This is a genomic window from Stagnihabitans sp. (assembly GCF_964946895.1).
Genome location: NZ_CBBQHX010000020.1, coordinates 1 through 52,929, shown reverse-complemented (window position 1 = coordinate 52,929; position 52,929 = coordinate 1). Strand labels below are relative to the sequence as shown.

Below are 52,929 nucleotides of genomic sequence, written 5' to 3'. Positions count from 1 at the left end.
CTTGCCTGAGGCGCTGCAGCCCGTAGCCGGGCAGATCAAACAGCAGGCGGTCGCCCTTGCCGTTGATGAAGAACCGGGCCGAGGCGGGGTCGTCATCGGTGAAGGATTCAAAGAACTCTGGCCCGACCTCGTAGGCGGGTTGGCTGATGGTGGGCCCGATGATGGCCGCGATGTTTTCACGTTTGGCGCCAAGGGCTTCCATGGCGTCCACCGTCGCTTCCAGCACACCGTCGCGTGCGCCGCGCCAGCCTGCATGGGCTGCGCCGATCACCTGCGCCACAGGGTCAGCGAACAGAACGGGCTGGCAATCTGCGGTCAAAATGCCAAGGCCGATGCCCGGCGTGGCGGTGACCATGCCATCGGCAATCAGGCGCTCGGCCGGCGGTTCGGTCAGGGTGACGACCTTGTTGGAGTGAATCTGGTGCAGGCTGACCAAAGCGCCGTGGTCCAGCCCCAAGGAATCGGCCACGCGGTTGCGGTTGATCAACACCGCGCCTGACAGATCGGTGGAGCCAGGACCGCAATTCAGGCCCTGAAATATGCCCGAAGACGCGCCGCCTTTGCGGGTGAAGAAGCCGTGGCGCAGCGAGATGGCGTCAGAGGTCAGGATTTCCAGCATCAGGCACTTCCGGGTGGAGGATTGCAAAGGGCAGGGTAAACGGCCAGCACCTTGAACAAGGTTCCCATTTCCGTGGCTGCGGTCAAGCGGTGCGTGGCGGCAAGGTGGGATTGCAGGGCGGCGCCGGTCAGGTTTTGCGCCAGTCGGGCAGACCGCTGGGCCAGACCAAGGGCGGTCAGGAAGGCGCCCTGTGTGGTGAAGGCATGGACGGCGGGGGCAGCGGCTTGGGCCAGCGCCTCGAAATCCACATGGGCGGTCAGGTCAGCCGCGCCCGGGGTGGCGAAAGGGTCCACGGGCTTGTGGGCGTGCAAGGCCTGAAAGGTGTCGCCCCGCGAGTGCCAGCCGCCGTAGTCAATGATCAGCGCGGCGCCCTGCCGGGGCATGCGGCTGGCGATGGCGGCCATGATCGGGGCTGCCTGTGGACAGGTTTCGACGATCTGACCCTCGGCCGTGTCGACCAAGCGATGCGTCAGCGCGGCGACGGGCAGCACCGGCCCCAGGCCCAGGGTCAGCGCATCCCCGTGCAGCCCCACCAGCCTTTCCCGCCAACCGGGACCGGCACGCTGGAATTGCCGGATCGGCAAGGCATCGAAAAACTCGTTGGCTATGAGGTAGAGTGGCAGATCGGGCAGGTCCTGCACCTTGTCCAGCCAAAGCGGTGCGTGGGGCTGCAGCGTGGTGGCCTGAAGGTTGCGCAGACGCGGTGAGGCCTCGATCAGGGTCAGGCGCATCGCCTGATGGAAGCCGGGAACGCCCTTGGTGGCGCGCAGGACATCGGCCATAAGAGTGCCGCGACCGGGGCCGATTTCTGCCAGCGTGAAGGGTTTGGGGGCGCCTTGATCCAGCCACGTCTGGGCCAGGCAAAGACCCAGCAGTTCTCCGAACATCTGCGAGATTTCCGGCGCGGTGGTGAAGTCACCCGCCAGACCAAAGGGCTCTCGGGTGGTGTAATAGCCGTGGGTCGGGTGCAGCAGGCAGTCGGTCATATAGTCGGCCAGACTGATCGGCCCATTGGCCCGGATGCGGGCCGCAAGGATCTCGGCGAGTGCCGTCATGCGGCCAACGTCCTTTGGGCGCGGGCCCGCAGGAAGAACCACAGACCCACCGCAATCATCGGCATGGACAGCGCCTGACCCTGCGTCAGCCCCCAGCCGTTGATCTGCCAGGCGAGACCCAGAGGATTACCCTCCGTTACGAATTGCGCATCAGGTTGGCGGACGAATTCGACCACGAAGCGGGTGATCCCGTAGCCGGCGATGAAAATCCCCATGACCTTGCCGGGGCTGGTCAGCCAGCCGCCGCGCCAGACCGCCCACAGGACGATGGTGCCCAAAAGCACACCCTCCAGCAGCGCCTCGTAGATCTGGCTGGGATGGCGGGCGCAGACCGTCAGCACCCCGGGGCACAGTTGGGCGGCATCACCGGGAAAGGCCACGCCCCAGGGCAGATCGGTCGGGCGGCCCCAAAGTTCGGCATTGATGAAATTGGCGATGCGGCCAAGGAACAGGCCGATGGGGGCGACAGAAGCAAAAAGGTCCCCGGTGGTAAGGGTGGGGATCTTCTCGATCCGGCAGAACAGCAGGCCCGCCACCACGACGCCGAGGAATCCGCCGTGGAAGGACATGCCACCCTCCCAGACCCGCAGGATCATCAGCGGGTTGGCGAGGTAGAAGCCGGGCTGGTAGAAAAAGACATATCCAAGCCGCCCGCCGAGAATGACGCCGACGATCACCCAGGTCAGCAGCCGTTCCAGCTGATCCTCGCGCATCGGGGGCACGCGCCACAAACGCGGCGTGCGCAGGGCATGACGGATCAGCGCCCAACCCGCCAGCAGCCCGGCAATATAGGCCAACGCGTACCAGCGCAGCGCGAAAGTCATGCCGAAGAGGTTGATCGAAAAGACCTCTGGCGTGACGGGCGGGAAGGGGATGTAGGACATGGGGCCTCGCGGTTTTCCTCGCGGTTTTCTGCGCAGGGCCTTGCGAAGTCAACCTCTGCCACCTTGCAGGGCAAGGGGGGGCGCGCCATATATGCACAAACGAAAGGAAGGCCTGACATGCAGCCGGGTAACAAGTTCTTCGACGACGTCGGCAAGCTGATGACCAACGCCATGGGTGTTGCGCAAGGTGCCAAGACCGAGGCCGAGACCGCGATGAAATCTTTCATCGACCGGTGGATGGCGGATCGCGATTTCGTCACACGGGAAGAGTTCGATGCCATCCGCGCCATGGCGCAAAAGGCGCGTGAAGAAAATATCGCCCTGGAAGTGCGTCTTGCGGCGCTGGAAGCCAAGCTGAAGGCCTGACCGTTTCGGTTCAGGCGAAGAGGGGCCCTGCCATTTGGCGGGCCCCTCTTGCATTTCGCACCCCGGGGGACAGGGCGCGAACAGGCTGCGGGCGGGAGGAGGAGGTGGGGCCCGTCAGCCCGTCGTCTGAAGCCTGGAAAACCGTGCGGTCGAACCGCGATGGGGCAGGAAGGCGGCGCGGTCACGCAACTCGTCGCGCAGTGCAAAACCCAGTGGCCAGGGGCCAAAGCCCGATTCGATGTTGATATGCCCCGCCATCCCGGCATCCACGAAGCGTGAGCGCCACAGGCCGGCCAACTTGCGTGCGCGGCCATGGCTCATCCAAGGGTCGTTGCGGCTGGCGACAAGGGTCGTGGGCACCTGCAGCGCCAGTTCCGGCAGGGGCGTGAAGGGTTTCGCGCGCGGGTGGCTGGGGTCTTCGGCTGGGGCAACCAGCAGGGCGGCCTTCACATCCAGCGCTGGCCACTTTGTCAGCACCCGGGCCACCAGCACCGCGCCCAGGCTATGACCGACCAGAATGCAGCATGGGTTGTCCATGATGGCCGAGACCAGCTCGGCCTCCCAGTCTTCCGGGACCGGGTGGTGCAGCTCGGCCAGATGAACCGGGCGCGAGGCGGGATCATTGTCCAGCCACCATTGCTGCCAATGCCCTTCACGAGAGCCGTCGAGGCCGGGGATGATCAGGGTCGTCATGCGCAAACCTCCGGCATGCGGCGGGGGGAGGGGGGCAGAAGGCGCCTGTGAACCGGCGAGGCAACGGCGGCAGGCCCGACGCAGGACAAGGCATATCCGGCACGGGTGCGGCGTGTGGAGGTCCGGGTGTTGGGCGCGATTCGGGTCATGGCGATCTCCTTGAACCCGGTATGCCACACAATAATTTTAAAGTCCATCGTTTAAGTCGTATATAAATCCAGAGACCTGAAACGCACAAGGCCCGCCGTGAGGCGGGCCTTGATGCCGAGATGGTTGGTGGAGCCAGGGAGGATCGAACTCCCGACCTCTTGAATGCCATTCAAGCGCTCTCCCATCTGAGCTATGACCCCGTTTAACCGGTCCGACCTTTCAGTCGTTCGACGCTGGGCGCGTCGTGGCGGCTTATTAGGCGGGGGCGGCGGAGGGTGCAAGAGGAAAAATGCACTTCCCGAAATTTCGCCCCCAACCCCTTGTTTAGACTTCCTCTTCGTCGCCGGGCACTTCTGTCAGATCGTCGAGCGACACATTGTCGTCGGCGTCTTCTTCCAGAAGTTCATCGTCCAGCTCCGCGTCATCGGCGACGCCGGGCGTCAGCAGATCGTCATCGGTGTCCAGATCGTCCACCAGAACGTCATCGTCCTTCTCAGGTGCGACGCGTGCGATGACCGAAGCCGCCATCTTGCGACGCGCGCTTTCGATATCGACAACTTCGCCCGTGTAGGGGCTGATGATCGGCATGCGGTTCAGGTCATAAAAGCGCTTGCCCGTGGTCGGGCAGATCCGCTTCGTGCCCCATTCGGCTTTCGGCATGGGAATCCTTGCTAGGCTATGTGCCAGAGAAACGTCCGCTTGCCACAGGGAAAGCCTGCTGTCAAAGGCTTTTCGCCGGCGGTTCTTGCAGTTGTGGCTGGCCCTGATTTGGCTATTCTGCAGACCCGTTGCAAGAGGTGCCATGCCCGTCCTTCCCGGCCTTCCGCCTATCGAGGTAACTTTGCGCCGGTCCGCCCGGACGCGGCGATTTTCCTTGCGCGTTTCGGCACTTGACGGACGGGTCACCCTGTCTTTGCCCGCCCGTGCCCGCGAAACCGAAGCGATGGACTTTGCCCGCAGCCACGAGGCATGGCTGCGCAAGGCGCTGGCAAAACAGACGCGGCCGTCTGCGATCGGTTTTGGGGCCATCGTGCTGTTCGAGGGGCGCGAGGTGATCCTGACGCAAGGTTCCGGTCGCATTGCGCGGCTGGAGGGTGATTCGCTTTTGCTGCCCGGACACGAGGCGCAAGCGGGTCCCCGCGCCGCTGCCTGGCTGCGGGCCGTGGCCCGGGACCGGTTGGCGGCGGCCTCGGATCACTACGCGGGTCTGCTTGGTCGCAAGATCGCCCGCATCACCCTGCGCGACACAAGGTCGCGTTGGGGCTCGTGCAGTCACGACGGTGCGCTGATGTATTCGTGGCGGCTGATCATGGCGCCACCGTCGGTTCTGGCCTATGTCGCGGCCCATGAATGCGCCCATCTGGTGGAAATGAACCACTCCGATGCGTTTTGGACGGTGGTGGAGCGGATCTATCCCGGTTGGCAAAGCCAGCGCGCCTGGTTGCACGCCCATGGTCCGCGATTGCACAGCTTCCGCTTTGACGCCCAGGATGTCTGAACGCTTGACGGGCGGGCTGGCGCCTGTTTGGGTCAGGCCATGACCACATCTCCCCGCCCCGCGAGCCTTCGTCTGGCCGATCCTTCGGCGCCCGCACACGAACGGCTCTATCGTCTTCTGCGACAGCAGATCATGCACGGCGAACTGGCCCCCGGCCTGTCGATGACCCTGCGCGGATTGGCCGCCCAGCACGACATGTCGATGACCCCCGCGCGTGAGGCGGTTCGCCGGCTGGCGGCGGAGGGGGCGTTGACGATTTCCTCCTCTGGCCGGATTTCGACACCGGAACTGACGCCGGAGCGGATCGAGGAGCTGGCCGCGATCCGGGCGCTGATCGAGCCTGAGATGGCTTCGCGTGCCTTGCCCCGCGCCCACTTCGCGTTGATCGACCGTCTGACCGCGATCAACGCGTTGAACCAGGAGGCCGTGCTGAACCATAACGCGGTGGCCTATGTGCGCACCAACCTGGAGTTTCACCGCACCCTGTACCTGCGCGCCCAGACCCCGGCGATGCTGGCCATCTGCGAGACGGTCTGGCTGCAACTGGGGCCCACCATGCGGGCGCTTTATGACAAGCTGCGGCGGCGGGATGTGCCGCACCATCACCGGCTGATTCTGGCCGCGTTGCGGGCCGGTGATGAACCCGGCCTGCGGCTGGCGGTGCGCACGGATGTGACGCAGGGCTTGCGGCATCTGGCAAGCTAGGGAACTGTCACCTGCGTGGTGATCTTGCCGACTTCGGCGCCTTGGCGCATCAGGGTGACCGTGCCCAGGTAGGGACCGGGTGGCAGTGCCGCGTGCAGCCTGGTGCCAAGCGCGCGGAAAAGCTGATCCTGATTGCGCGTCAAATCTGCGTTGCCCCGAAGGATCGAAGACCCGTCCGGGCCTGCAACAGAGAAGGTCAGGGAATCGCCCGCCCTGCCACCAAACACCTCTGCCCACAGGACAAGGGCCGGCGCATTGGCGGCGATCGCCGAAGGCGGAAGACCCGCACGGATGGCCTCAAAGGTTGGAACCTCGGTGGCAAAACCTGCCGCCAGAAAACCGCCGGGTTCATAGGGCAGGGCGCTGGCCCACAGTCCGGGGGTGGAGGTTGGGCCGCAGGTGTTTTGATCGGGGGCGAAGGGGTCAACCGGTTGGCCGTTGTGGCGGACGGTCAGATGCAGGTGGGGAAATTCCGCCGCGCCAGACTGGCCCACTTCGCCCAAAGGTGTGCCTGTCGCGACGACGTCACCTCTGCGCACGGCGACAGAGCCTTGTTTCATATGGCAATATTGGGTTTGCCAGCCCGCGCCATCATCGACCAGCACGCCATTGCCGCATTCCTTGCCCGCCACCGGAGGCACGAAATCGGCAATGCCATCGCGCACGCCAAGCACTGTGCCCGGGGCTGCCGCCCTTACCGTGACGCCAGCCGCCATCGCGGCCGCATTGGGCAGGGCGATGTCGGTGCCGTCATGCCCGTCGTAGCTGAGTGTGCCGCAGGTAAAGTCCTTGGCACCGGGCCCCGGGTCGCGGTCAACATAATGCTGGATGTGGCAGGTCTGTCCCAAGGTGCAGTCCAAGGGCCATCCAAGTGTGAACGGCGCCAATTCAAAGGCCCCCGCCGGAGAGGCGAGGGCCAAAGCCAGAGTCAGCGCCTTGATCATTCCGCCGTCAGAAGGGGCGGTTTCGATCCGGTCAGGCGCGGCTTGGCAGGTTCCTCATAGGTCAGCAGGATCGCGTCATCCTTCACGCCGACATGAACCAGACCGCCCTTGACCAGCTTGCCGAACAAAAGCTCCTCGGCAAGCGGCTTCTTGATGTGTTCCTGAATGACCCTGCCCAAGGGACGCGCCCCCATCTTGTCGTCATACCCTTTATCCCCCAGCCAATCGGCGGCTTCGGGCGACAGGTCGATATGCACGCCGCGGTCCAGAAGCTGTGCTTCCAGCTGCATGACGAACTTCTCGACGACGCGGTGGATGACTTCCTTGCCGAGCGAGGCGAAGGGGATCACCGCATCCAGACGGTTGCGGAATTCCGGCGTGAAGGTGCGTTCGACCGCCGCCGTATCTTCACCCGTGCGTTTGGCACGACCGAAGCCGATGGCTTCCTTCGCCGCATCGGACGCGCCGGCGTTGGTGGTCATGATCAGCACGACATTGCGGAAATCGACTTGCCGTCCGTTGTGGTCGGTCAGCTTGCCGTGGTCCATCACTTGCAGAAGGATGTTGTAGACATCCGGGTGGGCCTTTTCGATTTCGTCCAGCAGCAGCACGCAATGCGGGTGCTGGTCGACGCCGTCGGTCAGCATGCCGCCCTGATCAAAACCGACATATCCCGGAGGCGCGCCGATCAGACGGGAGACGGCGTGCTTTTCCATATACTCCGACATGTCGAAACGCAGCAGCTCCACGCCGAGGATGGAGGCCAGTTGCTTGGCGACTTCGGTCTTGCCGACGCCCGTTGGCCCGGCGAACAGGTAGTTGCCGATCGGCTTTTCAGGTTCCCGCAGACCCGCCCGCGCCAGTTTGATCGCCGAGGACAGGGCTTCAATCGCCTTGTTCTGCCCAAACACCACGCGCTTGAGGTTCTTTTCCAGATCGCGCAGCACTTCGGCGTCGTCCTTGCTGACCGATTTCGCCGGGATGCGGGCGATCTTGGCCACGACGGCCTCGATCTCTTTGATGCCAATCGTCTTGCGGCGTTTGGATTCCGTCAGAAGGTGCTGCGCGGCCCCTGCCTCGTCGATGACATCGATCGCTTTGTCGGGCAGTTTGCGGTCATGGATGTAGCGGGCGGCAAGTTCCACGGCAGCGCGGATGGCGTCGTGGGTATAGCGCAGGTCGTGGTGCTCTTCAAAGTAGGGCTTCAGACCCATCAGGATCTTGATGCTGTCTTCGATGTTCGGCTCGTTCACGTCGATCTTCTGGAAGCGGCGGGACAGCGCCCGGTCCTTTTCAAAATGCTGACGGAATTCCTTGTAGGTTGTGGACCCCATGCAGCGCAGCTTGCCGCCCTGCAGCGCCGGTTTCAGCAGGTTGGACGCATCCATCGCCCCGCCGGAGGTGGCGCCGGCGCCGATCACGGTATGGATCTCGTCGATGAACAGGATCGCGTCGGGATGATCTTCCATCTCTTTGACCACAGCCTTCAGCCGCTCTTCAAAGTCGCCGCGATAGCGGGTGCCAGCCAGCAGCGCTCCCATGTCGAGAGAGAAGATCGTGGCCCCGGCCAAGATTTCCGGAGTTTCGCCCCGGACAATCTTCAGAGCCAAACCTTCGGCGATGGCGGTCTTGCCCACGCCGGGGTCACCCACAAGCAGCGGGTTGTTCTTGCGGCGGCGGCAGAGCACCTGAATGCAACGTTCCACCTCGGCCTCGCGGCCGATCAGCGGATCCACGTCGCCCTTGATGGCCTTGACGTTCAGGTCAACGCAATACTTCGACAGGGCGGATTCCTTGGCATCCCCAGCTTCGGCTTTCGGGGTTTCGTGGTGCTCTTCCGCGCCAGACACCGGACGCGCCTCGCCAAAGGCGGGGTTCTTGGCGACGCCGTGGGCGATGTAGTTCACCGCGTCATAGCGGGTCATGTCCTGTTCTTGCAGGAAATACGCCGCGTTCGATTCGCGTTCGGCGAAGATGGCGACCAGAACATTGGCGCCCGTCACTTCGGTGCGGCCCGAAGACTGCACGTGGATCGCCGCGCGCTGGATCACGCGCTGGAATGCGGCCGTCGGCACCGCCTCTGAGCCTTCCACATCGGTGACCAGCGTGGACAGATCATCGTCGATGAAATCGGTCAGCGTCTTCTTCAGAGTTTCCAGATTGACAGAGCATGCCTTCATGACCCGAGAGGCATCGGGTTCGTCAATCAGGGCCAGCAGGAGATGTTCCAGCGTGGCGAGTTCATGGCGGCGGGCATTGGCCAGAGCCAAGGCGCCATGGATGGCTTGCTCGAGTGTGGTCGAAAATGTCGGCACTTGCGTCGTGCTCCTGTCCTGCAGGTCGGCATGGCCCGAACGGGGATCGGACGGGCCTGTCTTGACCGTGGCCTCATATCGTTAAGGATCGGTTTTCTACGACGATCTTCAAGTGCTAAATCCAAGGAAAATGCACTTGAGGGGGCTGCGACCCAAAAAAGTGATGGGCAACGGACGAAACGCCGTCAGAACTTGTCCTTCCGCGCCCGAATTTCGGCAAAGACCTCGGCGTCAGTTGCCTCGGGCAGGCCGACGGCCGCCTTAACCTGTGGCAGTCCGGCGCGCAAAAAGGGGTTGGTGGCGCGTTCTTCGGACAAAAGCGAGGGTACGGTGGCCTGTCCGGCGGCACGCGCCTTGGCCACTTGGTCGATCCGGGCCAGAAGGGCGGGGTTTTCAGGCTCGATCGTGGCGGCAAAGCGCAGGTTCGAACTGGTGTATTCGTGGCCCGAACAGATCAGCGTCTTGTCCGGCAAGGCGGACAGCTTCGACAGTGAGGCCCACATGGCGGCCGCCGACCCTTCAAACAGCCGTCCGCAGCCGGCAGCCATCAGGCTGTCAGCGGTGAAGGCCAGGTTCGCGTCGGGGAAGACAAAGGCGATGTGGCCCATGGTGTGCCCCGAGACGTCAAGCACATGACCAACCGCGCCGCCGACCGTTACCTGATCCCCCTCCGCCAAAGCCCGGTCCAGATGCGGCAGGCGGGCCGCGTCAGCGCGGGCGCCCAGCACCACGGCGCCGGTGGCGGCCACAACATCGGGCACGCCCTGAATGTGATCGGAATGGTGGTGTGTCAGCAGGATCATCCCCAGTTTCCAGCCGCGCGCTTGCAATGCGGCAAGGATGGGTGCCGCTTCTGGCACGTCGATCAGGGCGGTCTGGCCGGACTCTGCGTCGTGGATCAGATAGGCGTAGTTGTCCTTCAGGCAGGGGATCGTCACAAGTTCCAGCGGCATAGGGTCTTCCTTTCGGGGGGCCACACCATACATGGCAATCGGGGGGCGAATGGCTATGATGGCCCAATGTGGCCCTGACCTGAGACGCCTGCAATGCATCTGGACGTTCTGGACTTACGGAATTTCTACTATCGCACGGCACTTGGCCGGGTGGCGCAAAAGGCGATCCGCGAGCGGGTGGTCGAGATGTGGCCCCCGATGGCGGGGCAGACCATGGCGGGCTTTGGCTTCGCGGTGCCGCTGTTGCGGCCCTACATGGCCCAGGCCCGCCGGGTCATCGCCCTTATGCCCGCGCCGCAGGGGGTGATGCCCTGGCCGCTGGGCGAGCCGAACGTCAGTCTGCTGTGCGAAGACAGTGAATGGCCCCTGGCCACGGGCTTTGTCGACCGGCTGATCCTGATGCACGGGCTGGAGACCTCTGACAATGCGGCGGCGGTGATGGAAGAAAGCTACCGCGTCCTTGGCCCCGGGGGGCGGGCGTTGTTCATCGTGCCGAACCGGCTGGGGCTTTGGGCGCGGGGGGACGGGACGCCGTTCGGCTTTGGTCGCCCGTATTCGATGGGCCAGATGGAAACCGAACTCAAGCGCCACGGGTTCACGCCGGAACGTGCGATGACGGCGCTGTTCGCCCCCCCCTCGATCGGCCGCTTCTGGCTGCGCACCTCGGCGTTCTGGGAGTGGATGGGACGCAATGCGCCCTGGCTGGCCGGGGGCGTGCTGATGGTGGAGGCGTCCAAGCAGATCTATGCGCCGACCCGTGGAGGGATCGGGGCGATGGTGCGCCGTCCGCTGAAGGCGCTGGAGGGCATTCCGGTGGCCCAGCCCGTGCCGAGGCTGACCGTGCCGGATGCGGACAGCTTTCATCCGACAGCAGCCGACCCGAAGGGCGGCGCCGCTTGACCGGCCAAGACAGGACGCCTGTAACCGGAATTCTGATCTGCGGAACCTCGCACACCGGCAAGACCACGCTGGCCGGGCGGATCGCACCGGCGGCAGGTGCCAATGTCATCGCAACCGACGGGCTGGCGCGCCATCCCGGACGGCCCTGGCCCGAGGTGCGGCCGCAGGTGGCCGAGTTCTACGAAAGCCTCTCGGCCAAGACGATTCACTGGTTCCTGAAAGTGCATCACGAAAACATGCAGTGCCACATACACCACGCCATCGAAGGCGCCATGAAGCGAGACGAGGTCTTCGTGATCGAGGGGGCGGCATTGCGGCCCGAACTGTATGGAGAACTGCTGGCGCCAAGACTGATCGGGATATGTCTGCATGCCGACCCCGAAATTCCGCGGCACCGCATTCTGAAGGCCAGCGATCACGCCAATCGTGACCGGCGCCAACAGCGGCAGATTGACGCGTTTATCGAACGCTCCCTGCGCGAAAACACGGCGCTTCACGCGGCGGCAGCCGAGCATGGCTTTGCCACTGTCGATGTGACCGATTCTGCCCAAGACGATGACCTTGCGGCACGACTGGTCCAAACCCTCAAACCTGCAGGCTGACAAAGGTGCTTCGGCGTCGCAGGCCGGCGTGCAAGCAATATCGCCGGGTTTGGACCAGCCTCTCTGCATCGTCACAGGCGCGTGAGACAGACGTGAGGAAGGGCAGCCTTCTTACCGGTCAAAACGGCGGGATTCTTGGTTGCGAGGTGGCAAGTGCTCTGCTATGGACGCCGCAATCTTTAAGAGACGCAGACACTATGTGTGCGCCAACGGAGGCCTTTGATCTGCCTTAATCGGCAGTTTGGCGGCCCAGACAGCGGAAGGGTTGACGTGTCGGAAACAGCATCCATCTCGCTCAGCATTGCCGGGCGCTATGCCCAGGCTCTATTTGAACTGGCAAAGGAAGACGGCGCTTTGAAGGCGCTGGACTCCGATGCCGATGCTTTGGGCGCGGTCCTGACCGAAAGCCCCGAGCTGGCTGCGATGATCGCCTCGCCCGTTGTGGGCCGGGACGAGCAATCCGCGGCCATGGCGGCGGTAGCCGCCCAAATGGGCCTTTCGACGCTGACGCAGAACACCTTGGCTTTGATGGCGCAAAAGCGCCGTCTGTTCATCCTGCCGCAGCTGGTGCAGGACCTGAAGGCGCGCATCGCCAAGGAAAAGGGCGAAGTGACCGCCGAGGTGACTTCGGCCGCCGTCCTGACCGCCGGTCAGCGCGATGCGCTGGTGGCCACGCTGAAGGCCAACTTCGGCAAGGACATCAAACTGAACACCACTGTCGATGAAAGCCTCATCGGCGGACTTATCGTCAAGCTGGGCTCGACCATGATCGACACCTCGGTCAAGGCCAAGCTCGCGGCACTCCAGAATGCAATGAAAGAGGTTGGGTGATGGGAATCCAGGCTGCTGAGATCTCTGCGATCCTTAAAGCGCAGATCAAGAACTTCGGTCAGGATGCCGAAGTCGCCGAAGTTGGTCGCGTGTTGTCCGTCGGTGACGGCATCGCCCGCGTTCATGGGCTGGACAACGTCCAGGCCGGTGAAATGGTCGAATTCCCCGGCGGTATCCGCGGGATGGCGCTGAACCTTGAAGTCGACAACGTCGGCGTCGTGATCTTCGGCTCCGACCAGGACATCAAGGAAGGCGACACCGTCAAGCGCACCAAGTCCATCGTGGACGTGCCCGCCGGCGACGGCCTGCTGGGCCGTGTGGTTGACGCATTGGGCAACCCGATCGACGGCAAGGGCCCGATCGTGTTCGCCGAGCGTCGCGTGGCTGACGTGAAGGCTCCGGGCATCATCCCGCGCCAGTCCGTGCACGAACCGATGGCGACCGGCCTGAAGGCCGTTGACGCCATGATCCCGATCGGCCGTGGCCAGCGCGAATTGATCATTGGCGACCGTCAGACCGGCAAGACCGCCGTGGCGCTGGACGCCATTCTGAACCAGAAGGTCTACAACGACGCTGCTGGCGCCGATGAAGGCAAGAAGCTGTACTGCATCTACGTCGCCATCGGGCAAAAACGCTCGACCGTGGCGCAGTTGGTGAAGAAGCTGGAAGAAACCGGCGCGATGGCCTACACCATCGTCGTCGCCGCAACCGCCTCTGACCCGGCGCCGATGCAGTTCCTCGCCCCCTTTGCCGCCACTGCAATGGGCGAATACTTCCGCGACAATGGCCGTCACGCCCTGATGATCTACGACGATCTGTCCAAGCAGGCCGTGGCGTACCGTCAGATGTCCCTGTTGCTGCGCCGCCCGCCGGGCCGTGAAGCTTACCCGGGCGACGTGTTCTACCTGCACTCCCGTCTGCTGGAGCGTTCGGCCAAGCTGAATGCCGACAATGGCTCTGGCTCGCTGACCGCTCTGCCGATCATCGAAACCCAAGGCGGTGACATCTCGGCCTTCATTCCGACGAACGTGATCTCGATCACCGACGGCCAGATCTTCCTGGAAGGCGAACTGTTCTACCAAGGCATCCGCCCGGCTGTGAACACCGGTCTGTCGGTGTCGCGCGTGGGGTCCTCGGCCCAAACCAACGCCATGAAGTCGGTGGCTGGCAAGGTGAAGCTGGAACTGGCGCAGTACCGCGAAATGGCAGCCTTCGCGCAGTTCGGCTCTGACCTTGACGCTTCGACCCAAGCCCTGCTGAACCGCGGCGCCCGCCTGACCGAGCTGATGAAGCAACCGCAATACGCGCCCTTGACCAACGCGGAAATCGTCTGCGTGATCTTCGCCGGTGCCAATGGCTTCCTCGACAAGATCGCCGTCAAGGACGTGGGCCGCTATGAAGCTGGTCTTCTGAAGCACCTGCGCACCAAGGGTGCAGCGCTTCTGGCGGACATCACCACCAAGGATCGCAAGGTCGCCGGTGATCTGGAAAAAGCTATTCGGGCCGAACTGAGCGCATTCGCCAAAGACTTCGCGTAATTCAGGCCCAGGAGCAGCAAAATGCCCAGCTTGAAGGACTTAAAGAACCGGATCGGCAGCGTTAAGAACACGCGCAAGATCACGAAGGCGATGCAGATGGTGTCTGCGGCGAAGCTTCGCCGCGCACAGGACGCAGCCGAAGCCGCCCGGCCCTATGCCGAGCGGATGACGGCGGTGATGGCGGGCCTTGCCGCCTCTGTCGGTACCAGCGATGGCGCCCCCCGGCTTTTGGCCGGGAGCGGTGCAGACAAGGTGCATCTGATGGTCGTCATGACATCAGAGCGCGGTCTTTGCGGCGGTTTCAACACGACCATCGTCCGGCTGGCCCGGGCGAAGATCGCGGAACTGACCGCGGCCGGCAAAACGGTGAAGATCCTCACCGTCGGCAAGAAGGGCCGCGAGCAGATGCGCCGCGAATATGGCCACCTTTTCGTCGGCCACGTCGACCTGAGCGAAGTCAAGCGCGTGGGCTATATCAATGCCCAAAACGTCGCCCGTGACATCCTCGCCCGGTTCGAAAACGGCGAATGTGATGTGGTCACGCTGTTCTACAACCGCTTCCAATCGGTGATCAGCCAGATCCCGACCGCCCAACAGGTCATTCCGGCCAAGTTCGAAGGCGCAGCCCCGGCTGCCGCGTCTTATGATTATGAACCGTCGGAAGAACAGATCCTTGCGGACCTGCTGCCCCGTGCAGTGGCGACGCAGGTCTTTACCGCCCTGCTGGAGAATGCGGCTTCGGAACAAGGCGCACGGATGAGCGCGATGGACAATGCCACCCGCAACGCGGGCGACATGATCAACAAGATGACCATCGTCTACAACCGCTCGCGTCAGGCCGCGATCACCAAGGAACTTATCGAAATCATTTCGGGCGCCGAGGCGCTCTGAGGAACCGGAGAGACGTTATGTCACAAGGTAAAATCACCCAGGTGATCGGCGCCGTGGTCGACGTTCAGTTCGACGGCGCGCTGCCGGCGATTCTGAACGCTGTGATCACCGATAACAACGGCAAGAAGCTGGTGATGGAAGTCGCCCAGCACCTTGGCGAAAACACTGTGCGCTGCATCGCCATGGACGCCACCGAAGGTCTGGTCCGTGGGGCTTTGGTGTCCAACACCGGGGCGCCGATCTCGGTTCCGGTGGGCGACTGCACGCTGGGCCGCATCCTGAACGTCATCGGCGAGCCGGTGGACGAAAAGGGTCCGGTCACCGCGACCGAATACCGCTCGATCCACCAAAAAGCCCCGACCTTCGCCGAACAGGCGACGGAATCGGTGGTTCTGGTGACCGGCATCAAGGTTATCGACCTCTTGGCCCCCTACGCCAAGGGCGGCAAGATCGGCCTGTTCGGCGGCGCCGGCGTGGGCAAGACGGTTCTCATCATGGAACTGATCAACAACATCGCCAAGGTGCACTCGGGCTACTCCGTGTTCGCTGGTGTGGGCGAGCGGACCCGTGAAGGCAACGACCTTTACCACGAAATGATCGACTCGGGCGTTATCAAGATCGACGACCTGACCGCCTCCAAGGTGGCGCTGGTTTACGGTCAGATGAACGAACCGCCGGGCGCACGTGCCCGCGTGGCACTGACCGGCCTGACCTTGGCCGAGCAGTTCCGCGACCAGTCCGGGACGGACGTGCTGTTCTTCGTGGACAACATCTTCCGCTTCACCCAAGCCGGTTCGGAAGTGTCCGCCCTTCTGGGTCGTATCCCGTCTGCCGTGGGCTATCAGCCGACGCTGGCAACCGACATGGGCGCGCTGCAAGAACGCATCACCTCGACCAAGAACGGGTCCATCACCTCGGTGCAGGCCATCTACGTTCCGGCCGACGACTTGACCGACCCCGCTCCGGCAACATCCTTCGCCCACTTGGACGCAACGACGGTTCTGTCGCGTGCCATCTCGGAACTCGGCATCTACCCGGCTGTGGACCCGCTGGACTCCTCTTCGCGTCTCTTGGACCCCTCGGTCATCGGCGAAGAGCACTACAACGTCGCGCGGCAAGTGCAGGGCACGCTGCAGCGCTACAAGTCGCTGCAGGACATCATCGCCATCCTTGGCATGGACGAACTGTCGGAAGAAGACAAACTGACCGTGGCCCGCGCCCGCAAGATCCAGCGCTTCCTGTCGCAACCGTTCGACGTGGCGAAGGTCTTCACCGGCTCGGACGGTGTGCAGGTTCCGCTGGACGTCACCATCGCCTCCTTCAAGGCGGTTGTGAACGGCGAGTATGACCACCTTCCGGAAGCGGCCTTCTACATGGTCGGCGGCATCGAAGACGTGAAGGCCAAGGCTCAGCGTCTCGCTGCGGCTGCGGCCTAAGGGGGACACATGGCAGGCACCCTGCAATTCGACCTCGTCAGCCCGGAACGCCGTCTGGCGTCCCTGGCCGCGACCGAGGTTCAGATCCCGGGCGCCGAGGGCGACCTGACCGCGATGGAGGGGCATGCGCCCGTTCTGGTTGGTCTGCGTCCCGGCATCCTGCGCGCTTCCGGCGCCGAGGGCGCCAAGGCCTATGTGGTGACCGGTGGTTTCGCCGAAATCTCCGCGACCGGTGTCTCGGTTCTGGCCGAGCTTGCCGTTCCGGTGGAAGAGGCCACGACCGCGATGCTGGACAAGCTTCTGGCTGACGCTTCCGAGGCTGCCGCCGTCAATCCCAACCGCGATGCGGCGGACAAGACGGTTGCCGATCTGGTGGCGCTGAAAGCCTCGCTGACGGCTCACTGATCGGGTTTGATTGCCAAAACGATATAAAAGGCCCCGCTTTTGCGGGGCCTTTGCATTTCTGGACGTTTTCTCGCCAGATTTTACCGGTTAAGTTGTGCCAAAAGGCAAGCAGGCATGAAACGCATCACTTCTGGCAAGATCGGCATCCTTCAGGGCAGCAGGGTTCTGTTTTCTGACTTCGCCGATGGCGGTCCGATGTGGACGGGACATGGCGAACGCGAAAGCCGGCATCTGGTGACCTTCAAAGAGGCCTTCATGCAAAACCCGTCGGTCATGGTCGGCATCTCGATGTGGGATATCGACCACAGGCACACCTCTCGCGTCGATATCTCTGCGGAAAAGGTGACCAAGAAGGGATTTGAACTGGTGTTCAAGACATGGGGCGACACGCGGGTTGCCCGCGTTCGTGCCGACTGGACGGCGATCGGCGCGCTGCGCGACGATGAAGATTGGGAGATCGACTGATGTGGCAGGATAGGCCATCTGCCCATCCTGCAGGGTCGTCTCAGCCGCGCTGGTACATGCCTTCGTAGATCGGCACGAGGGTTTCCGTCTCAAACAGCGACGAGACCGACGTGCCGTTCCAGATGTTCAGGATGGCTTGGGCGAACATCGGCGCGGTCGGCACGATACGAATGTTGGGGGAATTGCGCACTTCGTCGGTCGGTTCGATGGAATCGGTGATTACCAGCGACTTCATCGCCGATCCCGCCACACGCGCCACGGCCCCCTTCGACAGCACCCCGTGCGAGATGTAGGAATGCACCTCTTTCGCGCCGTTCTTCATCAACAGGTCCGCCGCCTTGCACAGCGTGCCTGCCGTGTCCGCGATGTCATCGACGATGATGCAGACCTTGCCTTCGACATGGCCGATCACCGTCATCTCTGCCACTTCCCCGGCCTTCTCGCGCCGTTTGTCGACGATGGCCAAGGGCGCATTGATCCGCTTGGCCAGTTCGCGCGCCCGTGCCACACCGCCGACGTCGGGCGAAATGACCATGATGTCGCTCATCTTGTCCTTGAAGTTATGCTCGATATCCAAGGCGAACACCGGCGAGGCGTACAGGTTGTCCACTGGGATGTCGAAAAACCCCTGAATTTGCGCCGCGTGCAGATCCAGTGTCAGAACGCGATCAATTCCGGCCTCGGTGATCATGTTGGCGACCAGCTTGGCGGTGATCGGCGTGCGGGCCTTGGCGCGACGATCTTGCCGGGCGTAGCCGAAGTAGGGGATCACGGCCGTGATGCGGTCTGCTGACGACCGGCGCAGCGCGTCGGAGATGATCAGCAATTCCATCAGGTTGTCATTCGCCGGATTGGAGGTGGGCTGAATGATGTACATGTCCTCGCCGCGGACATTCTCGTAGACTTCGACGAAGATTTCGGCGTCGTTGAAGCGTTCAACCCGGGCATCGACCAGATTGACGGACATGCCGCGATGCATGGACATGCGTCGGGCGATGGCTTTGGCCAAAGTCATGTTGGCGTTGCCGGCGATGAGCTTCGGCTCGGTTATGACGGGCATGAAGTATCCTTGCTCTCAGTGTCACCCGTCGGGGGCCTACCGTGACGGATTCGTGACGTTGACACCGCTTATCAACCTTCTAGGGTCTTGCAAAGCCAAGGCAGAGGGGGCGCGTCAGATGGTCCAGATAGATTACTTTTTCGCGACGATTTCACCCTTCGTCTATCTCGCCGGTGACCGGTTGGAGGCGATTGCGGCACGGCATGGCGCCACGATCCGCTACATTCCGCTGGATGGTCCCGCGCTGTTCCCGCGCACCGGGGGCAAGGTGCTGGCCGAACGGCACGAAAGCCGCAAAGAGTACCGCCTGCAGGAATTGCGGCGCTGGTCCCAGCGGTTGGGGGTCAAGCTGGACCTGCAGCCCTTCTATTTTCCGGTCAACCCCGCACCCTCGTCTTACGCCGTGATTGCTGCGATCCAGGCGGGCGGCGGCGATCTCGCTGGCCTCGTGCAGGCCTTTCCGCGCGCCGTCTGGGCTGAGGGGCGCAACGTTGCAGAGGATGACGTGGTCAAGGCCATTCTGGCCGAACACGGCTTTGATCCGGCGATCTCGGACCGTTTCATGCTGCAAGCGGCGGATTCCTATGTCAGGAACCTTGATGAGGCGGTCATGCGTGGTGTATTCGGCGTGCCATTCTACATCGTGGGCGAGGAGCGGTTCTGGGGGCAGGATCGGCTGGAGGACCTTGACCTGCATCTGTCCGGAAAGCTTTGAATGCCCGAAGACCTGATCCTGCACGCCCTGCCGCCACAACACCGGACCTGGGCCAAGGGTGGCGTGCGCCCCGTGCTGGCGCTGCACTGCTCACTGGCCCATGCCGGGGCGTGGAGCGGTCTGGCCGAGCGGCTTGACGGTGTGACCCTGACCGCGACAGACCACATCGGCCACGGCAGGGCCCCGGCTTGGGACGGAGTGCAGGATCTGCATGACGAGGCCACCCTGTCCGCCATCGCCCTGGCCGAACGGCTGGGGCAGGGAAAGCCCATCGACCTGATGGGACATTCCTTCGGCGGCACCGTGGCCCTGCGGGTGGCGCTGACCCGGCCGGACCTGGTGCGCAGCCTGACCTTGGTCGAGCCGGTGATCTTTGCCGCCGCCAAGGCGAACCCAGCCTATGCGGCGTTCCGCGCCCGCCACCTGGAGTTTGCCCGGTTGATCCTGTCGGATCAGCGCGACGCCGCTCTGCGCCAGTTCCATGGTGATTGGGGCACGGGGGATGCGCTGGACGTACTTGCGGACCGCACGCGCGCCTACATGCTGGACCGCATCCACCTGATCGAGGCGCAGAACCCGGTGCTTCTGGACGATGCGGCAGGCCTGCTGCGGTCCGGTGGTCTGGAGGCGCTTCGTGTACCCGTCTTGCTGATCGACGGCGCGCTGAGCCCGCCGATCATCGAGGCGGTCCATACCGCGCTGGCAAGTCGCCTGCCTCGGGTGCAGCGGCTGTCAGTGGCTGGGGCGGGGCACATGGTCTCGATCACGCACGCGGCGGATGTGGCCCCTGTGGTGCAGGCGCATCTGGACGCCTGCTAAGGCGGGGGCCAGCCCCCGCACCCCCGGGATATTTGGGCCTGAATGAAGGGGTTAAGGCTTCAGGGCCGTGAGGAGCGCATCGACCTCTGCCGACGTCGTGGACCAGCTGGCGACGAGGCGGCCGTGGTCGAAACCCTCTGGTCCCGGCATCGGGTAATAGACCGCCCCCCGCGCCAAGGCACGCGCGGTGGTGCCTTTGGGCCAAAGCGGGAAAAGCATGTTGGCCGGGGCGGGGTGCAAGAGGCTGGTGCCGGGGATCTGGCTCAGGCCCTCGACCAGCCGCGCGCCCATGGCATTGGCTTGCGCGGCCAGTCGCAGCCAGAGGCCGTCGGTCAGATAGGCCTCCATCTGCGCCGACAGAAAGCGGTGTTTGGAGAAGAGGTGACCGGCGCGTTTGCGGCGCAACTCGAACTCCCAAGCCTTGGTCGGGTCGAACAGCACAACCGCTTCGACGCCAAGGCAACCGTTCTTGGTGCCGCCCAACGACAGCACGTCAATGCCGGCTTTCCAGGTCATCTCGGCCGGGGTGGCGCCGGTGGCCACAAGGGCGTTGGCGAAACGGGCGCCGTCCAAGTGGCTGGGAAGGTTGTGCGATTTCGCCACGTTCGTCAGCGCCGCGATCTCGGCGGTCGTGTAGACGGTGCCGGCTTCGGTCACGTTGGTCAGCGCCAGCATGCCCTTCTGGACGCCATGAACCCCGGCCTCACCCACCCGTGCGAGGGCGGCTTTCAGCGTTGCGGGGGTCATCTTGCCATGGTCGCCGGCGACGGGGATCATCTTGGCACCCCCGGTGAAGAATTCGGGCGCGCCGCATTCATCGACGGCGGCGTGGGCATCGGCATGGGCGAAGACGGCGGACCACGGCGGGGTCAGAAGCGCGATCGAAAGCGAGTTGGCGGCGGTGCCGGTGGCAACCAGGTAAACTTCGGCCTCGGGCGCCTCAAACACTTGGCGGACAAGGGTTCTCACGCGCGCCATGATCGGGTCGGCGCCGTAGCTGCGGGCATAACCCTCATTGGCGCGGGTCAGGGCGGCGAGGATTTCGGGCGCGGCACCAGAGCCGTTGTCGGAGGCGAAGAACATCAGGGTCTCTCATCTATGACATAGTCGTCCCACTCATCTTCGGGGACTTCAACTTCGGATACGGTCCAGCCGCGCACTGACATGCCTGCGCGGTGCGTGCTTTCGGGATCGCCGGTCAAGAGCGGGTGCCAGTCGGGCAAGTCTTTACCCTCGTACAGCAGGCGGTAGGCGCAAGTGCGCGGCATCCAGTAGGCGATCTTGGGCAGGGTCTTGGGCGAAAGACGAATGCATTCAGGCACATACTGGTGGCGGTTGGCGTATTTCGTGCAGCGGCAGGTTTCGCCATCCAAGAGTTTGCAGGCGACGCGGGTGAATTCCACCTCACCCGTATCCTCGTATTCCAGCTTGTTCAGACAGCACTTGCCACAGCCATCACACAAAGCCTCCCACTCGGGGGCGGTCAGTTTGGCCAGCGGCAAGGTCCAGAATTTGGGGCGCAGGTCTGCCATGTCAGGACAGGATTTCGCGGGCGCGGGTGCAGTCGGCGGCCATCTGCGTCATCAGACCGGGCAGACCATCAAACTTCATCTCTGGCCGCAGGTAGTCGATCAGGCCGATGGACAGGTGGTGACCGTACAAATCCCCTGTGAAATCAAAGATGAAGGTTTCCAGATTGGGCAGATTGGTGCCGAACATCGGGCGCACGCCAAGGCTGGCGGCACCGATGTAATGGCCGGCTTGCGGGCCCGTCAACACCTCGACCCGCACCGCGTAGACGCCGAGTTTGGGCAGGTGCAGGCCTTTGACCGACATGTTGGCGGTCGGATAGCCGAGTTGGCGGCCGCGTTTTTCGCCGTGGATCACCTCGCCATCGATGCGGTGCCAGTGGCCAAGCATGGCGGCCGCGTCGCGGGGGCGGCCCTCGGCCAAGGCCTGACGGATGGCGGTGGAGGAGATTTCGGTGCCTGCATGATGCACAAGATCTGCGACCGTGGTCTTGAAACCGTGGATTTCCCCAAGCGTTACAAGGTCTTGCGCGGCCCCGGCCCGGCCTTTGCCGAAGCGGAAGTCCGAGCCCACAACGACATGAGACACGCCAAGACCGCCGGCCAGAACGTCGCGGGCGAAGGCCTCGGGCGTCAGGGAGTAGAGCGGTTCGGAGAAGGGCAACTCGTAAAGTTCCGTCACGCCAAGCTTGGCCAAACGGTTGGCGCGGGATTCGGCGTTCATCAGGCGGAAGGGGGGGGCGTCGGGCTGGAACACCTCGCGCGGGTGGGGTTCGAAGGTGACGATTCCCAAGGGCGCATCATTGCGGGCCAGATTGATGACCGACTGATGGCCCAGATGCAGGCCGTCGAAGTTGCCCATGGCCACGGAGGCGCCGCGCGCTTCAGGTGCAAGCCCTTGCCAATGCTTGTGAATTCGCACTTCTACCCCATGCGGGGAAGGCCCCCGTCAGTCAAACTTGCGGCTTGGCGCCAGAACGAGCGCGTCGCCTTTCAGGACAAGGGTATTGCCCACCATGCAGTGGGTTTCAAGGGTGACCCGGCGTTTGGCGTGGTCTATGGCCACGACTTTCACGAAAGCTTCCAAAAGATCACCGGGGCGGACCGGGGCCATGAAGCGCAGGTTTTGCGAGAGATAGACCGTGCCATGGCCGGGAAGCTGTTCGCCCACCACCGCCGAAATCAGGCTGGCGGTCAGCATGCCATGGGCGATGCGGCCTTCGAAGATCGTGTCCTGCGCGTAATTATCGTTCAGATGCACAGGGTTATGGTCTGTCGAGACCTCGGCGAACAGGCGGATGTCACGGTCGGTGATTTGCTTGGCACGGCTGCGGACCATGCCGATTTCTATGTCTTCGATGCAGATCGTGCCGGGCGCGTGGTTGTCGAGCATGATTCTTCCTGCGGATGGGGCTTGGTTCGCCAGACGCTAACCCATGCCGCGCCGCAGCGCAATCCATCGCGCAATAAATTTGCGCGATGGATGCGAAATTGGCAACTTTGTTACTGAAGCTTGGCCACGGCAAAGGTGGCCGACATCTGGCGGGTTTGCAGCCAGTTTTCCAGCAAGTCCTTGGAAGGATTGTTGGAATCCGCTCCGAACTCTGCGGCGGAGATGCCTCCGGTGACGAACAGCGTGTCAAGACCCTCGGCCATGCCGCCCTGGATGTCGGTGCTGACTCCATCGCCGATGCAGAGGATCTGCGGATCAGAGCGGGTGCCCAACGCGGCCAGACGACGGCGGGCGAGGTCGTAGATCGGCGGATGCGGTTTGCCGAAATACAGCGTCTTGCCGCCCATCGCCTCGTAGGCGGCGGCGAGCGCACCGGCACAGTAAAGCCGTTTGTCGCCATAATCGACAATGATGTCGGGGTTGGCGCAAAGCATTGGCAATTCAGCATTTTTGGCGCGCATCAGGGTCAGTTTGTAATCCTCGGGGGTCTCGGTCAGGTCTTGGGCGAGGCCGGTGCAGATCAGGGCTTCGGCGTCTTCGATGGCGACCCTTTGAACGGGGGCGGGCTTCAGATCATCGGGGAAATCGGTGAAGAAAGGTTCATCCTTGGGCGCGCCGATGAAGGCCAGCCTGGACCAGGTACCGGAAAAGGCGGAAAATTGGGTGGCATCGCCGGAGGTGACAACCTCGTCCCAGGCGTCGCGGGGGACCTGCATGTGGTCCAACTGATGGATAACGCTGGGTTTTGGCCGGGGCGCGTTGGTCAGGAGGATCACCTTGCCGCCGCCGGCGCGGTAGGCTTGCAGGGCTGCGACGGCGGCCGGGAAGGGGGTCTTGCCATTGTGCAGGCAGCCCCAGAGATCACAAAACACGGCGTCATAGCGGCGGGCGATCTGGGCGAGGGAGGCGATCAGCTGGGTCATGGGGCGGCCTTTGGCGGGATGCGGGGCGTCGTTTGTCCGTCGTGTTCGCGTCGTTTATCCGTCATTTTTGCGGAGCTACACGGGGTTCGGGCCGGTAACGGGCCGGAAGCAGGTCCGGCCCGGCAGGGCACGATTTTTCTACGAAAAATCGACGGGAGAGACAGGACGATTTTTCTGCGAAAAATCGGGCGGTGCGTCAGAGTTTCAGGGCGGGGATGATCTGCTTCTTGCGGCTCATGATGCCGGGCAGGACCACGGTGTCGCCGGTGACCTTGACGCCGAACGAGGCCTCGGCCAGGTCCTTGACGAGGGCGTTGGGGACCAGAAGGGTGGCCTCTTCGTTCAGGATGTCGATGACGAAAAGCAGGACCTGATCGGCGCCGTCCTCTTGTGCGACAGCGACCATCGAGGCCATCAGCGAGGCCTTGCGGTCCAGCACGACTTTCGGCGCGGTGGTTTCCAGCACCGAGACGCGCAGGTCTTTGCCGGCGACGGTGTATTCCTTGGAATCCATCCGCAGGAGGGCGGCATCGGAGAAGGCCGAGATGTCGGACTTCGCCTCAAACAGCTGGCCGGCCAGTTCGGGGATCGAGACGCCGAGGTCAGCGGCCAGCTGTTCGGCCACGGCCTTGTCATGCGGCGTGGTGGTGGGGGAGCGGAATTCCAGCGTGTCCGACAGGATGCAGGTCAGCATGGCGCCCTTGATGGCGCGCGGGGCGCGGGCAAGATCGGCGCCGATCAGGTCATGCAGGATCGTGGCGGTGCAGGCCAGCGGGCGGATGGTGATGTCGATGGGCGACCTGGTCTTGATGCCGCCGACCAGCATGTGATGGTCGATGATGCCCACGACTTTGGCGTCATTGATCCCGGGCGGCAGTTCGGCGGGGTTGTTGGTGTCAACGATCACCACGGTGTCGTCTGCGGTCACGTCCGACAGGATCTGCGGTTTCGGCAGGTCCCAGTGGGTCAGCACGAACAGGGCTTCGGTGTTGGGCTCGCCCAGCAGAAAGGGTTGGGCGGGGGTGCCTTTGACCTCGGACAGGTACCAGGCCCAGATGATCGGCGAGCCGGTGGAATCGGTGTCGGGGGATTTGTGGCCGAAAACCTTGATGGTCATGGGGATGCCCTTCGGGATGCTGAATTTGGCCGGGTTATAGGGGCAGGCCCGGGTTTTGTCACGGGGTTGGGTGCCGCATTGCGGCATCAGCTGCGGGTGGAGCGCAGGATGTGCCAGATGACGGCGGCCAGCACCACCGCGGCGCCGATCAGGGTGGGCAGGGTCGGGGTCTCGGCAAAGACCAGCCAGACCCAGACCGGGGCGACAGAGGCCTCCATCGCGCCCAAAAGGGCGGTTTCGATCGGCGGGATCCGGGCCGAGCCCAGCAGGAAGAGGGCGAAGCCGAGGGTGGAGTTGATCAGGCCGAAGCCCGCCATCAGGAGAAGCTGATCGGGGGCGGGCAGGGTGTGGGTGGCGAAGGGCAGGCAGATCAGGATGCCCATGACCGACGAGGCGGTGCCGGCGGGCAGGGTCGGGATCTCGGGGTGTTTGCGCGCGATGACCATCATCAGCGCCATGCCGAGGGTCATGAACAGGGCCAGGATATCGCCGGCGACGGTGCCGTCACCGCCGAGGCCGACCATGATGACCGCGCCGAGGAAGGCCACCGAGCTTGCGATGATGGCATCGCGGGACGGACGCTCGCGCATCATCAGCCAGCCGAGGCCGGCAGTCATGAAGGGCACGGTGGCGTAGATGATGGCGACATGGGCGACCGAGGTCAGCCGCAGCGAGGTGATGTAGCACAGCATCCCTGCGCCCGAGATCAGCGCATAGGCCCAGCCGGCGCGGCCCAGACGGGCAAAGCTGCGAAAGCCCTGCGGGCCCTGTTGCAGCATCAGGACGCCAAGCAGACCGAGGGTGCCGAACAGGCCGCGCCAGACGAGGACGGTGAAGACATCCTGCGTGATGGCGCGGGTGAAGAGGCCTGCCGTGCTCCACGCCAGGGTGGAGGTGAAGACGAGGATCAGGCCGGTGCGGTGGTCGGGCGTCAGGGCCATGTCTTGTCCAAGAGGGGCAGGACCTGCGACGGCTCGTGCCCGTAGATCAGCGTAGCCCCGCTGTGCCGTGCGATCCGCAGCAGTTTGGCGGCGGATTTGGCGGCGGTGACCGGGTCATCGGCATCCGGGAAGCCCTCGGACGGTTCCGAGATGCGGTTGATGGCGTCGGCGAGCAGAAGGAGCGTGGCACCGGGCAGGCTGATCAGCGCCGAGAGGTGGCCCGGGGTGTGCCCCGGCGATGGGATCAGGCGCAGGCCGTGGCAGATCTGCGTGGCGCGGCGGATCTGGCGGGTGCGGATCCTGGGCCATGGCAGGGGGCGGGCGGTGCCGAAATACAGGGGCGCGGGCTCGGCCCATTCGCGGGCGGTCAGGATAAGTTGGGCATGGGCAAACAGCGGCAGGGAGCCCACATGGTCGATATGGCTGTGCGACAGGATGACATGGCTGATGTCCTGCGGCGCGCGGTTCAGCATGGCCAGCGCGCCTTGGGCGGTTTGGGCGGCGGTAAAGCCGTGCAGGCGGCCAAAGCGGTCAAGGCCATCAGCCTGCGCCGCCGCGCGTTCATCCGTTGCATAGGCGGGCGGAAAGCCGGTGTCGAACAGGATGTGGCGGCCAGAGTCGGTGGTCAGCAGATAGCCCGGGATGCGGATCAACCGTGTGCCGGGGCCGACATCGAACAGGCCGAAGTCCAGCGCACGGACTTGGGTCAGCGTTTCGTGGTGCAGGGTCACGGCGTCAGCGCCGTCACGGTCCAGCCCCTTTGGGCCAGAAGGTTCAGCACGCCGGTGTCGCCGGGCAGGTGCAGGGCCCCGAAGGCGGCGAGGATCGGGCCATGCGCCGCCTCGGCCTCCAGCACGGGGATCCAGGCGGCGTTGCGCGACGAGATCATCGCGCGGTCGACAAGGGCCAGTTCGCCATCGGCCTTCGCCTGTGTCATGCCGGGCAGGGTCAGCATCTGCTGGCGGGAAAACTCCCAGAACAGGCGGCTGTCGCCGGCGAAATAGCTGTCGCCCAGCGTGGTGGCCATGTCGTCGGACTGCGCATCGGTGGCGACGGTCTGCATCAGCATCTGCACCTGATCGGCGGCGGAGAATTGGGCGAAGATCGACAGGATGGCGTCATAGGGCTCCAGCGCCTTGACGGGTTTGCCCAAGGCGGTGGCTTTTGCGATCAGCTGCTTGTCAAGGCCCTGAATGGCGTCGGGTGCCAAGGGGAACATGCAGGCGGGCATTTCCAGCAGGGCGGCGACCAGCCAGGGCTGCATCCGGGCGGCCATCACCGGCAGCATGCCGCGCGCCTGCAACGCGGCGGAGAGGCTGGCCCAATCCGGCGGCGAAAGTTGCTCGGGCAGGGTGGGGCCCTTGGCCAGAAGCATCAGCGACGGGTCGGCGGCGATTTTGGCCTTGAGGGCGGCTTCTTCGGATGGGCCGGCCTCGACCAAAAGTTCGGTGGCTTGGGTGAGGGAGGGCGTCAGGCTGGCGAGGATTGGCGCAAAGCGCGGGTCGTTCAGGTGATAGGTGCCGGCCAGTACGATCTGCTCGCCGTCTTTTGTGGCGGACCAGAGGTTGCCATGGGCAAAGGGCACCTCGGCCTTGGCCTTCAGGGTGGCCAGTTGGGCGGCGGGCAAGACGGTGAGCAGGTTCTGGCCATGGCAGGTGTCAGCCTGGGCCGGAACGGCGAGGAGGAGGCAAAGGCAAAGGGTGCGAAACATGGGGCGCCTGCGGAATGGGATGGCGGCAGGATGGCACGGCAAGGGGGGGCGGGGGAAGGGATCGTCTGGTGCCGGCGGACCGTGAGGCTGGATCTTCGGTTCCTTGTCAAGCCGCCGGCGCCAGCAGTTGGCCATGACACGGCGGCTGCCGCGCTTTGAAATCTCAGCACGCGGCTGCCGATGCCGGGGCGGATCAGGCACGGCCCGGGGCCATCGGGCCAAAGCCCCCTCATTTGCTCCTTCCCCAAATACTCCCGCCGGAGGCACGCCTGAGCCGGTTGGCCGCAGGCCAGAGGCGAGGACAAGACCTGCGCCGTCAGGCGCGCGTCCGGTTTGATGCGGCGGGGCAAGCCATCCTCCGCTTGCCGGGTCCTTTGATCAGATTTTCCGCAGCCCGGGTGTTGACAGACTCAAGGCAGGTGCTTAGGTCATGCGTCGTTAGCACTCAGCCAACATGAGTGCTAAACAAGATGAACCTGGAACCTAAGGGAGTGTTACCAGATGGCTTTCAAACCGCTGCATGACCGTGTGCTGGTCAAGCGTATCGCCGCCACCGAAAAGACCATTGGCGGGCTGATCATCCCGGAAAGCGCCAAGGAAAAGCCCGCCGAGGGCGAGATCATTTCCGTGGGCGAAGGCGCACGCAAGGACTCGGGCGAGCTGATCGCACCGTCGGTCAAGGCTGGCGACCGCATCCTGTTCGGCAAATGGTCGGGCACCGAGGTCAAGCTGGACGGCGAAGACCTGCTGATCATGAAGGAAAGCGACATCATGGGGATCATCTCCTAAGTCGCAATTCCGGTTAGGTGGGGCAAGCCCCACCCTACATCCATTCCATTCAAACGGGAGTTAGCACAATGGCTGCTAAAGACGTACGTTTTGACACCGATGCCCGCGACCGTATGCTGCGTGGCGTCAACATCCTTGCAGACGCTGTCAAGGTGACGCTGGGCCCGAAAGGCCGTAACGTTGTGATCGACAAGTCCTTCGGCGCGCCGCGCATCACCAAAGACGGTGTGACGGTTGCCAAGGAAATCGAACTGGCGGACAAGTTCGAGAACATGGGCGCGCAAATGGTGAAGGAAGTCGCTTCCCGCACCAATGACGAAGCGGGCGACGGCACCACCACCGCCACCGTTCTGGCCCAAGCCATCGTTCGCGAAGGCATGAAAGCCGTCGCGGCCGGCATGAACCCGATGGACTTGAAGCGCGGCATCGACATGGCGACCACCAAGGTTGTCGCGGCGATCAAGGCAGCTTCGCGTCCGGTCAAGGACTCGGACGAAGTCGCCCAAGTCGGCACCATCTCGGCCAACGGCGAAGCACAGATCGGCCGCTTCATTGCGGACGCCATGCAGCGCGTCGGCAACGAGGGTGTGATCACCGTCGAAGAAAACAAGGGTCTTGAGACCGAAGTCGAAGTCGTCGAAGGCATGCAGTTCGACCGCGGCTATCTGTCGCCCTACTTCGTCACCAACGCCGACAAGATGACGGTCGAGCTGGAGGATGTGTACATCCTGCTGCACGAGAAGAAGCTGTCCTCGCTGCAGCCGATGGTTCCGCTGCTGGAATCGGTGATCCAGTCGCAGCGCCCGCTGCTGATCATCTCGGAAGACGTCGAAGGCGAAGCGCTGGCGACCCTCGTGGTCAACAAGCTGCGCGGCGGCTTGAAGATCGCGGCCGTCAAGGCCCCGGGCTTCGGCGACCGTCGTAAAGCCATGCTGCAGGACATCGCCATTCTGACCGGTGGTCAGGTGATTTCCGAAGATCTGGGCATGAAGCTGGAAAGCGTCACGCTGGACATGCTGGGCCGCGCCAAGAAGGTTTCGATCACCAAGGACAACACCACCGTCGTGGACGGCGCGGGTGCCAAGGCTGAAATCGAAGCGCGTGTTGGCCAGATCCGCACGCAGATCGAGGAAACCACCTCGGACTACGACAAGGAAAAGCTGCAAGAGCGCGTGGCCAAACTGGCTGGCGGCGTTGCCGTGATCCGCGTGGGCGGCATGACCGAAATCGAAGTGAAGGAACGCAAGGACCGCGTTGACGACGCTTTGAACGCGACCCGTGCGGCCGTGCAGGAAGGCATCGTTGTCGGCGGTGGCGTGGCCTTGGTTCAGGCGGCGAAAGTGCTGCACGATCTGGTTGGCGCCAACTCTGACCAACAGAACGGCATCTCGATCGTCCGCCGCGCGCTGGAAGCGCCGCTGCGCCAGATCGCGGAAAACGCTGGCGTCGATGGCGCTGTCGTGGCCGGCAAGGTGCGCGAATCGAACGACCCGTCGTTCGGCTTCAACGCCCAGACCGAAGAATATGGCGACATGTTCGCGTTCGGCGTCATTGACCCGGCCAAGGTGACTCGTACCGCGCTGGAAGATGCAGCCTCGATCGCGTCGCTGTTGATCACCACCGAAGCCATGATCGCCGATCGTCCGGAGCCCAAGGGCAACGGCGGCGGCCAAGGCGGCGGCATGGGCGGCATGGGCGGCATGGACGGCATGATGTAATCTGGCCTTAAGGCTGGTAGGAAAGGGCGTCCCGACTGGGGCGCCCTTTTCGTTTGGAGGTGGGGGATGGTGGTGGGGCCGGATACGTCGCGGCAGGCGAGGGCCGAGGACTATGCCGAGATCGACGCGCTCTTGGAGGCGGCCTTCGGTCAGCGGGAAAAGGCTGATCTGGTGCGGCGCCTGAGGGCGGATGGCGATATCGTTCAGGAGTTCATCATGTCCTGGGCTAAGAATGCCAACTGGACGATGCGCATTGGCGCCTATGCTTCGATGAGCCGGATGGTGGCGCCGAAGAACTGGTTCTGCCTTGGTCCCGTGGCGGTGTGGCCCGAATGGCAGAATGGCGCGCTGGCCCGCAGCGATGACACCCGCAATGCTTTTCGGTTTGGCTCCCAGCTGGTCCGCATGATCGCCTCGAATTTCGCGGAAGGAGGCGAATGGTTCCATAGCTTGCTGAGCCGGGTAGGCCTTACCAATGGCCCCGAAACCCCCACCCTCGTCGTCCTCGGCAAACCCTCCTTCTACACCCGCGCCGGCTTCTCGCTGGAGCGGGCAGCGCGGCTGACCTCGCCCTATCCGATCTCGCACACCCTGACTGCCCGCGCCGGAGATGACGTGCCCGAGCGCCAGCTGATCTACCCGCCCGCTTTTGCCGACCTCTGATCCAAAGGAGCGCGCAAGCGCGCGTTGTTTTTATCTCGCCTCTGGCGCAAGCGCCAACCGGCTCGGGTCAAGGGCCTCCGGCGGGAGTATTTGCCAAAGAGCAAATGCAAGGCGCCCCTGACCCATTCATCTGTTCCGAAATATCCACGGGGTATTCTCAAAGGGGGGCGTGCCCCCCTTTGAGGCAGGGGGTGCGGGGGATGGCAATCCCCCGCTGCCCGGGTCCGCAGAGCGGTGTCGGGTCAAAGGGGTTTGACGAGGCGGTGGATCGTGTGGCCGGTGTCGGCGTCAAAGCGTGAGACGCCGGTGGGGGTGAAGCCTTGGCGCTGCCAGAAGGCGCGGCCTTTGGGGTTGGCTTCCAGAACCGCGAGGTAGAGGCGGGGGGCGGGGTGGGCAAGGCGCTCGATCTGGGCGGTGAAGGCGGCGCCGTGGCCTTGGTTGCGGGCTTGGGGGGCAAGGATCATCAGGCCGAGATAGGCGTCCTCGGGCAGGGGGAAGCCGAAGGAGAGTTCGGCGACGCCGGAGAGGTGTCCGTCGAGATAGAGGCCGAGGCGGTGGGAATTTGCGGGGTCGCAGCCCGGTGGGCCCGAGGTGAAGACCTCTTCGACCTCCTCTGGCCCCGGGACGTGGCCAAGCCAGAGGTGGTAGTAATCCTGCGCCTCCAGCAGGAGGGCTGCGACGGCGGCGCGATCCTGGACGGGGTCCAGCGGGCGGATCAGGCGGAGGGGCATTCGATCTTCACCACGGTCAAATCGATGGCGCCGGAGGGTTTGCGCCAGGTCACGTTATCGCCGGGAGCGGCGCCGAGCAGGGCGCGGGCGAGGGGGGAGTGCGGCGTGATGCGGAACCGGGCCGGATCGGCCTCGTCCTCGCCGGTGATTTCGTAGGTCTGGGTCTGGCCGTCTTCATCTTCGACCGTGACGGCATGGCCGAAGGCAACCGCGGTCCGGGACTGCGTCGCGGGGTCGACCGGGATGGCCGAGCGCAGGCGGGCTTCCAGATAGCGGATGTCCCGTTCGGCGGCTGCCTCTGGCAGTTTGTCCAGCCGGTCGGGGCGGGCTTTCAGCGCGGCGAGGTGGGTCTGGCGGGCTTGCAGGCGCGACTGCAGCGCGGCAAGGCCGCGTGGCGTCACGTAGTTCGGATGCGGGGACAGCGGCAGGTCGGGCAGGGGATCCAACGCGCCGTCGCCCTCTTTCACGAAGGCTCTACTCATGGCCAAGGCGCTTCATCGGATCAGACGTTCCAACGGGTCATAGGTGACGCCGTCTTCCCAGGGCGCATGGGCGAGGCTGTCGGGTTTGAATCGGATCCGGCCCGAGGTCAGGTCGGATTGCGCGAAGAACTGGCGTTCGGTGACGACATGGGCGGGGTCGCGCCATGAGGTTGACAGGGCGCCATCGGTGATGGTGCAGCGGAAGAAGATATCGACCTGGTGAAAGCCGGTGGCCGGATCGTGGAATTCGTTGATCAGGGCGGGGACGCCGACCGCGATGCGCAGGCCGGTTTCCTCGTACACCTCGCGCATCAGGTTTTCATGCAGCGAGGTCCCCGATTCCATGCCGCCGCCCGGGGCGCACCACAGGTCAGAACGGCCGCCGGGATAGGCATTGACCAAGAGAAGCCGGTTCTCTTGCAGGATCAGGGCGCGCGCGGCGAGGCGGGGGGATTTGGGGGCCATGCCTAAGGCATAAGCACGGGGGCGCGAAAGTCCAGCCTCTTGTGGGGCCGGGAAAAGCGGCGGGACCGCTTTTCCCGATCTTGGATCAGGCGGTGACGGCGAGGGTCTGGGTGCTGCGGCCCGACCACAGCAGGTAAAGCGAGCCGCACAGGATCAGCACCACGCCGCCCCAGATGTTGCCTTCCGGCCAGTAGCCGAAGACCAGACCATAGATCAGGATGTTGCTGATCAGCTTGAGGTCGTCGAAGGGCTGCACGAAGGTGGCGTCAGCCGCGGCGTAGGACCATGTCAGCAGATATTGCGCTGCCATCATGATGACCCCGCCGAACACCAGCCAGGCAAGGATCTGGGACGTGGGCACTTCGAAGCCGGCCTGGGCCGAGAGGCCTGCGTTGATGGGTGTCAGCAGCACCAGAAGCCAGAGGGTGATGGCGGGGGCCTGCTCGGTCCTTGTCAGGACCTTCGTCATCAGCGACGAGCCGGCCCAGAGCACGGCTGCCGCCACGGGATAGACCATCGCCCAGGTCAGACCCGAGGTCCAAAGGCCAGAGACGATCGTGGCCCCGGCAAGCCCGATGGCGGCCGCGATCCAGCGCGGGGCCGAGACTTTCTCGCCGAGGAACAGCGCCGCGCCGACCAGCACGAAGATGGGCGAGGTCATCACCAGCGAGATGATCTGCCAGATCGGCGTCTGGGCCGCGACGGCCAGCACGAAGGCCTGCACGCCAAGCGCCGAAATGATGACCCGGACAAGGTGCAGAACCGGGCGAGAGGTTTTCAGCCCGGCCAGACCATGGCGCAGGATGAAGGGGGCCGAGAACAGCGTTGCGATGGCATATTGCCAGAAGGTGTCGGACTGCGCCTTGAATCCCAACCCGCCCCAGTCGCCCGGAGCGGTGATGTGATAGGTGATGGCATTGGCGGTGGCAAAGCAGATGCCCGCAAGCACCATATAGGCCGCGCCCTTCAGGAAGTTGGTCTGATTCATGGGTGACTCCTATCGACCTCACAAATCAGGGGGATAGGCGCACCCCTTCCGCCTCACGACTGGGCGGGGACGGGGCACACATTCTCTCTTTCATCCGGACTATACCGTCGGCCCCGGAGTTACACCGGATCTGCTGACCCTTTCTGCCCCGGAAAATCGGAGGCGAAAGGCGCTCGCGGGCTATACCGCCGGTGGGGACTTGCACCCCGCCCTGAGAATACCGGGATCAGCCCCGGCCGCTTTGGTTTAACGGCACAATCGAAAGGCGGCAAGTGCGGCGCGGTGCGCTGATGCGCGGGCTTGGTGCATTTCGGCCGGGCTTGACGAATCCGCCAAGAAAAAGAGACCGTGGCTTGGATTTCAGCGGAGATAGACATGACCCTTTTGCGCGCCACGACGGCATTTGACGATACGCAGATCAATTTCAACCTGGCCTATGCGGGGGCTGATCCTGTTCTGACGCAGGAGACGCCGGGTGAGACCTTCCGCCAGCATGGCGGCTGGTACGCCACGGGCATTACGGCGCATATGATGGCGAAATTCGAACGGGCCTATGCCGAGGATCTGAACGTGCACTCGGCTGCGGGCGAGGTGACTGCATCAAGCCCAGATCTGACCTTCGATGGCGCGGGGCTGATCAGCGGCGGCAAGGTGCAGATGATCCATGTCGCAATGACGGCAGGCGCGTCGTGGCAGATGGTGGGGACGAACATCGCCGGGACTGCCTTTGCTGCCGCCCTCACCTCAGCGGACGCTGCCGATGACCGGGCGCTGGTGGCGGCGGCGCTGGCGGGAAATGATCGCTTCCTGCTGTCGAGCCAAGCCGATCAGGTTCATGCCGGAGACGGGCGCGATCTTGTGATGGGGATGGGCGGCTTCGATACGCTGTACGGCGAGGGCGGTATTGATCTGATCGACGGCGGCGCTGGCAATGACATGCTGTTTGGTGGGGCGGGCAACGATCAGCTGTTCGGCGGGGCCGGACGTGACAGCCTTGACGGCGGCTTGGGCGATGACTTCCTGTTCGGCGGCAGAGGTCTGGGCGAGAGCCTGACCGGCGGGAACGGGCATGATTATTTTGTCATGGCCTCTAACTTCGGGTCCGACTTCAGCACGGTGACCGACTTCGTGAAGGGCACCGACCATATCCTGCTGAGTGCCGGCTTTCACGACGCCACCGGCGACCATGACCTGACCTTTGCCGATCTGAAGATCCGGCAGACTGCGGACGGTGCGATGATCCGCTTTGCCGATCCCAGTGGCGGATATGTGCTGCGCATGCTGCTGCAGGGGGTCGATGCCGCGACCCTGACAGCGGAGGATTTCGGGCAGCTGATGGATGCGCCGTTTCAGCAATCTGTCGGCGCATTCTGGAACAACTGGGTCTATTGGGTCAGCTGATTGCCACTTGTGGCGATCTGTCCCTGCGGCGCTGACTTGCGCGACGCGCGGTTTGGCCGCATCTGATAGGCATGCGTCATCCTGCTGCCCAGTTCCTTGCCGCACTGACCGCCCAGGGCCGCACGCCAGAGCGGGCGGAATGTGTGGTTTTGCTGCATGGGCTGGCGCGCACCGAGGCCTCGTTGGTGCTGATGGACGCGGCCTTGCGGGCGCGGGGCTATCGGGTGATCAACGAAAGCTACCCTTCCACCAAGGCCAGCCTGACGGAACTGGCCGAGGGCATCGGTGCGCGGGTGGCGCGCTGTGACAGCGGGCACCGGCTGCATTTCGTCACCCATTCGATGGGCGGCATCCTGTTGCGGTTGTGGCTGCGCGATCATCGGCCGGCGGCTTTGGGCCGGGTGGTGATGCTGGCGCCGCCCAATCAGGGGTCAGAGGTGGTGGATGCGCTGGGGGGGCTGGCGGCGTTTCACTGGGTCAACGGGCCGGCCGGGGCGGAACTTGGCACCGGGCCAGAGGCCCTGCCGCGCAAGCTGCCGGCGGCGGATTACGAGGTGGGGGTGATCGCCGGGACACGCTCGCTCAACCCCCTGTTCTCGCGGCTGTTGCCGGGGCCGGACGATGGCACCGTGTCGGTCGCCTCGACCTGGCTGGAAGGGATGGCGGCGCATCTGACCTTGCCGGTCAGCCACACCTTCATGATGCATTCACCGGAGGTGATTGCCCAGACGCTGAGTTTTCTGGAAACCGGCCATTTTGCGCCGGGAATGACGTGGCGCGCGGCGCTAACCTCGTTGATTGCGCCAAGGGCGGGGAGGCCTAATGTGAAGGGCTAGGGAGGCCTTGCCTCCCGTGCTTTGCGCCCCGTGAAAGGTTTCCGATGCCCTACCGTTATGGCGCCCTTGCCCGCCAGATTGCCGAACAGTCCGGCCGCCCGCGCGCCTTCACGCTGGCCGCTGCGGTGATTGTGCTGTGGATCGTGACCGGGCCGCTGTTTCGGTTTTCCGACACGTGGCAGTTGGTGATCAACACCGGCACCACGATTGTGACCTTCCTGATGGTGTTCCTGATCCAGAACACCCAGAACACCGACAGCAAGGCGGTGCAGATCAAGCTGGATGAACTGATCCGCGCCACCAAGGGCGCGCACAACGCCCTGATGGACATGGAGGAGCTGGAGGAGGAGCACCTGCTGGAGTTCCGCCTGCGCTATGCCAAACTGGCCGCAGCCGCCCGCGCCGGGCTGGTTCTGGGGCTGGTGGACACCGACTCGCCCGAGACCGAGGCGGACGCCGAGGCGAAGGCCTGACGCGGCCTATTTGCCCGGTTTGATGCGGTTGACGTGGCCCATCTTGCGCCCCGGCCGAGGCGCGCCTTTGCCGTACAGATGCAGGGCGGCGTGCTTTTCGCGGGCGATGGCGGGCACCTTCAGGATGTCATCGCCTATCAGGTTCTCCATCACCACATCCGAGTGCCGCGATCCGTCGCCCAGGGGCCAGCCGGTGATGGCGCGGATGTGCTGTTCGAACTGGTCCACCGCGCAGCCATTCTGCGTCCAGTGGCCCGAGTTGTGAACGCGCGGCGCAATCTCGTTGGCGATCAGGCCTTGGGTTGTGACAAACAGTTCAACCCCCAGCACCCCGACGTAATCGAGCGCGTTCAGGATGCGGGCGGCCAGCAGGATGGCATCGGTGCGCTGGCCGGGCGTCAGTTTGGCGGGCACGGTGGTGGTGCGCAAGATGCCGTCCTGATGGACATTCTCACCGGGGTCAAAGCAGGCGACAGAGCCGTCAAGGCCGCGGGCGGCAATCACCGAAACCTCATGGGTGAAGGTGACAAACCCTTCCAGCACCGAGGCTTGGCGCATCGCGGCCTTGGCGGCGGGGACATCGGCGGGCGACAGGATGCGGCGCTGGCCCTTGCCGTCATAGCCCAGCCGCGTGGTCTTCAGGATCGCGGGCGTGCCGATCTTTGCAACCGCCGCGTCCAGATCGGCGGCCCGGTCCACCGCCGCATAGGGCGCGCAGGGGATGCCAAGGCTGGTCAGGAAATCCTTTTCAAGCAGGCGGTCCTGCGAGGTGGCCAGCGCCTTGCGGTTCGGCCGGATCGGCTTGAGGCTTTCCAAAAGGTCAAGCGCCGAGGTCGGGACGTTCTCGAATTCATAGGTGATGACATCGACCGAAGCCGCAAAGGCGCGCAGGGCCGCCTCGTCCTCGTAAGCCGCTGTCGTCACCGCGTGGGCGACATCGCCCGCCGCAGGATTGGCGCCCGGTTCATAGATATGCGTCCGAAAGCCAAGGCGAGAGGCCGCGACCGACAGCATCCGGCCCAGTTGCCCGCCGCCCAGAATGCCGATGACAGCGCCGGAAGGAAGTTCACTCATCTTTGGGCTCCTCGGGGATCGAGGCGGACAGGGCCGCCCGCCACGCCTCCAGCCGCGCGGCAAGGGCCGCGTCTTGCAAGGCCAGAATGCCCGCCGCCATCAGGCCGGCATTGGCCGCGCCGGCAGAGCCGATGGCCATGGTTGCCACCGGATAACCCTTGGGCATCTGCAGGATGGAATAAAGGCTGTCGACACCGGACAAGGCCTTGGTCTGGATCGGAACGCCCACCACCGGCACCCGGGTTTTGGACGCCATCATGCCCGGCAGATGGGCCGCACCCCCGGCGCCTGCGATGATCACCTGCAGCCCGCGTGACACGGCCGACTTGCCGTAGTCCCACAGCCGGTCCGGCGTGCGATGCGCCGAGACGATCTTGGCCTCATACTCCACGCCCAGCTGATCCAGAATGCTGGCTGCTTCCTTCATCGTCGGCCAGTCGGACTGGCTTCCCATGATGATCCCGACCTGAACGACCATGCGCGCCCCCAAAGTGATCCGCGCGGATTATACTGGCACGGGCCGCAGGGCAAGAACCAAGCCCGCCATTTGCGCCGGACCAAGCCCGGACCGCATCAGAAGACGGCCCCGTGCGCGGGGCAATCTGCCGCTGCCGTCTGCTGGCGCAATCAGGCGATGATGTCGGGGATGATGTCGTCTTCCAACTTCACCACCTGCTCTTTCAGCGCCAGCTTCTGTTTCTTGAGGCGGCGCAGGGTCAGCTGGTCGGGCCGGCTGGAGAGTTCCAGGGCATGGATGGCCTCGTCCAGATCCCGATGTTCGCGCCGCAGCACCTCAAGCTTGATGCGCAGCATGTCTTCGAAGTTCATTTGATTGGAGGCGTTCATGGGTCAGGTCTTGGGTAAGGACGGCATAAAATGATCATATAACGATTCGCGGCGGATCGGAAAAAATTCTGCAAGGAAAAGAAGACCTCAGGCAAAAAACTTGTGCAGAACCCGGCCCCGGCGGTCCGCTGCGGGCGGGGGCTTGTGCTGCGCCGGTTGCCGCCCCATATTTCAACAGAGCGGGTGCCTTCGGGGTCCGCGCATCCGATGTCGCTTGCCACAAGGACATGACCATGACGAAACTGACGTTCGGCGCCCATCCGTATCTTTTGGGCTTTGAGCAACTTGAACGGCTGGTGGAACGCACCGCCAAGACCGCGTCGGAAGGGTATCCGCCCTTCAACATCGAGGCGACCAGCGAAAACACCTATCGCATCACGCTGGCCGTAGCGGGGTTCCGCGAGGAGGACCTGCAGATCACGGTCGAGGATCGCCAGCTGGTGATCCGGGGCCGCCAGTCCGAGGACATCACCGAGCGGGTCTATCTGCACCGCGGCATCGCCGCCCGGGCCTTCCAGCGCAGCTTCGTGCTGGCCGATGGGGTCGAGGTGGGCGGGGCCGATCTGGAACATGGCCTGTTGCACGTCGATCTGCGCCGGCAAGCGCCCGAAACGGTGGTGCAAACCATCCGCGTCGGTCGCTCGTGAGCGCAGCTGTCAAAACGTCTGGACGTCAAAGGAACACAAGATGAATACCAAATTCGACACCACGCCCGCGGCGCAAACCGCCGCCGAACGCGCCATCGTCTATGTGCGACCGGTCGCCGTGTCCGATCTGCCGGCCGCGCTGCAAGAGCAGGCGGAAGGCGTGGCCACGATCTATGCCGTGCACCGCCCGAACGGCGAACGTCTGGCCCTGGTGGCCGATTGCAAACTGGCCTTCGCGCTTGCGCGCGAGCATGACATGGCACCGGTCTGGGTGCACTGAACGGATTTTATCCGGTTTTCGGCGATTGCGGGCCTAGACCTTCGGTTATAGCCGCCCGCAATTGCAGTTTATTAAGCCTTTTGGGCCATTGCTGCAGGTGCAGCATGATCTAGGTAGCGGCCATCACGCACCACATGGCGGAAATGGCCGCCGGGTGCCGGCCCCCAAAAGGAAACGACACATGGCTTCGAAAACGGCGTACAGCGGTTTGCAAATCGGACTGCACTGGGCAACCGCCCTGCTGATTGCGGCGAATTATCTGATCTCTGACGGCATGGGGGAGGCGCTGGACGCCCACTTGGCCGGGGACCCCGTCATCGGCCTGACCCCGGTCTGGCATGTCTGGGCCGGTTCGCTGCTGCTGGCTTTGGTGATCCTGCGCCTGGCTGTTCGGGTCGTGACCGGCGCGCCCCAGGCTGCGGGTCAAAAGACACTGGCCGAGCGCGCGGCGGATGTGGGGCACTGGGTGCTGTACGGCCTGATGCTGGCGGCCCCGACCCTTGGGGCGCTGACGTGGTTTGGCAAGATGGACAGCTTGGGCGATGTGCACGTGCTGGTGATGAATGCGCTGATGCTGGTCATTCTGGGCCATGCCGCGATGGCGATCTTCCACCACTATGTCCTGAAGGATGGCCTGCTCAGCAAGATGGCCCCGCTGCGGTGACGTGTGGCGCCCAAGGCCGCCCCGCGTTGCGGTGGCGGCCTGTTCATGGGCGAAGGTCAGTGTCCACCGGCGAGCCAGCGTTCCGCGTCCAAAGCGGCCATGCAGCCCATGCCGGCGCTGGTGACGGCCTGACGATAGACATGGTCGGTCAGATCGCCCGCTGCAAAGACGCCCGGGATCGCGGTGCGGGTGGTGCCGGGCTCGACCTGAACGTAGCCGCCGTTGTGCAAGGGCAGTTGGTCCTTGACCAGTTCGGACGCCGGAGCATGGCCGATGGCCACGAAGAAGCCGTGGCAGGGGATGTCGGTTTCCACGCCGGTCACCAGATTGCGGGTGCGGACGGCGGTGACAGAGGCGGGGGCGTCGGTGCCCAGAACCTCGGTCACTTCGGAATTCCAGACCATCTGGATCTTGGGGTGCTTGAACAGGCGGTCTTGCATGATCTTTTCGGCCCGCAAGCTGTCACGGCGGTGGATCAGGGTGACCTTGGTGGCGAAGTTGGTCAGGAACAGGGCCTCTTCGACCGCCGTATTCCCGCCGCCGATCACCACCACCTCTTTGCCGCGATAGAAGAAGCCGTCACAGGTGGCGCAGGCCGAGACGCCAAAGCCCTTGAACTTCTGCTCGGACGGCAGGCCAAGCCATTTGGCCTGCGCGCCGGTGGCGAGGATCACGGCGTCGGCGGTGTAGGTCACACCACTGTCGGACTGTGCGGTGAAGGGACGGTTTTGCAGATCGAGGCGGGTGATGTAGTCCGAGATGACCTCGGCCCCCATGGCCTTGGCGTGCTCTTCCATCCGGACCATCAGGTCGGGGCCTTGGACGTGGGTGTCACCGGGCCAATTCTCGACTTCCGTGGTGATGGTCAGCTGGCCGCCGGGGGTCAGGCCCTGCACAAGGATCGGGTTCAGCATGGCCCGGGCCGAATAGACCGCCGCCGTATAGCCTGCGGGGCCGGAGCCGATGATCAGAACCTTGGTGTGCCGTGTCTCGCCCATGTCGCCCTCGTCCGGTTGCAGCCTTGCTGATATAGGGAACGGCGGCGGATTGGGAAAGGCCTGCCGTGCTTGCGACTTTTTGTTGCGCAAGGGTGAAATATTATTGCGCAGATGGGGGCGAGGGCGTAAGGAACAGCAAAACAGGAGCCCTGCCATGTCCGTAGCCAAGCTTGACCCGATTGACCGGAAGATTCTGGCCGAGTTGCAGGGTGACGGCCGCATGACCAATGTGGAACTGGCGAGTCGGGTGGGGATTTCGGCGCCGCCCTGTCTGCGCCGGGTGCGCACGCTGGAGGAGGCAGGTTACATCAAGGGCTATCACGCCGACATCGACGCCCGCGAGATGGGCTTCGAGGTGCAGGTGTTTGCCATGGTGCGGCTGAACAGCCAGGCCGAGGCGGATCTGTCGACCTTTGAAGGTCGCTGCCGCGCCTGGCCCCTGGTGCGCGAGTGCCACATGCTGAACGGCGAGATCGACTTCATCCTGAAATGCGTCGCACCGGACCTGTCGACCTTTCAGAACTTTCTGACCGAACAGTTGCTGAAGGCGGACAATGTGGCGAATGTGAAGACCTCGTTGGTGATCCGCTGCGCCAAGGATGCGCCGGGATTGCCCTTCGAGGTGCTGGAAGCACGGCTGGCCAAGAACGCCTGACCCGATTTTTCGTACGAAAAATCGACGGGACGAATTTTCTACGAAAATTCTGGCGCGTTTTTCGCAGAAAAACGGTTGGTTGATTTTTCGCAGAAAAATCGGGGGCTCAAAGGCTGACCCGAACCTCGATCAGGCGGGGACCGTCACAAGGTTGCGAGAGCGCCCAATGCAGCACCTCGGGGTCTTGCGGGACCGAGGTGAAGGGCAGATCGCAGGCCGCGGCGAAGGGCTCCATGTTGAGGGGCGAGGGGTGGCAGCCGATGATTTCGGTATTTGCCCCCCGCATGGCGTCGGCGATTTCGCGGAAGGCGGCGTTGTTCCAGACCAGAAAGGTGATGGGCAGGCGTTCATCGACTGCGGTGCGGAGCTCTCCAGGGGAGAATTGCAGGCCGCCGTCGCCGATCAGGCAAACGACCTTGGTGCCGGGGGCGGCCATGGCGGCGCCGACGGCGGCGCCGGGGCCGAAACCGAGCGCGCCGAAGCCGGTGGCGGCGTTGAACCAGCCGCCGGGGCGATCGTGGTCATAGTACAGGTTGCCGGCGTAGACGGGCTGCGTGCTGTCGCCAACGATGAGGCATTGCGGCAAGGCGGCGCGGATCGTTTCGACCATCTCAAGCTGGGCGGGCATGGTGGCGGAGAGGTCGGCGAGGATGGCGCGGGCCTCGGTCCGGGTTTGGTCGGCGCGGGCTTCCGCGCCGGTCTGATGCTGGCTCAGCAGGGGCAGCAGGGCGGTCAGCGTGGCCCCGGCGTCGCCTTGCAGGGCCAGTGTGGCGGGATGGCGGGCCAGTTGGGCGGCGTCTGTGTCAATGCGGATCATGTTGGCGAGCGAGGGCAGGCCATCGTCGGCATACATGTCATAGTCGGTCTGGCCGATTTCGGTTCCCACCGCCAGCAGGCGATCCGAGGCGGCGATCAGGGCGCGCACCGGGGCAAGGCTGGGCGATGCCGGGACGCAAAGCGGGTGACCATGCAGCATGCCGCGCGCGTTGGTCGTCTCGATCACCGGGGCGTTCAGGTGTTCGGCCAGCGCCTGCAGTGCGGCCTCTTGGCCCCGGGCGCCCCCTCCGGCGAGGATCACGGGGTGTTTGGCGGCATTCAGCAGGGCGGCGGCCTGGGTCAGTGCCTCGGCCGGGGGCAGGGCTTTCGCGGCGGCCGGGGCGGGGTCGGCCAGCGGCGGGCAGGGCAGGGGCATGACGTCGGTCGGCACTTCGATATGGACCGGACCGGGGCGTCCGGTGGTCAAGAGCGCCCAGGCCCAATCCAGGGTCGGGCCGATATCCGCGGGCGACAGGATCTGGCGTGAGGGGCAAAGCGCGCGCACGAGGGCAGACTGGTCGGGCAGTTCGTGCAAGCGGCCCAAGCCTTTGCCAAGCGACTCCCGGCGGTTGACGCCCGAGATGATCAGTACCGGCACCGAATCCTCGCGGCTTTGGCCCATGGCGGTCAAGGCGTTGGTCAGGCCGGGCCCGGTGATGACGAAGGCCACGCCGGGCTGGCCCGACGTGCGGGCGTACCCATCGGCCATGAAGGCGCAGCCCTGTTCGTGGCGCGCGGTGACATGGCGGATGCTGGAGCCCGAGAGGCCGCGGTACAGCTCTACCGTATGGACGCCGGGGATGCCGAAGACGACGCGGACGCCGCGGGCTTCAAGGCCTTCAACAAGACGCTCTCCGACGGTTCTCATGTCAGTTCCCTTTCAACTGGCGCGCGGTAAAGGTGGCGATGCGGCGGCAGGCTTCGACGACTTCCTCATCCGGCCGGGTCAGGCTGAGACGCAGCCAGCCGTTGAGCGAGGGGCCGAAACTTTCGCCCGGCATCACGGCGACCAGTTCTTCCTGCAGCAGTTTGCGGGCGAACTCTTCGCCCGACAGCCCGGTGGCGCGGATGTCGACGACCGAGAACATGCCGGCGCCGGGTTCGTGGACGTGGATCGAGTTCTGGCCCTGCAGCGCCTCTTTGATCAGTTTGGCCCGGCGGGCAAAGCGCTCGGCCATGCCGCGCGCCACGGCCGAGGGGCGCGAGACGGCCAGTGCCGTCATGTCGGCGATGAAGGGCTGGTTGCCGAACAGCATGGTTTCGGACACCGGCAGCAGTCGGGCGGTGAATTCGCCGGGGCCCACGGCCCAGCCAGAGCGGAAGCCGGGGGCGGCGTGGGATTTGGAAATCGACGAGACGGCGATGGTCCGCTCGGCCAGATCGGCCAGATCGAGGGGGGAGGCGAAGTGACCGTCACCGAAGATCAATTCCTCATAGACCTCGTCTGACAGGATCCACAGGTCGTGCTTCTTGGCCAGACGACCCAAGGCAGCCACCTCGTCACGGGTCAGGACGGCCCCGGTCGGGTTGTGCGGCGTGTTGAGGAACAGGATGCGGGAATTCGGGGTAATCCGCGCCGCGACATCGGCGGCCTGCATGCGAAAGCCGTGTTCGGGATGCAGCGGCACCGGAACGGCGGTGGCACCGGGGGCCGCAATCAAGCCTTCATAGGCAGCATAGAGCGGATCGCCGACCAGAACCTCGTCCCCCGGACCGACAAGGCTGGTCAGCACGGCGTAAAGGGCAGTTTGGGTGCCGGGGAAGGCCATGAACTGATTGGGGCCGATCGGGCGTCCGGTGCGCTTGGTGTAGCGCGTCGACAGCGCGGCCAGAAGGCCCGGCTCTCCGCGGCCGTTGGAATAGGCGTAGCGGCCGGCCTCCATCGCCGATTGCGCCTTGGCCAGCAGGTCATGCGGCGGCGGCACGTCCGGTTCACCGATGGTCAGCGACAGGACCTCTTGCCCTGCGGCGGACATCGCCTTGGCCATGGCGTGGATTTCCCATTTGGCTCCGCCCAGATGGGCCAGGCGTTCGGTGATGGCGGCGTATTTCATGGCAGGACGTCCAGATAGGGCTCGGAAGGCGGGGAATCGGCAAGATGAAGATGTGGCGTCAGGTCAATGCCCAGCAAGGAGCCGACCGAGCGGACGCCGATTTCAACCAGTTCACCGCAGGCGAAGGCTTCGGGCAGCACGCAGCCCTCCATCCACAGCCCGTCGATCACGGCGTTGCTGGCGATGGCAAGGCGGCGCAGGGTGACTTCGTCCCAGATGCCGGGCAGCGCGGCAATCAGGGATTGCAACATGTCGCGAAAGCCAAGGTAGGTTTGCGCATGGGTGGCCTTCATCGCCGGATCGCGGTGGATTTCCTGCAGGAAGGTCGCCCAGAGGATCAGCGCCTCGGGGTCGACGACCGGCGGTTTGAGGGCGGCAGCGACAAAGGCGGTCAGGCGGGCAAAGGGGTCACGCGGGGCGGCATTGAGCACGGCGGCGGATTCGTCGGTCATCCGGTCCATCAGATGGCGATAGGCGGCGGCAACCAGCTGGTCCTTGCCTTGGAAGTAATGCCGGATCAGGCCCGCCGTCACCCCGGCCCGTTGGGCTATGGCGCGCACGGTGGCACTTTTCGCACCACCCTCTGCAACCAGGGCCAAGGTGGCATCGACCAGCGCCTGGCGGCGTTTGTCCTCGGCCTCACGCCGATAGGGTTTGCGGTCAAGAGCCATTGCACGGCAGCCTTGTTATTCGACTGCATAATTCCTAGCCTGTTGTGGGCGGCCCCGCAAGCGCTGGCGCGGCCCGGCCTAAGGGTAGACCTCGGCCGGATCGACGCCCCAGATCACGGTCTTCTTGACCCAGCCCTTTTCGCCCTCCACCGAGATGCGGCACCAGTCGGGCAGGCATTGCAACAGTTTGCCGATCACGCCCAGTTCGGACTGATAGACCACTTCGGACGTCGCGTCCGGGTTGGCATAAGCCTGCGCCATGTCTTGCGTGATCAGAACCGACCGGACGCCGGACAGCAGGGTGTAGTGGATCCAGCCGCCCGCGCCGTCGACATCCTCGACCCGGCGCCAGTGTTCGTATTCGGCGGTGATCTTCAAGGGCATGCCCTCGCGGGTGAAGACCCAGTCGATCCGGTGGGTCAGGCCCGGGCCGCGACGGGCGTTGCCCTGCGAGCCCTTCAGCGTGACGAAGCGCGGGATCGGCAGATTGGTGACAGCGCCCTTGCCGGGATCATGCGGCAAGCTGGCATCGCCGGGATTGGCACTGCCGTTCATGCCGGCGTCGGTCGAACCCTCGACCTGCTGTTCCAGCGTGGCGGTGCCGTCCTGCGCTGCCGCGGGCAGTGCCATGGCCAGGGCGCAGGCCAGAAGTCCTGCTGCGAGAATAAATGCCTTCATGTCCGTCCTGCCAGATGCGGCTGCGTCTTGTTGTCCGGTCTGAGGGGAATGGCTTCCATCCGGACTTGTGCCTTGCCGCGCTTGGCGTCAGTTTGCCACCAAAGCCCTGCGATGGGAAGTGAGGGAGATTGTCTTGGGTCAAGGTCGTTCGGGTCAGGGTCGTTTGTCTGTCGTGGTCACCCGGCATCTGCCGCCCGTGGTGGAAACCCGGCTGAAAGAGCTGTTCGATGTGGAGTTGCGCGACCCGGACACCGCGATGAGCCGGGAAGAGCTGGCCGCCGCGATGCAGCGCTGTGATGTGCTGGTGCCGACGATCACCGACCGGATCGACGCCGGGCTGATCGGGCAAGCGGGTACGCGGCTGAAACTGATCGCCAATTACGGCGCGGGTGTCGATCACATCGATGTGGCCACCGCGCGCAGCCGGGGGATTTTGGTGTCGAACACGCCGGGGGTCACCACCGATGACACGGCCGACATGGCTATTGCGCTGATCCTGGCGCTGACGCGGCGGATCCCGGAGGGTCTGGCCGCCATGCATGCCGGCAACTGGCAGGGCTGGTCGCCGATGGCCTTTCTGGGGGGGCGGCTGGCCGGGCGGCGTCTGGGCATTCTGGGCATGGGGCGCATCGGGCAGGCCGTGGCGCGGCGGGCAAGGGCCTTCGGGATGCAGGTGCATTACCACAACCGCCGCCGCCTGCGCCCCGAGGTCGAGCAGGAGCTTGAGGCGACCTGGTGGGAAAGCCTGGATCAGATGGTGGCGCGGATGGATATCCTGTCGATCAACTGCCCGCACACGCCGTCAACCTATCACCTGATGAACGCCCGCCGCCTGAAGCTGATGAAGCCGACGGCGGTGATCGTGAACACCTCACGCGGGGAGGTGATCGACGAAAACGCCCTGACCCGTGGCCTGCGGGCCGGGGAACTGGCCGGGGCGGGTCTGGATGTCTACGAAAACGGTCGGGTCAACCCGCGCCTGCAGGACCTGCCCAACGTGGTGCTGCTGCCGCATATGGGATCCGCCACGATCGAGGGCCGGATCGAGATGGGCGAGAAGGTCATCATCAACATCAAGACCTTCGCCGATGGACACAGGCCACCGGATCAGGTGGTGCCGGGGATGCTGTAAGGTCACGATTTTTCTGCGAAAAATCTGAGTAGAGAATTTTCTGCGAAAATTCTGGAGGTGTTCTTCGCAGAAGAACACCTCGTTGATTTTTCGCAGAAAAATCGTGGCTCAGAACCGGCTGGACAGATAGGGCGTGATGTCCAGTTCAGGCTCTCGCCCTTGCACCAGATCGGTCACGATCCGTGCGGTGATCGGGGCCAGTGTCACGCCGATGTGGCCATGACCGAAGGCGTGAATCACCTCGGCACCGGCTTTGGACGGGCCGAGGACGGGCAGGCTGTCAGGCATCGAAGGGCGAAAGCCCATCCAGGTGGCCGAGGGTTCCGGCAGGTCGGGGAAAATCGCCCGGGCCCCCTCCAGCAGCCGGTCAAGGCGGTGTTGCGAGGGGGGCGCGGTCAGGCCGCCCAGTTCCACCGTGCCCGCAGCGCGCAGACGGCCGGTCATCGGGCACAGATAGAACCCGCGTGAGGTGGGGCAGCAGGGACGGTTCAACAGCGGCGCCGGCATATCCCATTCCAGATGGTAGCCGCGTTCGGTGTCGAGGGGCACGTCATCCCCGGCCATTCGCGCGAAAGGACGGGAATGGGCGCCGGCCGCGATGATGACCTTCTTGGCGTGCAGCCGGAACTCTGGCCCGTCGAGGATCACACCATCGAACTGCCGCGTCAGCGTCTCGACCGGGGCCGTCAACAGGCCGGCGTAGTGCAGGGCCGATTGCGCCAGACGGTGGACCATGGCGCCCGGGTCCGACAGGAAGGATGCCCCCGAGAAGAAAGCCGCCCCCGGCATCTCGGGCAGGTTCGGCTCAAGATGGGCAAGGTCGCGGGTGGAGATCAGGTCAACCTCGACGCCAAGGCTGCGGCGGTGGGCCATGTCGGCTTCGGCGGCATGAAAGGCCTTTTCGGTCTCGTAAAGGTAAAGGCAGCCCTGCGCTTCCAGAAGGTCCAATCCGCCGATCCGTGCGGCAAGATCGTGCCACAGGTCGCGGGCGCCCGACAGCAGGCTGGCGATGGCTTGTGTGTTGCGCGCCGCAGCCCCGGGCAGGGATTGGCGGGCGAAGCGGGTCAGCCATGGCGTCAGTGACAGGAACGCGCCCGGACGGATGGCGAGGGGAGAGTTGCGGTTGAACAACAGCGAGGGCAGGGACTTCAGGACATCGGGCGTGCCGACCGGCAGCACGGCATAGTCGGCAATGGTGCCGGCATTGCCGTAGCTTGCACCCGAACCAGGGGCCTGCGGGTCGACGAGAATGACCTCTAGCCCCTCGGCCACAAGGGATTCGGCGATGGCAAGACCCACCACCCCCGCGCCGATGATGGCGATCTCGCTGGATATATGCTGAACCATTGCGCCTCGATGTTTCGGCTCACCGCAGGGATGCGGTGAGCCGACGAACCTTACATGCAGGCGTCAAACAGCGCACGGGTGTTTTCCAGCGTCATGACCACCGGATTGCCACCACAGGACGGATCCTCCAGCGCGAATTCGGTCAGCATGTCGAGATCCTCGCGCTTGACGCCAAGGGCGGTCAGGTTGGCGGGGATGTTCAGCTTGGCGCGCAGGTCCATGATGGCGGCCTTGAAGCCGTCAAAGCCCTTGAAGCCAAGGTAGGCGGCGGCGGCGTTGATGCGGTCTTCGATGACGGCGCGGTTGAAGTCGAGCACCATGGGCATGACGACCGCATTGGTGGTGCCGTGGTGGGTGCCGTAAACCGCGCCGATCGGGTGGCTGAGGGAGTGGATGGCGCCGAGGCCCTTCTGGAAGGCAGTGGCGCCCATGGCAGCCGCCGACATCATGTGGGCGCGGGCGTCAAGGTCGTTGGGGTTGTCATAGACCTTGGGCAGGTTTTCGAACACCAGCCGCATCCCTTCAAGGGCGATGCCTTGCGACATCGGGTGGTAGAAGGGGCTGGAGTAAGCCTCAAGGCAATGTGCCAGGGCGTCCATGCCGGTGCCTGCCGTGATGAAGCGGGGCATTCCCACGGTCAGGGCCGGGTCACAGATGGTGACGACGGGCATCAGCTTGGGGTGGAAGATGATCTTCTTCTTGTGGGTGACCGAGTTGGTCAGAACGCCCGCGCGACCGACTTCGGACCCGGTGCCAGCGGTGGTCGGCACGGCGACGATGGGGGCGATCTTGGAGGCGTCAGCGCGGGTGTACCAGTCGTCGACGTCTTCAAGGTCCCAGACGCTCAGGTCTTTGCGTTGGTGCGCCATCAGGGCAATCATCTTGCCAAGGTCAAGGCCCGAACCGCCGCCGAAAGCCACCACGCCATCATGCCCGCCGGCCAGATAGACCGCGATGCCATCGGCGAGGTTCTTTTCGTTCGGGTTGGGGTCAACTTCCGAAAACACGGCGCGGCCAAGGCCAGCGGCCTCCAGCACGTCCAGCGCCTGCGCGGTGATCGGCAGGGCGGCGAGGGCCTTGTCCGTCACCAGCAGCGGCTTTTTCAGGCCGGCGGCCTTGGCGTGGTCAGCCAGTTCGGCAATGCGGCCCACGCCGAACTTGATGGCGGTGGGGTAGTTCCAGTTGCGGTTGGGAACGTTATGAGCGGCAGTCATCGGGGTCACACCTTCTTCAGATGGTAGGATTTCGGGCGGGTTACCGAGTGGAACCCAAGGAAAGACAAGGAGTTGCCGCGTCCGGTGTCCTTGCAACCGGTCCAGCACAGGGCCGGGTCAAGGTAATCGGCGCGGTTCATGAAGACGGTGCCGGTCTCGACCTGCGCGCCAAGGCTTGCTGCGGTGTCGTAGTCTTCGGTCCAGATCGAGGCGGTCAGGCCATAGGGGCTGTCGTTCATCAGGCGCAGCGCCTCGGCGTCGTCTTTCACCTTCATGATGCCGACGACCGGGCCGAAAGATTCCTCCATCATCACCCGCATCGAGTGGTTGACGTTCACAAGGATCTGCGGGGCAAGGTAGGCACCGCCGTCATCGGCGGGGAAGTTTTTCGGGTCGATCAGGGCGATGGCGCCTTGGGCAATGGCCTCGGCGGTCTGGTCACGCACGACTTTGGCAAAGCGCTTGTTGGCCATCGGCCCGAGGGTGGAAGAGGCGTCGAAGGGATTGCCGAGTTTCAGGGCGTTGACCCAAGCCACGGATTTTTCAACGAAAGCGTCGTAGAGGGATTCGTGGACATAGATCCGCTCGATCCCGCAGCAGCACTGGCCTGCGTTGAACATCGCGCCGTCCATCAGCGTGTCTACGGCGGCGTCAAGGTTGGCATCGGCGCGGACATAGCCCGGGTCTTTGCCGCCGAGTTCAAGGCCGAGGGGGGTGAAGGTGCCTGCTGCGGCGCGTTCAATGGCCTGGCCACCGCCGACGGAGCCGGTGAAGTTCACGAAGTTGAAGGCGCGGGCAGCGATGAGGTCTTCGGTCGTGGCGTGGTCAAGGACGACGTTCTGGAAGACGTCCGCCGGGATGCCTGCGGCGTGGAAGGCTTCCGCAAGACGTTCGCCCACCAGCATGGTTTGCGAGGCGGCTTTCAGGACGACCGCGTTGCCGGCGATCAGGGCCGGGATCAGGGTGTTGATCGTGGTGAGGTAAGGGTAGTTCCACGGGGCCACGATGAAGACGACGCCAAGCGCCTCACGCGCGAGGTAGCGGCGGAACTTGTCGCTGTCTTCGATGACGGTGGGGCTAAGGGTTTTCTCAGCGATTTCCGCCATGTAGTCGGTGCGGGCGTTGACGCCGCCGAACTCGCCGCCAAAGCGGGTGGGGCGGCCCATTTGCCAGGCGAGCTCCTCGACGATGCGGTCTTTCATGGCGTTGAGGTTGGCGATGCCCTGGCGGACAAGGGCGATCCGCTCGGCCAGGGGGCGGGCGGCCCAAGCGGGTTGGGCGGTTTTCGCGGCAAGGGCTGCGGCCTTGGCGGCCTCGGGTGTCAGGGGCATGCGCTCGGCGTAGACCGAGCCGTCGACGGGGGAGATCAGTTGGATGGGGGTCATCTTGTCACCTATGGGGCCGGGTGCCCGGCCTTGGCCGTTGAGGTAGGGTGGGGTTGAACCCCACCCTACGAAGGGGTTACGAGCGCTCGAAACCGCGCTGAAGTTCGAAGTCGGTCACCACGCGGTCGGTCTCGGCGATTTCCCACTGGCAGGCGTGATGATAGTGGTCGATCACCTCGTCGCCAAAGGCCGCGCGCAGCATGGCGGAGTTGGTCAACAGGGTGGCGGCGTCGCGCAGGTTCTTGGGGATCTCGCGGATGCCCTGCGCCATGTACATGTCGCCGCGCATTTCGGGTTCCAGTTCCATCTTCTTCTCGATCCCGTCCAGACCCGCCGCCAGAAGCGCCGCACAGGCCATATAGGGGTTCACGTCGCTGCCGGGAATGCGGCATTCCACCCGCACGGCCTTGGTATGCTCTCCACACACCCGGAAGCCTGCGGTGCGGTTGTCGGCACTCCAGACCGCTTTGGTGGGGGCGAACATGCCCACGGTGAAGCGCTTGTAGCTGTTGACATAGGGGGCGAGGAAGGCGGTGATGTCGCGGGCATGGGCCAGTTGGCCTGCGATATAATGCTTCATAATCTGAGACATACCGTGCTTGTCGTCATGGTCTTCGAAGCTCGGCTTGCCGTCGAGGCTCCACAGGCTTTGGTGGATATGCGCTGAGGAGCCGGCCTTCTTGTGATCATACTTGGCCATGAAGGTCACGGATTTGCCCTTGGTCCAGGCGATTTCCTTGATGCCGTTCTTGATGATCGTGTGGTTGTCGGCGGTGTCCAGCGCGTCGGAGTATTTGTAGTTCAACTCCTCCTGACCCGCATCGGCCTCGCCCTTGGAATTCTCCACCGGGATGCCCGCGCCATAAAGCCCGTTGCGGACGGCGCGCATCACGTCTTCTTCCTTGGTGGTCTGGAAGATGTGGTAATCCTCGTTATAGGCGGATACCGGGTGCAGCGCCTTCAACCCGCCATCGCGCAGGTTTTCGTACGAGTTTTCAAAGAGATAGAATTCCAGCTCCGAGGCCATCATCGGTTCGAACCCCAGGGCGCGGGCGCGGGCGACCTGCTTTTTCAGGATGGCACGCGGGCTGATGGCGACCTCTTTGTGGGTTTGGTGATCCAGAAGATCGGCCATCACCAGGGCGGTGCCCGGCAGCCAGGGGATCAGGCGCAGGGTGGCCATGTCGGGCTTCATCACATAGTCGCCATACCCGGTCTGCCACGAGGAGCTTTTATAGCCCTGCACCGTGTTCATCTCTTGGTCGACGGTCAGCAGGTAGTCGCAGCAATGGGTTTCCTGCCAGCCGCTTTTCACGAAGAAGGCGGCGTGGAAGCGCTTGCCCATCAGGCGGCCCCACATGTCCACGGCAGCCACCAGAACGGTGTCGATCCGGCCGGCGTCCACGGCCTCTTTCAGTGCGTCAAATGTCAAATTGCCGGGCATATCCGGTCTCCCTTTATGGTGGCGCCCTCATGGGGCAATGCGGTCGGGGTTGGTCCCCGGTTGCTTATCTTGTTGATTCAGCTGGCTTTCGCCTGCCGCTGGATTTCCACCAGACCCATGTTCAGCACCGGTGCCAGCGTTTCGGCCATCGCCTCGCAGGCGGCGTCGGTGGCGATCAGGTCGTTGCGGATTTCCAGCATGGCGTTGGGCAGGCCGTAGGGGGTGGCGTGCAGACGCAGGGTGTGGGTGACGTCATCGGCGGCGGAGTAGGGCTGGTTGACCTCGGCCCGGAGGGTGGTTTGCGACTGGGCGGCGCGGTGGATGGCAAGGGCAAGCGAGGGGTCGGCGTCGTGGATGATGCCGAATTCCACGGCCCGCGGTTTGCCGAAATAGATGGGCGTGAAGGAGTGCATGGTGACGATCACCGGCGCCAGACCAAGGGCGATGCGGCGGGCGATCAGGCTGTGCAGGGCCGTGGCCCAGGGCAGGTAGACGGCCTCGGTCCGGGCCAGGCGCTCGGCCGGGGAGATCGCGGAATTTCCTGGGATATCATGGACTTCTGACCGCGCGGGCATGGCGCCCTTCATGTCAGGCGCGCGGTTGCAATCATAGATCAGACGGCTGACCGGGGCATGAATCAGCACGGCATCCAGACGGCGCATCAGGCCCTGCGCCACCTTCAGGGCACCGGGGTCCCAGGCGATATGGGCGCGGCGCTGATCCGGTGTCAGGCCAAGATCGCCCCACTGGGCCGGGATCGCGTTGGAGGCATGTTCGCAGACAAGGATCAGGCGGCCCTTGGCGAAGGGGTTCTCGATCACCGGCGGGAATTCCGCCTTTGCTGCGCTGTCCTGCATCTGCGAGTCATCCCATTTGCTTGGGTTCACGCTGGCGCTTTGGCGAAAAACTGTCAAGATTGTTTCCTGTCGGGGTTTCCTGTTACGATGTTTTCTGTTTCTG

59 protein-coding genes, 1 tRNA gene and 1 riboswitch (1 of these 61 only partly in view) are annotated in these 52,929 nt (G+C 64.2%); of the genes, 24 read left to right on the top strand and 36 right to left on the bottom strand.

Annotation, left to right across the window (positions count from 1 at the left end; all coding sequences use genetic code 11):
• The 3 genes in view from pgeF to lgt are tightly spaced (each overlapping or abutting the next) and all read right to left on the bottom strand, a layout consistent with a single transcriptional unit that may run on beyond the window.
• A protein-coding gene (gene pgeF, locus AC1Y2B_RS13970; RefSeq protein ID WP_482253715.1) for a peptidoglycan editing factor PgeF crosses the window boundary here: on the bottom strand, positions 1 to 619 show its 5' portion. It extends 131 nt beyond the left edge of the window; the window shows 619 of its 750 coding nt (coding positions 1–619); the start codon lies at positions 617 to 619; its stop codon lies beyond the left edge, outside the window.
• A complete protein-coding gene (locus AC1Y2B_RS13965) occupies positions 619 to 1,674 on the bottom strand; it encodes a class I SAM-dependent methyltransferase (protein ID WP_482253714.1) in 1,056 nt (351 codons plus the stop codon). The genes pgeF and AC1Y2B_RS13965 overlap by 1 nt, the downstream gene beginning before the upstream one ends.
• Positions 1,671 to 2,558, bottom strand: a complete 888-nt coding sequence (lgt, locus tag AC1Y2B_RS13960) for a prolipoprotein diacylglyceryl transferase (protein ID WP_482253713.1) — start codon at positions 2,556 to 2,558, stop codon at positions 1,671 to 1,673. Before lgt ends, AC1Y2B_RS13965 begins: the two co-directional genes overlap by 4 nt.
• Before the next feature lie 117 nt (positions 2,559 to 2,675).
• On the opposite strand from lgt, the gene AC1Y2B_RS13955 reads away from it, so the two are divergent.
• Positions 2,676 to 2,924, top strand: coding sequence for an accessory factor UbiK family protein (locus AC1Y2B_RS13955; protein WP_482253712.1), 249 nt, complete (start codon positions 2,676 to 2,678; stop codon positions 2,922 to 2,924).
• A gap of 114 nt (positions 2,925 to 3,038) precedes the next feature.
• On the opposite strand, the gene AC1Y2B_RS13950 is transcribed toward AC1Y2B_RS13955, so the two are convergent.
• The 3 genes from AC1Y2B_RS13950 to AC1Y2B_RS13940 all read right to left on the bottom strand — a co-directional run bounded on the left by AC1Y2B_RS13950 (position 3,039) and on the right by AC1Y2B_RS13940 (position 4,427).
• Complete coding sequence (locus AC1Y2B_RS13950) at positions 3,039 to 3,617, bottom strand: RBBP9/YdeN family alpha/beta hydrolase (protein ID WP_482253711.1); 579 nt, start codon at positions 3,615 to 3,617, stop codon at positions 3,039 to 3,041.
• 274 nt (positions 3,618 to 3,891) lie between these two features.
• Positions 3,892 to 3,967, bottom strand: a tRNA-Ala gene (locus AC1Y2B_RS13945).
• 124 nt (positions 3,968 to 4,091) lie between these two features.
• The gene (locus tag AC1Y2B_RS13940) at positions 4,092 to 4,427 is read right to left on the bottom strand and encodes a TIGR02300 family protein (protein WP_482253710.1); all 336 of its coding nucleotides are present in this window, start codon (positions 4,425 to 4,427) and stop codon (positions 4,092 to 4,094) included.
• Between the two features lie 142 nt (positions 4,428 to 4,569).
• Between AC1Y2B_RS13940 and AC1Y2B_RS13935 the strand changes: the two genes are divergently transcribed.
• Together AC1Y2B_RS13935 and AC1Y2B_RS13930 are read left to right on the top strand one after the other, a co-directional pair.
• The gene (locus AC1Y2B_RS13935; RefSeq protein WP_482253709.1) at positions 4,570 to 5,265 is read left to right on the top strand and encodes a M48 family metallopeptidase; all 696 of its coding nucleotides are present in this window, start codon (positions 4,570 to 4,572) and stop codon (positions 5,263 to 5,265) included.
• A gap of 39 nt (positions 5,266 to 5,304) precedes the next feature.
• On the top strand, positions 5,305 to 5,970 hold the full coding sequence (locus AC1Y2B_RS13930; RefSeq protein WP_482253708.1) for a GntR family transcriptional regulator: 666 nt from the start codon (positions 5,305 to 5,307) through the stop codon (positions 5,968 to 5,970).
• Here the strand turns inward: AC1Y2B_RS13930 and AC1Y2B_RS13925 are convergent.
• The 3 genes from AC1Y2B_RS13925 to gloB form a co-directional block, all read right to left on the bottom strand.
• Positions 5,967 to 6,914 carry a M23 family metallopeptidase gene (locus AC1Y2B_RS13925; RefSeq protein ID WP_482253707.1) on the bottom strand — a complete coding sequence of 316 codons (948 nt, stop codon included), beginning with the start codon at positions 6,912 to 6,914 and terminating at the stop codon, positions 5,967 to 5,969. The genes AC1Y2B_RS13930 and AC1Y2B_RS13925 overlap by 4 nt on opposite strands.
• Positions 6,911 to 9,229: an ATP-dependent Clp protease ATP-binding subunit ClpA gene (clpA, locus tag AC1Y2B_RS13920; protein ID WP_482253706.1), complete on the bottom strand. Its 2,319-nt coding sequence runs from the start codon at positions 9,227 to 9,229 to the stop codon at positions 6,911 to 6,913. The genes AC1Y2B_RS13925 and clpA overlap by 4 nt, the downstream gene beginning before the upstream one ends.
• Positions 9,230 to 9,414: 185 nt before the next feature.
• On the bottom strand, positions 9,415 to 10,182 hold the full coding sequence (gene gloB, locus AC1Y2B_RS13915) for a hydroxyacylglutathione hydrolase (protein WP_482253705.1): 768 nt from the start codon (positions 10,180 to 10,182) through the stop codon (positions 9,415 to 9,417).
• Between the two features lie 93 nt (positions 10,183 to 10,275).
• On the opposite strand from gloB, the gene AC1Y2B_RS13910 reads away from it, so the two are divergent.
• The 8 genes from AC1Y2B_RS13910 (at position 10,276) to AC1Y2B_RS13875 (ending at position 17,250) form a co-directional block, all read left to right on the top strand.
• Positions 10,276 to 11,082, top strand: a complete 807-nt coding sequence (locus AC1Y2B_RS13910) for a class I SAM-dependent methyltransferase (RefSeq protein ID WP_482253704.1) — start codon at positions 10,276 to 10,278, stop codon at positions 11,080 to 11,082.
• Complete coding sequence (locus tag AC1Y2B_RS13905; protein WP_482253703.1) at positions 11,079 to 11,684, top strand: hypothetical protein; 606 nt, start codon at positions 11,079 to 11,081, stop codon at positions 11,682 to 11,684. Before AC1Y2B_RS13910 ends, AC1Y2B_RS13905 begins: the two co-directional genes overlap by 4 nt.
• A gap of 270 nt (positions 11,685 to 11,954) precedes the next feature.
• On the top strand, positions 11,955 to 12,515 hold the full coding sequence (locus AC1Y2B_RS13900) for a F0F1 ATP synthase subunit delta (protein WP_482253702.1): 561 nt from the start codon (positions 11,955 to 11,957) through the stop codon (positions 12,513 to 12,515).
• Positions 12,515 to 14,053, top strand: a complete 1,539-nt coding sequence (gene atpA / locus AC1Y2B_RS13895) for a F0F1 ATP synthase subunit alpha (protein ID WP_482253701.1) — start codon at positions 12,515 to 12,517, stop codon at positions 14,051 to 14,053. The genes AC1Y2B_RS13900 and atpA overlap by 1 nt, the downstream gene beginning before the upstream one ends.
• Positions 14,054 to 14,074: 21 nt before the next feature.
• Complete coding sequence (locus AC1Y2B_RS13890) at positions 14,075 to 14,944, top strand: F0F1 ATP synthase subunit gamma (protein ID WP_482253700.1); 870 nt, start codon at positions 14,075 to 14,077, stop codon at positions 14,942 to 14,944.
• A 17-nt stretch (positions 14,945 to 14,961) separates the two neighbouring features.
• The gene (gene atpD / locus AC1Y2B_RS13885) at positions 14,962 to 16,380 is read left to right on the top strand and encodes a F0F1 ATP synthase subunit beta (protein WP_482253699.1); all 1,419 of its coding nucleotides are present in this window, start codon (positions 14,962 to 14,964) and stop codon (positions 16,378 to 16,380) included.
• 9 nt (positions 16,381 to 16,389) lie between these two features.
• The gene (locus AC1Y2B_RS13880) at positions 16,390 to 16,785 is read left to right on the top strand and encodes a F0F1 ATP synthase subunit epsilon (protein ID WP_482253698.1); all 396 of its coding nucleotides are present in this window, start codon (positions 16,390 to 16,392) and stop codon (positions 16,783 to 16,785) included.
• 114 nt (positions 16,786 to 16,899) lie between these two features.
• The gene (locus AC1Y2B_RS13875) at positions 16,900 to 17,250 is read left to right on the top strand and encodes an H-type lectin domain-containing protein (protein ID WP_482253697.1); all 351 of its coding nucleotides are present in this window, start codon (positions 16,900 to 16,902) and stop codon (positions 17,248 to 17,250) included.
• A 40-nt stretch (positions 17,251 to 17,290) separates the two neighbouring features.
• Here AC1Y2B_RS13875 and AC1Y2B_RS13870 read toward each other — a convergent pair whose 3' ends face one another.
• Positions 17,291 to 18,310, bottom strand: coding sequence for a ribose-phosphate pyrophosphokinase (locus AC1Y2B_RS13870; RefSeq protein WP_482253696.1), 1,020 nt, complete (start codon positions 18,308 to 18,310; stop codon positions 17,291 to 17,293).
• Between the two features lie 118 nt (positions 18,311 to 18,428).
• On the opposite strand from AC1Y2B_RS13870, the gene AC1Y2B_RS13865 reads away from it, so the two are divergent.
• Entirely contained in the window at positions 18,429 to 19,025 is a 597-nt protein-coding gene (locus AC1Y2B_RS13865) for a DsbA family protein (protein WP_482253695.1), read from the top strand.
• Positions 19,026 to 19,844 (top strand): alpha/beta fold hydrolase, encoded by an 819-nt coding sequence (locus AC1Y2B_RS13860; protein WP_482253694.1) that lies wholly within the window; start codon positions 19,026 to 19,028, stop codon positions 19,842 to 19,844.
• Between the two features lie 51 nt (positions 19,845 to 19,895).
• On the opposite strand, the gene AC1Y2B_RS13855 is transcribed toward AC1Y2B_RS13860, so the two are convergent.
• From AC1Y2B_RS13855 to AC1Y2B_RS13815, 9 genes are all read right to left on the bottom strand, one after another.
• On the bottom strand, positions 19,896 to 20,927 hold the full coding sequence (locus AC1Y2B_RS13855; protein ID WP_482253693.1) for a threonine aldolase family protein: 1,032 nt from the start codon (positions 20,925 to 20,927) through the stop codon (positions 19,896 to 19,898).
• Entirely contained in the window at positions 20,927 to 21,376 is a 450-nt protein-coding gene (locus AC1Y2B_RS13850; RefSeq protein WP_482253692.1) for a YcgN family cysteine cluster protein, read from the bottom strand. Before AC1Y2B_RS13850 ends, AC1Y2B_RS13855 begins: the two co-directional genes overlap by 1 nt.
• A gap of 1 nt (position 21,377) precedes the next feature.
• Positions 21,378 to 22,295, bottom strand: a complete 918-nt coding sequence (locus AC1Y2B_RS13845; protein WP_482253691.1) for a bifunctional riboflavin kinase/FAD synthetase — start codon at positions 22,293 to 22,295, stop codon at positions 21,378 to 21,380.
• Between the two features lie 27 nt (positions 22,296 to 22,322).
• Positions 22,323 to 22,766, bottom strand: a complete 444-nt coding sequence (locus AC1Y2B_RS13840; protein ID WP_482253690.1) for a MaoC family dehydratase — start codon at positions 22,764 to 22,766, stop codon at positions 22,323 to 22,325.
• 110 nt (positions 22,767 to 22,876) lie between these two features.
• A complete protein-coding gene (locus AC1Y2B_RS13835; protein WP_482253689.1) occupies positions 22,877 to 23,749 on the bottom strand; it encodes a TIGR01459 family HAD-type hydrolase in 873 nt (290 codons plus the stop codon).
• Between the two features lie 196 nt (positions 23,750 to 23,945).
• The gene (locus AC1Y2B_RS13830; protein ID WP_482253688.1) at positions 23,946 to 24,866 is read right to left on the bottom strand and encodes a manganese-dependent inorganic pyrophosphatase; all 921 of its coding nucleotides are present in this window, start codon (positions 24,864 to 24,866) and stop codon (positions 23,946 to 23,948) included.
• A gap of 86 nt (positions 24,867 to 24,952) precedes the next feature.
• Positions 24,953 to 25,807: a DMT family transporter gene (locus AC1Y2B_RS13825; protein WP_482253687.1), complete on the bottom strand. Its 855-nt coding sequence runs from the start codon at positions 25,805 to 25,807 to the stop codon at positions 24,953 to 24,955.
• Positions 25,798 to 26,538 (bottom strand): MBL fold metallo-hydrolase, encoded by a 741-nt coding sequence (locus tag AC1Y2B_RS13820; RefSeq protein ID WP_482253686.1) that lies wholly within the window; start codon positions 26,536 to 26,538, stop codon positions 25,798 to 25,800. The genes AC1Y2B_RS13825 and AC1Y2B_RS13820 overlap by 10 nt, the downstream gene beginning before the upstream one ends.
• A complete protein-coding gene (locus AC1Y2B_RS13815) occupies positions 26,535 to 27,518 on the bottom strand; it encodes a TraB/GumN family protein (RefSeq protein WP_482253685.1) in 984 nt (327 codons plus the stop codon). The genes AC1Y2B_RS13820 and AC1Y2B_RS13815 overlap by 4 nt, the downstream gene beginning before the upstream one ends.
• 501 nt (positions 27,519 to 28,019) lie before the next feature.
• Between AC1Y2B_RS13815 and AC1Y2B_RS13810 the strand changes: the two genes are divergently transcribed.
• From AC1Y2B_RS13810 to AC1Y2B_RS13800, 3 genes are all read left to right on the top strand, one after another.
• Entirely contained in the window at positions 28,020 to 28,307 is a 288-nt protein-coding gene (locus AC1Y2B_RS13810) for a co-chaperone GroES (RefSeq protein ID WP_482253684.1), read from the top strand.
• 68 nt (positions 28,308 to 28,375) lie between these two features.
• Positions 28,376 to 30,025 (top strand): chaperonin GroEL, encoded by a 1,650-nt coding sequence (groL, locus tag AC1Y2B_RS13805; RefSeq protein ID WP_482253683.1) that lies wholly within the window; start codon positions 28,376 to 28,378, stop codon positions 30,023 to 30,025.
• Between the two features lie 66 nt (positions 30,026 to 30,091).
• On the top strand, positions 30,092 to 30,688 hold the full coding sequence (locus AC1Y2B_RS13800) for a GNAT family N-acetyltransferase (RefSeq protein ID WP_482253682.1): 597 nt from the start codon (positions 30,092 to 30,094) through the stop codon (positions 30,686 to 30,688).
• A gap of 242 nt (positions 30,689 to 30,930) precedes the next feature.
• On the opposite strand, the gene AC1Y2B_RS13795 is transcribed toward AC1Y2B_RS13800, so the two are convergent.
• The 4 genes from AC1Y2B_RS13795 to AC1Y2B_RS13780 all read right to left on the bottom strand — a co-directional run bounded on the left by AC1Y2B_RS13795 (position 30,931) and on the right by AC1Y2B_RS13780 (position 33,354).
• The gene (locus tag AC1Y2B_RS13795; RefSeq protein WP_482253681.1) at positions 30,931 to 31,419 is read right to left on the bottom strand and encodes a GNAT family N-acetyltransferase; all 489 of its coding nucleotides are present in this window, start codon (positions 31,417 to 31,419) and stop codon (positions 30,931 to 30,933) included.
• Positions 31,404 to 31,901, bottom strand: coding sequence for a GreA/GreB family elongation factor (locus AC1Y2B_RS13790; RefSeq protein WP_482253680.1), 498 nt, complete (start codon positions 31,899 to 31,901; stop codon positions 31,404 to 31,406). Before AC1Y2B_RS13790 ends, AC1Y2B_RS13795 begins: the two co-directional genes overlap by 16 nt.
• Before the next feature lie 12 nt (positions 31,902 to 31,913).
• Complete coding sequence (locus AC1Y2B_RS13785; RefSeq protein ID WP_482253679.1) at positions 31,914 to 32,366, bottom strand: NUDIX domain-containing protein; 453 nt, start codon at positions 32,364 to 32,366, stop codon at positions 31,914 to 31,916.
• A gap of 85 nt (positions 32,367 to 32,451) precedes the next feature.
• Entirely contained in the window at positions 32,452 to 33,354 is a 903-nt protein-coding gene (locus tag AC1Y2B_RS13780; protein ID WP_482253678.1) for a DMT family transporter, read from the bottom strand.
• 78 nt (positions 33,355 to 33,432) lie between these two features.
• Positions 33,433 to 33,577, bottom strand: a riboswitch (FMN riboswitch).
• Between the two features lie 152 nt (positions 33,578 to 33,729).
• Between AC1Y2B_RS13780 and AC1Y2B_RS13775 the strand changes: the two genes are divergently transcribed.
• From AC1Y2B_RS13775 to AC1Y2B_RS13765, 3 genes are all read left to right on the top strand, one after another.
• Positions 33,730 to 34,755 (top strand): calcium-binding protein, encoded by a 1,026-nt coding sequence (locus AC1Y2B_RS13775; protein WP_482253677.1) that lies wholly within the window; start codon positions 33,730 to 33,732, stop codon positions 34,753 to 34,755.
• A gap of 71 nt (positions 34,756 to 34,826) precedes the next feature.
• Complete coding sequence (locus AC1Y2B_RS13770) at positions 34,827 to 35,591, top strand: alpha/beta hydrolase (RefSeq protein WP_482253676.1); 765 nt, start codon at positions 34,827 to 34,829, stop codon at positions 35,589 to 35,591.
• 44 nt (positions 35,592 to 35,635) lie between these two features.
• A complete protein-coding gene (locus AC1Y2B_RS13765) occupies positions 35,636 to 36,064 on the top strand; it encodes a low affinity iron permease family protein (protein ID WP_482253675.1) in 429 nt (142 codons plus the stop codon).
• 6 nt (positions 36,065 to 36,070) lie between these two features.
• Here AC1Y2B_RS13765 and AC1Y2B_RS13760 read toward each other — a convergent pair whose 3' ends face one another.
• The 3 genes from AC1Y2B_RS13760 to AC1Y2B_RS13750 all read right to left on the bottom strand — a co-directional run bounded on the left by AC1Y2B_RS13760 (position 36,071) and on the right by AC1Y2B_RS13750 (position 37,984).
• Complete coding sequence (locus AC1Y2B_RS13760; RefSeq protein WP_482253674.1) at positions 36,071 to 37,138, bottom strand: 5-(carboxyamino)imidazole ribonucleotide synthase; 1,068 nt, start codon at positions 37,136 to 37,138, stop codon at positions 36,071 to 36,073.
• Positions 37,131 to 37,616 (bottom strand): 5-(carboxyamino)imidazole ribonucleotide mutase, encoded by a 486-nt coding sequence (gene purE, locus AC1Y2B_RS13755; protein ID WP_482253673.1) that lies wholly within the window; start codon positions 37,614 to 37,616, stop codon positions 37,131 to 37,133. The genes AC1Y2B_RS13760 and purE overlap by 8 nt, the downstream gene beginning before the upstream one ends.
• Before the next feature lie 149 nt (positions 37,617 to 37,765).
• Positions 37,766 to 37,984 carry a YdcH family protein gene (locus AC1Y2B_RS13750; protein WP_482253672.1) on the bottom strand — a complete coding sequence of 73 codons (219 nt, stop codon included), beginning with the start codon at positions 37,982 to 37,984 and terminating at the stop codon, positions 37,766 to 37,768.
• A 233-nt stretch (positions 37,985 to 38,217) separates the two neighbouring features.
• On the opposite strand from AC1Y2B_RS13750, the gene AC1Y2B_RS13745 reads away from it, so the two are divergent.
• From AC1Y2B_RS13745 to AC1Y2B_RS13735, 3 genes are all read left to right on the top strand, one after another.
• Entirely contained in the window at positions 38,218 to 38,631 is a 414-nt protein-coding gene (locus AC1Y2B_RS13745) for an Hsp20 family protein (RefSeq protein ID WP_482253671.1), read from the top strand.
• A gap of 40 nt (positions 38,632 to 38,671) precedes the next feature.
• Entirely contained in the window at positions 38,672 to 38,911 is a 240-nt protein-coding gene (locus AC1Y2B_RS13740) for a DUF1150 family protein (protein ID WP_482253670.1), read from the top strand.
• Positions 38,912 to 39,092: 181 nt separating this feature from the next.
• On the top strand, positions 39,093 to 39,575 hold the full coding sequence (locus AC1Y2B_RS13735; RefSeq protein ID WP_482253669.1) for a cytochrome b: 483 nt from the start codon (positions 39,093 to 39,095) through the stop codon (positions 39,573 to 39,575).
• A 56-nt stretch (positions 39,576 to 39,631) separates the two neighbouring features.
• Here AC1Y2B_RS13735 and trxB read toward each other — a convergent pair whose 3' ends face one another.
• Entirely contained in the window at positions 39,632 to 40,573 is a 942-nt protein-coding gene (gene trxB / locus AC1Y2B_RS13730; RefSeq protein WP_482253668.1) for a thioredoxin-disulfide reductase, read from the bottom strand.
• Between the two features lie 154 nt (positions 40,574 to 40,727).
• On the opposite strand from trxB, the gene AC1Y2B_RS13725 reads away from it, so the two are divergent.
• The gene (locus tag AC1Y2B_RS13725) at positions 40,728 to 41,228 is read left to right on the top strand and encodes an Lrp/AsnC family transcriptional regulator (RefSeq protein WP_482253667.1); all 501 of its coding nucleotides are present in this window, start codon (positions 40,728 to 40,730) and stop codon (positions 41,226 to 41,228) included.
• 106 nt (positions 41,229 to 41,334) lie between these two features.
• Here AC1Y2B_RS13725 and AC1Y2B_RS13720 read toward each other — a convergent pair whose 3' ends face one another.
• From AC1Y2B_RS13720 to AC1Y2B_RS13705, 4 genes are all read right to left on the bottom strand, one after another.
• Positions 41,335 to 42,912, bottom strand: a complete 1,578-nt coding sequence (locus AC1Y2B_RS13720; protein ID WP_482253666.1) for a 5-guanidino-2-oxopentanoate decarboxylase — start codon at positions 42,910 to 42,912, stop codon at positions 41,335 to 41,337.
• 1 nt (position 42,913) lies between these two features.
• On the bottom strand, positions 42,914 to 44,098 hold the full coding sequence (locus tag AC1Y2B_RS13715; RefSeq protein ID WP_482253665.1) for a pyridoxal phosphate-dependent aminotransferase: 1,185 nt from the start codon (positions 44,096 to 44,098) through the stop codon (positions 42,914 to 42,916).
• Complete coding sequence (locus AC1Y2B_RS13710) at positions 44,095 to 44,769, bottom strand: TetR/AcrR family transcriptional regulator (protein ID WP_482253664.1); 675 nt, start codon at positions 44,767 to 44,769, stop codon at positions 44,095 to 44,097. Before AC1Y2B_RS13710 ends, AC1Y2B_RS13715 begins: the two co-directional genes overlap by 4 nt.
• Positions 44,770 to 44,847: 78 nt before the next feature.
• Positions 44,848 to 45,447, bottom strand: coding sequence for an SH3 domain-containing protein (locus AC1Y2B_RS13705; RefSeq protein ID WP_482253663.1), 600 nt, complete (start codon positions 45,445 to 45,447; stop codon positions 44,848 to 44,850).
• A gap of 133 nt (positions 45,448 to 45,580) precedes the next feature.
• On the opposite strand from AC1Y2B_RS13705, the gene AC1Y2B_RS13700 reads away from it, so the two are divergent.
• Positions 45,581 to 46,579: a 2-hydroxyacid dehydrogenase gene (locus AC1Y2B_RS13700; protein WP_482253662.1), complete on the top strand. Its 999-nt coding sequence runs from the start codon at positions 45,581 to 45,583 to the stop codon at positions 46,577 to 46,579.
• Positions 46,580 to 46,687: 108 nt separating this feature from the next.
• Here the strand turns inward: AC1Y2B_RS13700 and AC1Y2B_RS13695 are convergent, their stop codons facing one another.
• From AC1Y2B_RS13695 to AC1Y2B_RS13675, 5 genes are all read right to left on the bottom strand, one after another.
• Positions 46,688 to 47,926 carry an NAD(P)/FAD-dependent oxidoreductase gene (locus tag AC1Y2B_RS13695; RefSeq protein ID WP_482253661.1) on the bottom strand — a complete coding sequence of 413 codons (1,239 nt, stop codon included), beginning with the start codon at positions 47,924 to 47,926 and terminating at the stop codon, positions 46,688 to 46,690.
• Positions 47,927 to 47,976: 50 nt separating this feature from the next.
• Entirely contained in the window at positions 47,977 to 49,140 is a 1,164-nt protein-coding gene (locus tag AC1Y2B_RS13690; RefSeq protein ID WP_482253660.1) for an iron-containing alcohol dehydrogenase, read from the bottom strand.
• A 5-nt stretch (positions 49,141 to 49,145) separates the two neighbouring features.
• The gene (locus AC1Y2B_RS13685; RefSeq protein WP_482253659.1) at positions 49,146 to 50,525 is read right to left on the bottom strand and encodes an aldehyde dehydrogenase family protein; all 1,380 of its coding nucleotides are present in this window, start codon (positions 50,523 to 50,525) and stop codon (positions 49,146 to 49,148) included.
• A gap of 76 nt (positions 50,526 to 50,601) precedes the next feature.
• A complete protein-coding gene (locus tag AC1Y2B_RS13680; RefSeq protein WP_482253658.1) occupies positions 50,602 to 51,969 on the bottom strand; it encodes a glutamine synthetase family protein in 1,368 nt (455 codons plus the stop codon).
• 77 nt (positions 51,970 to 52,046) lie between these two features.
• The gene (locus tag AC1Y2B_RS13675) at positions 52,047 to 52,826 is read right to left on the bottom strand and encodes an N-formylglutamate amidohydrolase (RefSeq protein ID WP_482253740.1); all 780 of its coding nucleotides are present in this window, start codon (positions 52,824 to 52,826) and stop codon (positions 52,047 to 52,049) included.
• Positions 52,827 to 52,929 lie beyond the last annotated feature (103 nt).

Excerpts from the sequence above, each read along its gene's own strand:
- AC1Y2B_RS13800 (WP_482253682.1), top strand. The coding sequence starts at position 30,092 with ATGGTGGTGGGGCCGGATACGTCGCGGCAGGCGAGGGCCGAGGACTAT.
- AC1Y2B_RS13760 (WP_482253674.1), bottom strand. The coding sequence starts at position 37,138 with ATGAGTGAACTTCCTTCCGGCGCTGTCATCGGCATTCTGGGCGGCGGG.
- AC1Y2B_RS13725 (WP_482253667.1), top strand. The coding sequence starts at position 40,728 with ATGTCCGTAGCCAAGCTTGACCCGATTGACCGGAAGATTCTGGCCGAG.
- AC1Y2B_RS13925 (WP_482253707.1), bottom strand. The coding sequence starts at position 6,914 with ATGATCAAGGCGCTGACTCTGGCTTTGGCCCTCGCCTCTCCGGCGGGG.
- AC1Y2B_RS13770 (WP_482253676.1), top strand. The coding sequence starts at position 34,827 with ATGCGTCATCCTGCTGCCCAGTTCCTTGCCGCACTGACCGCCCAGGGC.
- AC1Y2B_RS13850 (WP_482253692.1), bottom strand. The coding sequence starts at position 21,376 with ATGGCAGACCTGCGCCCCAAATTCTGGACCTTGCCGCTGGCCAAACTG.
- AC1Y2B_RS13710 (WP_482253664.1), bottom strand. The coding sequence starts at position 44,769 with ATGGCTCTTGACCGCAAACCCTATCGGCGTGAGGCCGAGGACAAACGC.
- AC1Y2B_RS13680 (WP_482253658.1), bottom strand. The coding sequence starts at position 51,969 with ATGCCCGGCAATTTGACATTTGACGCACTGAAAGAGGCCGTGGACGCC.
- AC1Y2B_RS13940 (WP_482253710.1), bottom strand. The coding sequence starts at position 4,427 with ATGCCGAAAGCCGAATGGGGCACGAAGCGGATCTGCCCGACCACGGGC.
- AC1Y2B_RS13830 (WP_482253688.1), bottom strand. The coding sequence starts at position 24,866 with ATGACCATCAAGGTTTTCGGCCACAAATCCCCCGACACCGATTCCACC.
- AC1Y2B_RS13950 (WP_482253711.1), bottom strand. The coding sequence starts at position 3,617 with ATGACGACCCTGATCATCCCCGGCCTCGACGGCTCTCGTGAAGGGCAT.
- AC1Y2B_RS13835 (WP_482253689.1), bottom strand. The coding sequence starts at position 23,749 with ATGACCCAGCTGATCGCCTCCCTCGCCCAGATCGCCCGCCGCTATGAC.
- atpA (WP_482253701.1), top strand. The coding sequence starts at position 12,515 with ATGGGAATCCAGGCTGCTGAGATCTCTGCGATCCTTAAAGCGCAGATC.
- lgt (WP_482253713.1), bottom strand. The coding sequence starts at position 2,558 with ATGTCCTACATCCCCTTCCCGCCCGTCACGCCAGAGGTCTTTTCGATC.
- AC1Y2B_RS13735 (WP_482253669.1), top strand. The coding sequence starts at position 39,093 with ATGGCTTCGAAAACGGCGTACAGCGGTTTGCAAATCGGACTGCACTGG.
- purE (WP_482253673.1), bottom strand. The coding sequence starts at position 37,616 with ATGGTCGTTCAGGTCGGGATCATCATGGGAAGCCAGTCCGACTGGCCG.
- AC1Y2B_RS13875 (WP_482253697.1), top strand. The coding sequence starts at position 16,900 with ATGAAACGCATCACTTCTGGCAAGATCGGCATCCTTCAGGGCAGCAGG.
- AC1Y2B_RS13965 (WP_482253714.1), bottom strand. The coding sequence starts at position 1,674 with ATGACGGCACTCGCCGAGATCCTTGCGGCCCGCATCCGGGCCAATGGG.
- AC1Y2B_RS13840 (WP_482253690.1), bottom strand. The coding sequence starts at position 22,766 with ATGCTCGACAACCACGCGCCCGGCACGATCTGCATCGAAGACATAGAA.
- AC1Y2B_RS13690 (WP_482253660.1), bottom strand. The coding sequence starts at position 49,140 with ATGACTGCCGCTCATAACGTTCCCAACCGCAACTGGAACTACCCCACC.
- groL (WP_482253683.1), top strand. The coding sequence starts at position 28,376 with ATGGCTGCTAAAGACGTACGTTTTGACACCGATGCCCGCGACCGTATG.
- AC1Y2B_RS13775 (WP_482253677.1), top strand. The coding sequence starts at position 33,730 with ATGACCCTTTTGCGCGCCACGACGGCATTTGACGATACGCAGATCAAT.
- AC1Y2B_RS13880 (WP_482253698.1), top strand. The coding sequence starts at position 16,390 with ATGGCAGGCACCCTGCAATTCGACCTCGTCAGCCCGGAACGCCGTCTG.
- AC1Y2B_RS13745 (WP_482253671.1), top strand. The coding sequence starts at position 38,218 with ATGACGAAACTGACGTTCGGCGCCCATCCGTATCTTTTGGGCTTTGAG.
- AC1Y2B_RS13750 (WP_482253672.1), bottom strand. The coding sequence starts at position 37,984 with ATGAACGCCTCCAATCAAATGAACTTCGAAGACATGCTGCGCATCAAG.
- AC1Y2B_RS13825 (WP_482253687.1), bottom strand. The coding sequence starts at position 25,807 with ATGGCCCTGACGCCCGACCACCGCACCGGCCTGATCCTCGTCTTCACC.
- gloB (WP_482253705.1), bottom strand. The coding sequence starts at position 10,182 with ATGCCGCTGGAACTTGTGACGATCCCCTGCCTGAAGGACAACTACGCC.
- AC1Y2B_RS13795 (WP_482253681.1), bottom strand. The coding sequence starts at position 31,419 with ATGCCCCTCCGCCTGATCCGCCCGCTGGACCCCGTCCAGGATCGCGCC.
- AC1Y2B_RS13780 (WP_482253678.1), bottom strand. The coding sequence starts at position 33,354 with ATGAATCAGACCAACTTCCTGAAGGGCGCGGCCTATATGGTGCTTGCG.
- AC1Y2B_RS13865 (WP_482253695.1), top strand. The coding sequence starts at position 18,429 with ATGGTCCAGATAGATTACTTTTTCGCGACGATTTCACCCTTCGTCTAT.
- AC1Y2B_RS13815 (WP_482253685.1), bottom strand. The coding sequence starts at position 27,518 with ATGTTTCGCACCCTTTGCCTTTGCCTCCTCCTCGCCGTTCCGGCCCAG.
- AC1Y2B_RS13890 (WP_482253700.1), top strand. The coding sequence starts at position 14,075 with ATGCCCAGCTTGAAGGACTTAAAGAACCGGATCGGCAGCGTTAAGAAC.
- AC1Y2B_RS13765 (WP_482253675.1), top strand. The coding sequence starts at position 35,636 with ATGCCCTACCGTTATGGCGCCCTTGCCCGCCAGATTGCCGAACAGTCC.
- AC1Y2B_RS13715 (WP_482253665.1), bottom strand. The coding sequence starts at position 44,098 with ATGAAATACGCCGCCATCACCGAACGCCTGGCCCATCTGGGCGGAGCC.
- AC1Y2B_RS13930 (WP_482253708.1), top strand. The coding sequence starts at position 5,305 with ATGACCACATCTCCCCGCCCCGCGAGCCTTCGTCTGGCCGATCCTTCG.
- AC1Y2B_RS13860 (WP_482253694.1), top strand. The coding sequence starts at position 19,026 with ATGCCCGAAGACCTGATCCTGCACGCCCTGCCGCCACAACACCGGACC.
- AC1Y2B_RS13720 (WP_482253666.1), bottom strand. The coding sequence starts at position 42,912 with ATGAGAACCGTCGGAGAGCGTCTTGTTGAAGGCCTTGAAGCCCGCGGC.
- AC1Y2B_RS13785 (WP_482253679.1), bottom strand. The coding sequence starts at position 32,366 with ATGGCCCCCAAATCCCCCCGCCTCGCCGCGCGCGCCCTGATCCTGCAA.
- AC1Y2B_RS13695 (WP_482253661.1), bottom strand. The coding sequence starts at position 47,926 with ATGGTTCAGCATATATCCAGCGAGATCGCCATCATCGGCGCGGGGGTG.
- AC1Y2B_RS13685 (WP_482253659.1), bottom strand. The coding sequence starts at position 50,525 with ATGACCCCCATCCAACTGATCTCCCCCGTCGACGGCTCGGTCTACGCC.
- AC1Y2B_RS13810 (WP_482253684.1), top strand. The coding sequence starts at position 28,020 with ATGGCTTTCAAACCGCTGCATGACCGTGTGCTGGTCAAGCGTATCGCC.
- AC1Y2B_RS13790 (WP_482253680.1), bottom strand. The coding sequence starts at position 31,901 with ATGAGTAGAGCCTTCGTGAAAGAGGGCGACGGCGCGTTGGATCCCCTG.
- atpD (WP_482253699.1), top strand. The coding sequence starts at position 14,962 with ATGTCACAAGGTAAAATCACCCAGGTGATCGGCGCCGTGGTCGACGTT.
- AC1Y2B_RS13870 (WP_482253696.1), bottom strand. The coding sequence starts at position 18,310 with ATGCCCGTCATAACCGAGCCGAAGCTCATCGCCGGCAACGCCAACATG.
- AC1Y2B_RS13740 (WP_482253670.1), top strand. The coding sequence starts at position 38,672 with ATGAATACCAAATTCGACACCACGCCCGCGGCGCAAACCGCCGCCGAA.
- AC1Y2B_RS13935 (WP_482253709.1), top strand. The coding sequence starts at position 4,570 with ATGCCCGTCCTTCCCGGCCTTCCGCCTATCGAGGTAACTTTGCGCCGG.
- AC1Y2B_RS13675 (WP_482253740.1), bottom strand. The coding sequence starts at position 52,826 with ATGCAGGACAGCGCAGCAAAGGCGGAATTCCCGCCGGTGATCGAGAAC.
- trxB (WP_482253668.1), bottom strand. The coding sequence starts at position 40,573 with ATGGGCGAGACACGGCACACCAAGGTTCTGATCATCGGCTCCGGCCCC.
- AC1Y2B_RS13705 (WP_482253663.1), bottom strand. The coding sequence starts at position 45,447 with ATGAAGGCATTTATTCTCGCAGCAGGACTTCTGGCCTGCGCCCTGGCC.
- AC1Y2B_RS13955 (WP_482253712.1), top strand. The coding sequence starts at position 2,676 with ATGCAGCCGGGTAACAAGTTCTTCGACGACGTCGGCAAGCTGATGACC.
- AC1Y2B_RS13910 (WP_482253704.1), top strand. The coding sequence starts at position 10,276 with ATGCATCTGGACGTTCTGGACTTACGGAATTTCTACTATCGCACGGCA.
- AC1Y2B_RS13855 (WP_482253693.1), bottom strand. The coding sequence starts at position 20,927 with ATGTTCTTCGCCTCCGACAACGGCTCTGGTGCCGCGCCCGAAATCCTC.